This is a genomic window from Sulfitobacter sp. IGS-18 (assembly GCF_059628195.1).
Genome location: NZ_CM184556.1, coordinates 2,522,596 through 2,578,470 on the forward strand (window position 1 = coordinate 2,522,596; position 55,875 = coordinate 2,578,470).

Genomic DNA, 55,875 nt, shown 5'->3' on the forward strand with positions numbered 1-55,875 from the left:
CTAGATGTTTGTAGCTTATTAGGCCCGATCCTTCCAATTTCCGGGCTTTCCAACTTCTCGAAAAGATCCATTCCTTCTTTAAAGGGCAAAGGTTGCTTCTCATAGTAGGTTGCGAAATCGTTTCGGCTATCGCGACTCTCCGCCCAAGCAATTGAAGTTTCAGAGGAGACAATTACACGGTGTGTTCCGTAGGGATCATTCCATTTCGCCCAGTAAACCCAACCTGCACCTGCTCCAATTTTCTGGTGCAGGCGCGCAACTGCCGCTCGGACTATGGATTCGACAGGAACGCTCAGCCCATTCTCCACGAGCACCCGAATAACCCCCAGTGCGGCTCGCCGCAGCGCGAAGGGGTCCTTGCTCCCGGTGGGCTTCTCGTCGATCGCCCAGAACCCGGTCAGCTTGTCGATCTTCTCGGCCAGCGCCACGGCCACCGACACGGGCGCGGTCGGCACATCATCCGATGGCCCCAGCGGCGCGTAGTGGTCGTTCGCGGCGTTGGCGATGGCGTCGGAGTGGCCTGCGGCGCGGGCGTAGTAGCTGCCCATGAGGCCCTGCAATTCGGGGAATTCATAGACCATTTCGGACCTGAGGTCCGCCTTGGCCACGCGTGCCGCCGCTTCCGCCTCGTCAGGGTCCGCGCCGACCATCGGGGCCAGTTCGCGGGCCAGTGTCGCCATGCGGTCGATCAGCTCGGCCTGGGTGCCCAGCTTGTTATGGAAAGTGACATTGGACAGGTTGTCCACCCAGGTCTCCATCCCCTTTTCGGATGTCGCCACGCGCAGGTCGTTTTCCCAAAAGAACTTGGCGTCCGACAGCCGCGCCGACAGCACCTTTTCATTGCCCGCCAGAATGGACGCGCCCTCGTCCGCCGTGGTGCGGTTGGCAACGGTGATGAACTTTTCGATCCGGCCCGTCTTGGGGTTCTTCACGGAAAAGAACTTCTGATGCTCGCGCATGGAGGTTTGCAGCACCTCCGGCGGCAGGTCGAGGAAATCATCCGCAATCGGCCCCATCAAGACCACCGGCCATTCCACCAGCCCCGCAACCTCGGCCAGCAGGCCCGCATCCTCGACCACCTCCATCCCGGCGGCAAAGGCGGCATTGGTGGCGTCGTGCCAGATCGCATCGGCGCGTTCCTGCGGGTTCAGCACGACAAAGGCGCGCTTCAGCTTTGCCTCGTAATCCTCGAACCCTGCGACCGTGATCGCGTCAGGCGCCAGAAAACGGTGGCCGCGCGTGCTGTTGCCCGCTGTGATGCCATCAACCTCAAGCGGAACGACGGTCGCCCCGCCTTCATCGCTCATCAGGCAGATGATGGAATGCAGCGGGCGCACCCATTTCAGAGTGCCATTGCCCCAGCGCATGGATTTCGGCCAGGGGAAATTGCGGATCGCCTGTTCCAGCACTTCCGCCACGATGTCAGCAGCCGGGCGGCCCGGTTTTTCGATCCGGGCGAAAAGGATGTTGCCCTTGGGCGTTTCCCGTTCTTCCAGCTGGTCGCGGGTGACACCGGCACCGCGCAGGAAACCTTCGATGGCCTTTTCAGGCGCGTCGGCCTTCGGCCCCTTGCGTTCCTCCACCGTGCGGGGGCTGGCATCCAGCATCCCCTCAAGCGCCAGCGTCAGGCGGCGCGGCGTGGAAAAGGCGGCGGCATGGGCATAGGTCAGACCGGCCTCGACCAGACCATCCGTGACCAGCTTCTGCAGGTCGGCGGCGGCACGTTTTTGCATCCGGGCGGGGATTTCTTCGGAGAAGAGTTCGATCAGCAGGTCTGGCACAGGTCACACTTCGGTTGGGAACGTGGCCGAGGGATAACGGGCGCATCCCCCGCCGTCCAGACCCCGCCGCGACCCCGGGGCGGCTTTTGCCGGTGTTTCCGCCTTGGGGCCGCTGATCCGGGGCGAATCTCGTGGTTCCCGTCGCCGCGCCTGTTGTTCTCAAGACAGTGGCGATCTGCCTCAAAGATCTCCCGAAACGCTGCTGACTCAAATACTTCCGCCCCCTCACCGCAGGTTGCGCGAAAACCTTCAGCCCATTCAAACCCTTCGTCGATCCGGCATGCGCAATCGCATGGCTCGGCTGGATGCAGACACCACCCAAATGAAGACATGTCAAAAATGACATGTCTTCATTTGCGGCTGCGGTTGATCTGCCTCCGCGCCCCAGGCCAGCCTTCCAGATGTTCGCAGGACCGGGGCATGTTCAGCGTTCAGACGAGCCGAGCCGCGCCTATTGCGTCACAGACGATGGCGCGGGCGGGCATTCCTCGCCCACCACGGTGCCATCATAGGCCTTTTCACCGCAGTCGTTCAGCTCGTGCCAGACATAGCCCTGCCCGTCTTCGGTGATCGCGACGATGCGGTCCACGCCGTAATGGACGTTCTTCTGCCCCATGAAGGCCAGCGCGCGGCCCTCTTCAAGCGCTGCACCGATGGCGGCGGCGTCAAAGCAGGAAAACCAGCCCGGCGCATTGCGCGGCGTGGCGCTGTCCAGCAGGACATAGCTTTCGGTCAGGAAAGGCAGGCTCAGCGGCGTGGTGAAACAGGCGCGGAACCGGATCGGCGAACTGTCGGCGTCAATGGCGGTGATCCCCTCGGCCGGGATGGCTTCGGGCTGCTGCGATGTCAAAGACACCAGCGAAACGCTGTCCTGCCGCACTTCGTCATAGAACCCGTAGACCTGCAGGTAATAAAGCACCCCGCCCGCGACCAATGCAGATACCAAGATGACAATCCCTATGATCTTGCCGCTCACGCCGCGTCCTCTGTCCAGCCGCCTGCGCGGGTCTGCACAAAGGCATCGGCGCACATCTTGGCCAGCGCACGCACCCGCCCGATATAGGCCTGCCGTTCCGTCACGCTGATCACGCCGCGCGCGTCCAGCAGGTTGAACATATGGGAGGCCTTGATGCATTGGTCATAGGCCGGATGCGCCATGACAATGCGCTTGCCGGTCTTGGGGTCCCGGGCGGGCTGGTCGAGGATATGCCTGCAATGGGCTTCCGCCTCTTCGAACTGGCGCAGCAGCACCTCGGTATTGGCGGTGTCGAAGTTCCAGCGCGCATATTCCTCTTCCGTTTGCTTGAACACATCCGCATAGGTCAGCGGAATCGGCGCGTCGGGGTCGTTGAAGGGCATGTCCATCACGTGATCCACGCCCAGCACATACATCGCCAGCCGCTCAAGCCCATAGGTCAGCTCGCCCGAAACGGGGTGGCAGTCGTGCCCGCCGACCTGCTGGAAATAGGTGAACTGGCTGACCTCCATGCCGTCGCACCAGACCTCCCAGCCCAGACCCCAGGCGCCCAGCGTGGGGCTTTCCCAGTCATCCTCGACAAAGCGGATGTCATGCAGCTCCATGTTGATCCCGATCGCCTCAAGCGAGCCGAGATACAGCTCCTGCAGATTGGGCGGGCTGGGTTTGATCAGCACCTGATATTGATAATAATGCTGCAACCGGTTCGGGTTCTCGCCATAGCGCCCGTCCGTGGGGCGGCGCGACGGCTGAACATAGGCCGCCGTCCAGGGCTGGGTGCCCAGGCTGCGCAGAGTTGTGGCAGGATGGAAAGTACCGGCCCCCACCTCCATGTCATAGGGCTGCAGGATGGCGCAGCCGTGGCGCGCCCAATAGCCCTGCAAGGCAAGAATGATTGCCTGGAAAGAACGCGGCGCATCGGGGTTTACGGACATTTGGAGGACCTCTTTCTATGCGCGCCATTCCTACGGCTGTCACCCTGGGGCGTCAATTGCGGCATTGTGATAAAATAGGAGACCATCAGCCATAGCATTCGTGGCGGTTTCCTGCTTATCTGCGCCGGATTTTGATTCAGTGAAAGTACACGCCCCGATGATCCGTCTTGTTCTGGCTGTTTGCGCCGCGACCCTGTCCTTTGCTCCCCCCGCGACCCGTCCCGTGCAGGCCCAGGCCGCAGACGAGGTTGTCTGGGTCCAGATCGAGGCGCAGCCCAGCCTGGCGGCGGCGACCGACCGGGCGCGCGCCTATACCACCCTGCTTGAGGATGTGAACGGGTTTTCACTTGGCGGCGGCTGGTACGGCATCGCCGTTGGCCCCTACCGCCGCTCGGACGCGGAACAGGTCCTGCGCACCTATGTCCGCGACGGGCTGGTGCCGCGCGACAGCTTCATCCAGCTGAGTAGCCGGTTCAACCAGCAGTTCTGGCCGGTGGGTGCCAATGTGCTGAACAGCGGGGTGATCGACACGCCGTCCACGGTGGTGACGACAACACCGGATGCGACACCGGAGGCAACACCGGAACCGCTGGCCGAGGCCCCCACCCCCGCGCCGGAGCCCGAACCCGCCGATGAGACACCGCAAGAGGCCCGCCTGTCCGAGCGTCTGCTTGACGCGCAGGAACGCCGCGATCTGCAGATCGCGCTGCAATGGGCGGGTTTCTACAATGCCAGCATCGACGGCGCCTTTGGCCGCGGCACGCGCAACTCCATGGCCCAATGGCAGGCCGCCAACGGCTATGAGGAGACCGGCGTGCTGACCACCCTGCAGCGCGCCGACCTGCTGAAGCAATATAACGCGGTGCTGGAAGGGCTCGGGCTGCGGATGGTCCGGGACGACAAGGCCGGGATCGAGATCATGATGCCCACCGCAGAGGTGGCGCTGGACAAATACGAACCCCCTTTCGTGCAGTACAACAGCACCGGCGACATCGGCGCGCGGGTGCTTCTGATCAGCCAGGCCGGGGATCAGAACACATTGTTCGGCCTCTATGACATCATGCAGACCCTGGAGATCGTGCCGCTGAACGGCCCGCGTGACCGCAAGAACAGCTCTTTCGAGCTGATCGGCGAAAACGGCAGCATCATCAGCCAGACCCAGGTGTCGCTGGAAGATGGCCATATCAAGGGCTTCACGCTGATCTGGCCCGCAGGCGACGAGGAACGCCGCCGCCGGGTCATTGCGGAAATGTCGAAAAGCCTGATCCGTCTGCCCGGCGTGCTCGACCCCGCGGCGGGCAGCAACGAGGAACAGGCCATCGACCTGGTCGCGGGCCTGCAGGTGCGTCAGCCCAAGATCGCGCGCTCCGGCTTCTTTGTCGATGCCAATGGCAGTGTCGCCACCACCTCCGAGGCGGTGCAAGGCTGTGGCCGGCTGACCATCGACGGCGATACCGAAGCCGATGTGATCGCCAATGACAGTGCCAGCGGGGTCGCCATCCTGAAACCGCGCGAGGCGCTGGCCCCCATCGCGATTGCCGAATTCGGCATCGGCACCCCCCGCCTGCAATCGGAAATCTCTGTCGCGGGCTATTCCTATGAAGGTGTCCTGTCGGCGGCGACGCTGACCTTTGGCACGCTGTCGGACGTGCGCGGGCTGCAGGGCGAGGAGATGCTGCGACGTCTGGCGCTTGGTGCACAGGCCGGTGACGTCGGCGGCCCGGTTTTCGATGCCAGCGGCAATGTCATGGGCATGTTGCTGCCGCGTGCCACCGGCGCGCAGGAATTGCCGGAGAACGTGAATTTTGCGGTCGATTCAGCGGTGATCGCGGAACTGGCCACAACGGCCGGCCTGACCCTGAAGGCGGGAGAGCGCACAGGCGCCATCGCACCACGTGACCTGCGCCTGAACGCACAGGGCATGACGGTATTGGTCAGCTGCTGGGAATAACGCCTGGGGAGAGTCGGCCCGGAGTTTTCAAAAACTCCGGACCGATTTTTTCAAAAAAATCGTCTCAAGCGGCGATGCCGGACATAACGCAGACCGGCATCGGACCATCAGCGCAGAAAGCGACCGTCTCCACCGCCCAGCACTGACAAGCCCCGGTCATTTTCATGACATCCCAACCGGAGTTTTCAAAAACTCCGGACCGATTTTTTCAAAAAAATCGTCTCAAGCGGCGATGCCGGACATAACGCAGATCGGCGTTGGACCATCCGCGCGGAACGCCGCCCACGCCACCGCCCCGCACCGACAAGCCCCGGCCATTTTCATGGCACCCCAACCGGAGTTTTCAAAAACTCCGGACCGATTTTTTCAAAAAAATCGTCTCAATCTGCTATGTCGGGCGTGACGTAGATCAGCGTCGGGCCATCCGCCCGGAACGCCGCCGCCACGGCCGTCTGCAGTTCCGGCAGGCCCGCCGGCCGCACCGCCCCCGCGCCAAAGGCCTCGGCCAGTTTCATGAAATCGGGGTTGCGCGCGACCACCGCATTGGGCGCAATCTGCGCCCCCACCATGCTGGCCTCGATCGCGCCCAGCTTTCCGTTGTCCCACAGGATGATCGGCAGGCTGAGCCCCAGTTCCACCGCCACGCCCAGCTCGGCCATGGTATAATGGAACCCATAGTCCCCCATGATCGCCAGTGTCGGCAGGCCGGGCCGTCCGATGGCCCCGCCGATGGCCGCAGGCAGGGCATAGCCCAGCGTCCCGAAGCCATATGGATGGTGCCAGTGGCCCGGGCGGTCCATGTTCCAGACCTCTTTCGCGGCATAGGCAAACTGCGTCATGTCGGAATAGATCATGGCATCCTGCGGCAGACAGGCCTGCAAGGCCTCGGCCACCCGCAGGACACCGGGATATTCCGCATCCACCTCGGTACGCCATTTGTGCCGCGCCCGGGTGACCTCCTCCGGCGTCCAGCCGCTGCTCCGGGGGGCTTCCTCTTCCAGGGCCCGCTCCAGGGCAGCGAGGAAACCGGCAGCGTCAGACGGCACGTGCCAGGCCGCGCGCGCCGGGTCGGTGAGGCTTTCGGTATCCAGATCAACCCGCAACATCGGTGCGTCATGGCCAAGCTGCGCGCGCCACAGATCCACCTCGGCCAGCTCCGTGCCGACGGCGATCACGGCATCCGCCTGCGCGATCACCCCGGCAGACTCGGGCCGCGACAGGTAGCTGCCGAAATGCAGCGGTGCATCGGGGTCGATCACCCCCCGTCCGGCATAGGTGGTAAAGCTGGCCGCGCCCAGTTTGCGCACCAGCTTGCGGGCGGCATCGGCCCCTGCCCGCGCGCCCCCGCCGAAAATGAACATCGGCTTGCGCGCCCCGGCCAGCATTTGCTGCGCTTTTTCGATGTCCATCGGCCGTCCCCCCGCAACCGGGGTGGGCGGCATCGGCGCGGGTGCTGCGGCTGCCGTCGCCTCCAGCTGTGCAATCGGCACCTGGATGTGCTTGGGACGCGGGCGTTTTGCGCTGAACTCGGCCCATGCCCGGTCAACCAGCGCATAGGCCGCCCCGGCGGTGCGCGCCTCCTCCGACCAGTCGCAGACGGTTTCCGCCGCGCCGCGCTGGTCCTTCATCTGGTGCAACTGCCCACGCCGTGCCGCCACCTCGTCCAGACAGGATGAGATCACCAGCATCGGCACCGAGTCGCTATAGGCCTGCCCCATCGGGGTCATGATGTTGCACAGGCCCGGCCCGGTGATCACATAGGCCACCCCCGGTTTCCCGGTGGCCCGGGCATAGCCGTCGGCCATGAAACCCGCCCCCTGTTCGTGGCGCGCCAGCACATGGGTGATGCCCGCCTCTTCGATGCCGCGGTACATTTCCTGATTGTGCACCCCCGGAATGCCAAAGATCACATCGACCCCGCGATCCTTGAGCATATGTGAAATCTGCGCACCCAATGGCCGCGTCGTCGTATCAGCCATCAGGCCCTCCAGAAACTTACCGTAAACAGAACGTAAACCACCATCAGCTCCAACCGGCCCAGCAGCATGGCAAAGATCAATATCCATTTGGCGGTATCGTTGAGACTGCTGAAATTGCCCGCAGGCCCGATGATATCACCCAGACCGGGGCCGATGTTGGCCAGTGCCGCCCCAGCCCCGGATACCGAGGTGACGAAATCCAGCCCCGTCATGCTGAGCGCCACGGAAACAAGGCCCAGTGTCACCACGAAGAACATGAAGAAGGACATCACCGACGACAGCACATCCGGCCCCACGGGCCGCCCGTCATACCGCGGGGTGAAAATGGCATGCGGCGACCGGATCCGGCCCAGCTGCGCACGGATCGAGGCAAACAGAAGCTGATAGCGGAAAATCTTGATCGAACAGGCAGTGGAGCCGGCGCAGCCGCCGATCAGCCCGATGAAAAAGAACAGGGCGACCGCGAAGGGCCCCCATGTCATGTAATCGACCGAGGCATAGCCGGTGCCCGAGATGATCGAGGTGATGTTGAACAGCGCCTCGCGAAAGCTCTGTTCCAGATGGTGCGGAAACACATGTTGCAGCGTCAGGACCATCACCAGGACCAGCACGGCGATGGTCAGGACAAAGCCACGCACCTGCGGATCGCGGTGCAGCGCCAGCGGGTTGCCGTTGATCAGCTGGACGTAGCGCACAAAGGGCATCGCGGCGAGGACCATGAACAGGCTGGCCACATATTCCGGCGCCCCGGTGAACCGACCGAAGGAGGCGTCGTAATTGGCAAAGCCCCCGGTGGAGATCGTGGTCAGCGCATGCACGGTCGCATCGAAGGTGTTCATGCCCAGGGCCAGATAGCTCAGCACGCAGGCCACGGTCAGCCACAGATAGATCACCGAGATCTGGGTGGCGATCTGCCCCGCGCGGGGCAGGATCTTGCCAAAGGTGTCAAAGGCTTCGGATTTGAAGATCTGCATGCCCCCGACCTTGAGTTCGGGCAGGAAGACCATGGCCACGACGATGATGCCGATCCCGCCCAGCCACTGCAGGATGCCGCGCCACAGCAAAAGCCCCTTGGGCAGCACGTCCAGCCCGGTCAGCACCGTGGCCCCTGTCGTGGTCAGACCCGACATCGCCTCAAAGACCGCATTGGTGAAACTGGACTGGGTTTCGCCCAGCATGAAGGGCAAGGCGCCGAAGATCGGCAGCATCACCCAGACGCCGGTGGTCAGAAGAAAGGTCTGCTGGATGGTCAGCCCCTGCCGGACCCCGTTTGCACAGGCCAGCGCCATCATGCCGCCTGCCGCGGTGGTGATCAGACCGGCTTCGACAAAGACGATGACATGGCCGCGCCCTTCGGCCAGATCCACCAGAAGCGGCACGATCATGGCAAGGCCCAGTACCCCCACAAGGAGGCCGACAACATAACCGACAGGGCGCAAATCCATCATGCGGCAGCGTTGGCGTCTGGCACTGGCGGTGTCAAGCAATCAACCCCCCGGACATGAAAACGGCCCGGCGTGCGGCTTTTTGGGCGGCACGGCTCCGGGCCGTTGATCTATAGCGTCTGTCGAAAGTCCTGAAGCATCATGCATCACGGAACGCGTTGAAATCTCCGGTTTCAGGCAGCGTTACGTGTTTCAGGTTTTTCGCATGACGCTTTGGCAACTGAATGTCGTTCGTCTCAGAAGCCGTAGAGGTCCTTGAAGACGTGGTGCACGATGTCGTCGCGCTTGATGTTCATCGCGGCCAGTTCGGCGTCTGATTTGGCCTGCAGCGCAGTTACCTCATCAAGCCGGCGCTGGCCGGTCGAGCTTGCGATCATGGATTTCCCGATGATGCTGAAGAACGCACCGACATGTGCCAACACCGCCCGTGCGGAGGTGCCGAAGCCATTTGTTGTCATGGTGGTCTGGTAGGTCATTTTGAAGTGCCTTTAATCCTTGTTGTCTCTTCCCTGACCCCCAGATAGGCCTGCCGGCTGTCAGGGAGTACCGCCAAAAATGCATAGCGGGACGCCCCGCCTTGCAGGGCTTGGATGCTGTATGGGGCACCTCTGGTGCGGGCTGCGCGCAAGCCGGACACCGGATTTTCCGGCGCTGCTGATCTAATGCCCGCCTGTCACACAGGGCATCGCCCGACTTTGCACAGGCATGACTACATTGATTGGTGAGCGGGGTCAGCAATCTGACCAAAGCCGGTTTTGCCCGGATCGCCCCCCCGGTCAAGATGCAGAAAATCCGCACGCAGAAAGCTGTCATTGCCAGAAAAGCCTGATAGAGCGGCCCTGTATTTTGTCCCGCACCCGGAGCCGCCGCATGAAATTCCGCTTCACTTTGGCACTGATGTTGCTCGCCGCCCCTTGCCTTGCCGAAACAACTGCCGGTGTTGCACATCTCCATGAAACCTCCGCACAGGCGCGGCCCCTGTCGCTGACCATCTGGTATCCAACTGAGGAACCGACATCGGCCGATATCGGCGGCAATCCCGTGTTCCAAGGGGTTCCAGCCGCCCCGGACGCTGCCTTTCCAGCCGGGCCGCATCCTTTGGTCGTGATGTCCCACGGTGGTCTGCGATCCGCCAGAGACTCCGGCGCCTGGCTCAGTTCATCCATCGCGCGTGCAGGTTTTGTCGTGGTCGAGGTGAATGCACCACGTCCGGAGACCGCGGCGATTGCCCTTAACGAAATATGGCAAAGACCGCAGGATATGCGCCGCGCCATTGATCTGCTGCTGGCGGACGGCACCTGGGGCGCACGTGTTGACGAGAGCAGGATTACAGCGGCGGGATTTGCACTTGGCGCAACCGCCGCCCTGTCCATCGCAGGCGCGGAACTGGATGTTCCGGGTTACCTGCGGTCCTGCATGGCGGAGGACGCAACAGACGGGCCGGATTGCAGGTGGTACGCTGGCGGGGGCGCGGCGCTGTCGGACACCAATGCGGAAGGCCTGGCAGCCATGGGCAGAGATCCCCGCGTCACCTGGGTGATCGCGCTCAATCCGGAATATCCGGCCCTTCTCACTGCCCCCGCTGCCGATCTGCGCAGCCTGCGGATATCTCTGGGCGGTTCCGATGACGCGTCGGGGGATCAGAAGTTCACCCAGGCCGTTGAAATCCCTGGATCATCTGCTTTTGATGCCTTCGCGGCCTGCACCAGAGCCGGACCGGATATCCTGATCGAGGAAGACGGAGATGCGGCGCTCTGCGGGTTTTCAGCAGAGGCCCGCCAGACCATCCATCAGGAAATCTCCGGGGTGATCATATCTTTCCTCACAAGTGACAGCGAATAGGCCGGTACGAACCGTCCGCCGGCAACGCCCGGCAGACCCTGCCGCGCGCTGCTGCCTTCGATGGTCAGCCGACGTGGAAAAGCGTGTTGAACAGCTTGGGGTCGATGCTGGCCATCTCGAAGGTCGGCCCCTCCGTCAGGACCGAAATCGCATCATGCGAATGCAGGCTTTCCTGATGGCTCGCGATCACCCGGAAATCACCGATCCGCCCGTCCCGCTGCAACTGCTCGCAGAACAGCCGCGCCGCATCCTCGACAAAGATCGGATTGGCCGCATTCAGCTCGGCAAAGGCCTGTTCGTCCTCGCGCTTGACCATCACCTGCGTCTCCGTCGGCACCGCGCGGCGGCAGGCGTCGATCAGATCCTCGAACCACAGGCATTCGCGGGCGCAGTCGATCACCGCCGATATCCGCGCGACCGAGCGCTGCGAATGCGGCGTGGCCAGCTGCCCCCGGGTGGCGCGCGCATGTTCGCTGAGCTCCAGTGAGCAGGGGCAGGTGCTGGAATAGACATAATCGAGGTGGATCATCTTCTGGCGCAGCCCGCCCTTTTCCACCAGTTCCAGCGCGATATCGTAATATTGATAACCCGACAGGCCGGAACGCAGGCTTTCGATCTTCATCGGGAAGGAAAACCGCATCTGGATGCGCGCATCCATGCTGTCGAGATCGGCCTTGTAATCGTCCAGCGCCTTTTCGATCACTTCAAAGCTGAAGGTCGCCTCCGCATGTTTGTAAAAGCTGCGCATGATGCGGGACATGTTGATGCCCTTCTTGTCGGCCTCAAGGCTGACGGAACCGGTCACCGATGTCTCAAGCGTCAGATCGCCATTGTCGCGGGTGCGAAAACGGATCGGCAGCCGGAAATTGGAGATGCCGACATGCTGGATCTGTTGCTGCGCCCCCCGGATCAGGCTGCTGGGGCCGTTCTGAAGGTCGGGGAGCGTGGATTTATAGACCTCTCCCACCGCGAAATCATCCGGGTAGTCGCGCCGGAACACCGGATATTCCGGTGCATCGGACAACAGCCGGGAGACCGATGGATCAAGCGCTGCCACCTCTTCCGGGCTGGCGGTGCTGGCCCATGCCTTCAAAACGCCGAGCGCTTTTTCCGCGTCAGACCGCTCCGGTGCTTTTTCAACTGATGTGATCGCATTCATGGCTCAGGCTCCCCTTGTCCTTGCAGGCTCAATTTAGGGTGCCTTGACCGGATTACCAATCAAGATACCGCATTTCCGGCAGGCTGCGTGGCGAAACCCGACACGCCGGATGCTCAGACCGTCAGCGCCTGCATGAGATCCGCAATCAGGTCGTCCACATGTTCCAGACCCGCAGAGAGGCGCACCAGACCCGGCGAGATGCCCAAAATGTCCTTTTGCTCCTGCGGCAGGCGCTGGTGGGTCGTGGTCGCCGGATGGGTCGCAATCGACTTCGCATCGGCGAAATTGTTTGAGATCGTGATGATTTCCAGCGCATTGAGGAAACGGAAGCAGGCTTCCTTGCCGCCCTTCACCTCAAAGGCAAGGACAGTGCCCCCGGCAGGTGCCTGCGCAAGTGCCAGCTCCTGCTGCGGATGCCCCGCATGGGTCGGATAGCGCACGGCTTCGACCATCGGATGGCCCGTCAGCGCTTCGGCCAGTTCATGGGCGGTCTGCGCCTGTGCGCGCACGCGCAGGCTCATGGTTTCCAGCGCCTTGAGGTGGGTCCAGGCGGTAAAGGGGTTCATCGCCCCGCCCGTATGTTTCATGTAGGCCTCGATCGGGCCGCGGATCAGCTCGCGCGGCCCGCAGATCGCCCCGCCCAGCATCCGCCCCTGCCCGTCCACATGTTTGGTGGTAGAGACAATGGCGATATCCGCGCCGCAGGCCTGCGCATAGGAAAACACCGGGGTTGCCATGGCATCGTCGGCCAGCACCAGCGCGCCGACCGCATGGGCCGCCTTGACCACATGACGGATGTCCACGATTTCCAGCGTGGGGTTCGAAATGCTCTCGAAAAAGACCAGACGGGTGTCGGGGCGGATTGCGGCATCCCATGCGGCGTTGTCGGTGCCGTCGATCAGGGTGATCTCGACCCCGAAACGCGCGAGCACGTCCTCAAGCACGTAAAGGCAGGATCCGAACAGCGCCCGGGAGGCCACCACATGGTCACCGGCCTTGACCAGCGCAGTCAGCGCCCCGCTGACGGCTGCCATGCCCGATGTGCAGGCGAAACAATCCTCATACCCCAGCAGATCCGCGATGCGGTCCTCGAACATGCGCACGGTCGGGTTGCCATAGCGGGCATAGATGAATTCATCCTCGCCCAGCGCCTGGAACCGCGCCTCGGCCTGTTCGGCGCTGTCATAGACGAAGCCCTGGGTCAGGAATACCGCCTCGCTGACCTCGCCGTATTGGCTGCGGCGGGTGCCCGCGTGAACCGCGCGGGTGCTGGGGTGCCAGTCTTTGCTCATGTGTTATCCTTCCGGCCCGACCTTGCGGGCAATAAAAAACTCCAGACGCGGTCAAGCGAAAGGAGTCTTTCCTCGACCTTTTAGCAGTTCTTGACGGGTCTGGCCCGTCGTGGCCCGCAATCCGGTAACAAATCACCACGCAGGCTTGCTACTGCGCGGCTCCGGTCAGGTCAAGTGCGCAAAAGCGGCCGGCCTGTTGCGCCGGCGCATCGTCACGGTGGCGTAACCTGCGGGTAATCCCTGTGACATATGTTTGCGTCACCAAGCACCCACCAGATATAGTGGCAAGAGGCCCCGCATGGCCGTGATGCACCTCAATCTCGCGTTGCCGGAGGCGCCGATCCCCCGGGATGGCGACACCGCACCCCTTGCGGCCGTCATGCGCCGCGCGGCGGCGGGTCAGGGCCCAATCGTGGTGATGCTGCACGGGTACAAATATGCGCCCGGCCTGGGGCGGCATTGCCCGCACCGGACCCTGTTTGCCGGCGGCGACAACTGGGCCCGGGGCCTGGGACTGGACCGGGATCAGGGCCCGCTGGGCCTGGCGGTGGGATGGGCGGCACGGGGATGGCTGCACGAGGTTCATGACCGCGCACAGCGGGTCGGGGTGGAACTGGCAAGACTGCTGAGCGCATTGCACCGCAGAGCGCCGCACCGGCCGATCCAGATCATCGCCCATTCGCTGGGGGCCGAAGTGGCGCTCAGCGCGCTGGAACACAGCGACGCAGGCGCAATCCGGCGGATTGCCCTGCTGACCGGGGCCAGCTTCAGCCAGCGGGCGACAGCGGCGCTGGACACGCCGGCAGGACGCCAGGTGGAACTGCTGAACGTCACCAGCCGGGAAAACGACGTTTTCGATTTCCTCTTTGAACGCATGATTGCGCCCGGGCAGCAGGACGGCAGCGCATTGGGTCAGGGGATCCTGGCCCCGAATGTCGTGAACCTGCAACTGGACTGCCCTGCAAGCCTGCGGGGGCTGGCGGGCCTTGGCCTGCCCATCGCCCCGACGCGCCGCCCCGTCTGCCATTACTCCAGCTACCGCAGGCCGGGCACCATGGCGCTTTATGCCCGTTTCCTTGTGGCCCCGGGGGCCTTGCCCTTCGACCTGCTGCGCAATGCCCTTCCGGCGCAGGCAGATCCGCGCTGGTCCCGCCTTGGCATTCGCGGCAAAACCGGCATGATGACCTGGCCCCTGTCAGGAGACGCCACCCCATGACCGCCCCGATCGACCTTTACTACTGGCCCACGCCGAACGGCTGGAAAATCTCGATCGCGCTGGAGGAGATGGCCCTGCCCTATGAAACCCATCTTGTGAACATCGGCGCGGGTGAACAATTCGACCCCGGTTTTCTGAAAATCGCGCCGAACAACCGGATGCCCGCCATTGTCGATCCCAATGGCCCCGACGGCGCGCCGATCCCGATCTTCGAATCCGGTGCGATCCTGCAATATCTCGCGCGCAAGACCGGGCTGTTCTGCGGCCGGACGGAGCGTGAACGCATCGCGGTGGACCAATGGCTGATGTGGCAGATGGGCGGTCTCGGCCCGATGGCGGGTCAGGCGCATCATTTTCTGAAATTCGCCCCGAAAAAGGATCCGCCGCAGGACATCCCCTATGCCAAGGACCGCTACCGCGCAGAGACCGCGCGGCTTTACGGCGTGCTGGACCGGCAGCTTGCGCAGCATGAATATGTGGCGGGGGATTTCGTCTCGATTGCGGATTTCGCGATCTGGGGCTGGGCCTCGCTCTGGGAGGGTCAGCAGCAGAGCCTGGAGGACAAGCCGCATATGGCGCGCTGGCTCGGGGTGATGGGCGCGCGCCCCGCTGTGCAGGCCGGCCGGGCGCTGCACGCTGACAAACGCCCTTAGCCACGGGTTTCGTTTTCTTCAAAGAAAACGGTCCGGACTTTTCAAAAAGTCCGGCACCTCAGCCCTTTTCCCACGCCAGAGAACAATGCCCCTTGCATCGGTGCATCTCACCACGGCGCAGGCCTGATACGGAACCCCGGCAAACGCCCGCAGCCGCCGCCGTTTTCTTCAAAGAAAACGAACCGGACTTTTCAAAAAGTCCGGCACCTCAGCCCTCTTCCCGCGCCAGAGAACAATGCCCCCCGCATCGGTACATCTCACCACGGCGCAGACCCGATACGGCACCCCTGCAAACGCCCGCAGCCGCCGCCGTTTTCTTCAAAGAAAACGGTCCGGACTTTTCAAAAAGTCCGGCGCCTCAGCCCGCTCCCCGCGCCAGATACAATGCCGCCTGCATCGGTGCATCTCACCACGACGCAGACCCGATACGGCACCCCTGCAAACGCCCGCAGCCGCCGCCGTTTTCTTCAAAGAAAACGAACCGGACTTTTCAAAAAGTCCGGCACCTCGGCCCGCTCCCCGCGCCAGAGAACAATGCCACCTGCATCGGTGCATCTCACCACGGCGCAGGCCTGATACGGCACCCCGGCAAACGCCCGCAGCCGCCGCCGTTTTCTTCAAAGAAAACGGTCCGGACTTTTCAAAAAGTCCGGCACCTCAGCCCTCGTCCTTCTCCACCCCGTAGTCCTGAAACAGCTTCCCCTGCATCATGAAAAAGGCGAACATCGCCACAGGCAGGCCGAAAGTCTTGAAATAGACCCAGGTCTCGGTCGCGAAACTGCGCCAGATCAGCTCATTCGCCACCGCCAGGCCAAAGAAAAACAACATCAGCCGCCGGGTCAGCAGCATCCAGCCCCGGTCCTGCAAGGGCATCATCTCTTCCATCACGTATTTCAGATAGGATTGCCCGCGCAGCAGCCCCACCGCGAGGATGCCGCCAAACAGCAGGTAGATCATCGTCGGTTTCATCTTGAAGAACCGGTCATCGTTCAGCCAGACCGACAGCCCGCCAAACACCACCACCAGGATCACGGTGGCCACCTGCATCCGGTTCAGCTTGCCGGTGAGCGCCCAGATCGCCCCGGTCGCCGCAACCAGCAGCGGGATAAAGGCGGCGGTCACCACGATGAACCCCTCGTAATCGGTCCCGCCGATGCTGAATGTCCGGTCCTTGAGCCTGAGATAGGCGATAAAGAACAACAGGATCGGCCCGTATTCGAGGGCCGATTTCACAAACGGGTTCACTTCCCTGCGCGCCATGTCCTGCTGCTCCTTTATCCGCCCATTTCCACTATCACAGCACCCGCTGCGATCAATGCCATCAGTGCCACCCGGCGCGGGCCGACCGTCTCTTTCAGAAAGACAACGCCGATCACGGCGGCAAAGACTGTCGATGTCTCGCGCAGCACGGCCGCCTCGCCCACCTTGTCGAGCCTTGTGGCCATCATGATCGCGCCAAAGCTGGCAAAGGCCACCAGCCCGCCGATCAGCCCGCGCAGCATCAGCGGCCCCGGTTCGGGCGGTTCGGTCATCCGCCGCCAGCGCAGCGCCGCGATGACAGGCATCACCAGCCCGTCGATCATGAAAAACCACGCCAGAAAGGTAAAGGGATTCGCCGTGGCCCGGATGCCATAGGCGTCAAAGGTGGTATAAAGCGCCACGAAAAGCCCGGTCAGCACCGCCAGCCCCAGCGCCGCGTTCAGCGTGTCGCGCTGTGCCTCAAGCTTGCGCAGGTTATAGACCGCAAGGCCAAAGATCCCCGACAACAGCACCGCCACGCCCAGCCATTGCACCCCGGTAAAGCGTTCGCCAAAGATCAGATAGGCCCCGATCACCGCGAACAGCGGCCCGGTGCCGCGCACCACCGGATAGACGACGGTATAGGCCCCCTTGGTATAGGCCCAGGCCTGCAGCAGCTTGTAGACGATATGTATCGCCCAGGCCCCGACAAAGATCACCCACATATGCGGCTCTGGCCAGGGCACCACAAAAAGCGCAAAGGGCGCGGCCATCGCGCAATAGCAGAAATCAATCGCGCCGCGGGTCATCCAGGGGTCGTGACGCCCTTTCTGCAAGGCGCCGAAAACCGCATGCAGGACAGCCGCGGACAAGGCCAGGAACAGCGCCATCTGATGCCCGGCAGCGGTCCCTTCGATGGAAAGCAGCCAGTCGGTCATGGGCGCATCCCCGGAACCGGGGCCGGTCCGGAACCGTTACAGTCATGCGTGTTCACGACAAAGGCACCCCGATGTACGAAACAATCTTCGCGGATCTGACCAATACCTTCTCGGAGGTTCCGATGCCGGTTGCGGCCCTGCGCATGGCAACCGCACTGGTTTTTGGCGCGGTCATCGGGCTGGAACGCGAATGGCGGACCAAACCGGCGGGCCTGCGCACGCATATGCTGATCTCGCTGGCCGCCTGCATCTTCATCCTGGTCGCCTTCGAGATCACCGCGCTGGATTTCGGCAGCAACGAGACCAAGCGGGTGGATCCCCTGCGCCTGATCGAGGCGGTCACCGCCGGTGTCGCCTTTCTGGCGGCGGGAGCGATCTTTACCTCGGGCGGCACCGTCAAGAACCTGACCACCGGGGCCAGCATGTGGCTGGCCGGGGCAATTGGCCTGTGCTGCGGCGCAGGGCGGATTCCGCTGGCGGTGCTGGCGACCGTCCTGGCGCTTCTGGTGCTCACCATTGTGACATGGGTCGAAAAACAGGCGCCGCTGGACACAGAAGAGCAGGATGATTGACCGTCATCGTTCGTAACCCACCAGCGCATCGGCAAATTCCTGCGGGTCGAAGGGCGACAGATCGTCGATCTGCTCGCCCACGCCGATGGCATGGATCGGCAGGCCGAACTTGTCCGCCAGGGCCACCAGCACGCCGCCCTTGGCGGTGCCGTCAAGCTTGGTCATGACCAGGCCGGAAACATCGGAGATCTCCTGAAACACCTTGACCTGGTTCAGCGCGTTCTGGCCCGTGGTCGCATCCAGCACCAGCAGGGTGTTATGCGGCGCGCTGGGGTCCTTCTTGCGGATCACACGCACGATCTTGGCCAGTTCCTCCATCAGGTCGCCCCGGTTCTGCAACCGTCCCGCCGTGTCGATCAGCAGCAGATCGGCGCCGTCTTCCTGCGCCTTGCCCATGGCGTCAAAGGCCAGGCTTGCCGGGTCCGATCCCTGCGCCGCCGTCAGCACCGGCACGCCGGCACGTTCGCCCCAGACCTGCAATTGTTCCACCGCCGCCGCGCGAAAGGTATCGCCGGCCGCGATCACCACCTTCTTTCCCGCCGCGCGGAACTGGCTGGCGAGTTTGCCGATGGTGGTGGTCTTGCCCGATCCGTTCACCCCCACCACCAGCACCACCTGCGGCGTTTTGGGATAGATCGGCAAGGGCCGCGCCACCGGATCCATGATCCGGGTGATCTCATCGGCCATCAACTGCTTGATTTCAGAGACGGAAAGTTTCCGCCCGAAACGCCCCTCGGCCATATTGGCGGTGACCCGCAGCGCGGTATCGACCCCCATGTCCGCGGTGATCAGCAATTCCTCAAGCTGTTCGAGCATGTCATCGTCCAGCACCCGGCGCACGACGGTCTTCTGCGCAGGGCTGCGGCCCATCAGACGGCCCAGAAGCCCGCCTTTCCTGAACGGTTCGGTGACCGTCTCGGCCAGTTCCGGCGCAACCGAGGTCATGGTGCTGCGCAGCGGTGCAGGTGCCGCCGGGGGCAGCACCGGATCAGCTGTTGGCGTGACCTCGGGCAGCGGGTCATCCTGTGGGATTTCCTGCGGCACCTCGGGCGGCAAAGGCTCTTGCGGCGGGGTCGGATCAGGCAGCGGCTGCGGCGCAGGCTCCGGTATCGGCTGCGGCGCAGGTTCTGGTATCGTCTCAGGCTCAGGCTCAGGCTCAGGCTCAGGCTCAGGCTCAGGCTCAGGCTCAGGCTCAGGCTCAGGCTCAGGCTCAGGCTCAGAAACCGTCACTTCGGGCGCGGGGTCAACCGGGGCCGGTTCAGGGTCCACAGCCTCCGGCATCGCGGCAGCAGCCGCGGCGGGGGCCTCTTCCATGATCTCGTCCAGGGCAACGGCATCTTCTTCACCGCCATCGCTGACAATCGCCTCCAGCCCTTCGTCGATCTTCGACGAGGACTTGAACAAACGGTCTTTGAGCTTCTTGAAAAATGCCAAGGGGGGTCTCCGTTCCGGTTTCCCCTGATCTATAGGCTCACCTGCCGGGATGGAAGGGCGGCCCGCGCAATTGACATGCCCGCGCGCGCGTTTCACCAAGGGTCCATGATACGCCGGCTGATCCTGATCCTTGCCCTCACGGTCCAACCCGCACTGGCCGATGCGCCGGGGCGGATGTGTTCTTCGGGCAAATGGGGCCATGTGGAATGCATCCGGCCCGCGCATTTCGTCTTTGACACCTGCAACGCCATCCGCAGCTTTGCCGACCGCCACGGGCTGAACCGCGACTTCTTTGCCCGGCTGATCTGGCAGGAAAGCCGGTTCGATCCGAATGCCCTGTCCCATGCGGACGCGCGTGGCATCGCGCAGTTCATCCCCGCCACCGCAGCACTGCGGGGCCTGAAGGACCCCTACAACCCCGCCGAGGCGCTGGAGCATTCGGCGCAATACCTCGCCGAAATGGTCGCGCGCTACGGCAATGAGGGGCTGGCCGCCATCGGCTACAACGGCGGCGAAAGGCGCGCCGAAGGGTTCCTGCAGGGCGGCGAACTGGCCCCGGAGACGGTGAATTACGTGCCCATCATCACCGGATTGACCGCCGAGGACTGGCGCGACACCCCGCCAAAGCGCCATGACATGCGCCTGTCAAAGACATCCGCCTTTCTGCCTGCCTGCTATGAGATGGCCCGCAACCGCCGAATCACCGCGCTGGCCCGGCCCGAACCGCGCGTGAAACCCTGGGGCGTGCAGGTCGCCTTTGCCACCTCGAAAAAGCTGGCCCGCGCCCGGGTGATCGAACGCACCAGCACCTGCCGCGCGGCTGTACAGGGCGAAAAGACCGATCTGATCTACAAGAAGAACCGCGTCTCCGGCAAAAAGGGCTATTACTTTGCCCAGTTCGGGCGCAACACCCAGGCGGGCGCGCGCAAACTGTGCGACACCCTGCGCCGCCAGCGCTGCATCTGTCTGGTGGTGCAGAACTGAGCCGGGCGGAATTTTCGAAAATTCCGGCCCGATCTTTTCGAAAAGATCGGCGCCCGCCTATTTCCGCCGCAGGTAGGCGTAGGAGGCATAGCCCCGGACATCGCGGGCTTCCGCCAGTGTCACCGCGCACCACCGGGTCGGGCCGGTGGATTCGCAGCGCCCCACATCCACCTCGGTCCCGTTCGGCATCCCCAGAAGCTCGACAAAGCCGGTGCCGGGGCCTGCCCGCAGTTTGAGCATATCGCCCTCTTCAACGCCAAACACCTCATAGCGGCCCGGCGATATGCCCGCCGAGGGTTGCGCGCAGCCGCTGACAATTGCGCTGCTCAACAGCACGGCTCCGATCCATCCTCGCATGACATTCTCCTTTGGCGGTTTCGCCCCCCTTTTGGCAGCGCTTTGCCGCGAAGAAAACCGGCATCGCACAGGCGGCGGCAGATTTTCACCGCCGCCCGCCGGATCAGCTCGGCAGCGCGGCGGGAACCGGAATTTTCGAAAATTCCGACCCGATCTTTTCGAAAAGATCGCCTGCCGCCTCAGATCTCGTCGGGGAAATGCTTCATCACCATCCGGATCGGATTCGGCGCCGCCTGCCCCAGCCCGCAGATCGAGGCATCGACCATCGCGGTGCTCAGCTCTTCCAGCAGGCCGGTATCCCAGCGCTCCGCCTGCATCAGCTTGACCGCCTTTTCGCAGCCGACCCGGCAGGGCGTGCATTGGCCACAGCTTTCATCCTCGAAGAACCGCAGCATGTTCAACGCCGCCGCCCGGGCGCTGTCGGCCTCCGAGAGCACCACCACCGCAGCCGACCCGATGAAGGAACCATGTGGTTGCAGCGTGTCGAAATCCAGCGGGATGTCGTCCATCGAGGCGGGCAGCAGCCCCGAGGACGGCCCGCCCGGCTGATAGGCCTTGAACGCATGGCCCTCTGCCATGCCGCCCGCGGCCCCGATGACATCGGTGATGGTGGAACCTGCGGGCAGCAGATACATCCCCGGCTTTGCCACACGGCCCGAGACCGAATAGCTGCGCAGCCCCTTGCGGCCGTTCTTTTCGGTGCCTGACAGCACCTCCGGCCCTTCGCGGCACACCTTTGCGACCCAGTGCAACGTCTCGATGTTATGCACCAATGTGGGCCGGTCAAAGATGCCCACCTGCGCCACATAAGGCGGACGGTGGCGCGGGATGCCGCGCTTGCCCTCGATGCTTTCGATCATCGCCGATTCCTCGCCGCAGATATAGGCCCCGGCCCCGCGCCGCAGGTCGATATAGCCCGCCTCGGCGATGCCCGCCGCCTCCAGCGCCGCAATCTCGCGCGCAAGGATTTCCAGCACCGCCGGATATTCGTCGCGCATGTAGAGGAACACTTTTTCCGCCTCGACCGCCCAGGCGGCAATCAGCATGCCCTCCAGAAACAGATGCGGCGTGCGCTCCAGATACCAGCGGTCCTTGAAGGTGCCCGGCTCGCCCTCGTCCCCGTTGACCGCCATGTAACGCGGCCCGGCATTGCCGCGCACGAAGCCCCATTTCCTGCCCGAGGGGAAACCGGCGCCGCCAAGGCCGCGCAACCCGCTGTCCAGCACCTTTTGCTGGACCGCTTCCCAGTCGCCGTTCAGGCGCAGGGCCGCAAGCGTCTCGTAACCGCCAGCCGCCGCATAGGCCGCATAATCCTCATAGGCCGGCACATGGGCATGGGTGTCACCCGCCGCGATGGCCGCCTGCACCTTTTCCGGGGTGGCGTGGTCGATGTGGTTATGGCCGATCTCAAGCACCGGCGCGGTATCGCAGCGGCCCATGCAGGGCGCGCGCAAGACGCGGACCTGAGCCGGGTCCAGCCCCTCCTCCAGCGCGGATTTCAGGGCCTGGGCGCCCGCCAGCTCGCAGGACAGGCTGTCGCAGACACGGATGGTCAGCGCGGGCGGCGGGGTTTCCCCCTCTTTCACAACGTCGAAATGCGCATAAAAGGTCGCAACTTCATAGACTTCGGCCATCGACAGGCGCATTTCCTCGGCCAGCGCCCGCAGATGTGCGGCGGACAGATGGCCAAAGCTGTCCTGGATCAGATGCAGGAATTCGATCAGCAGGTCCCGGTTGCGGGGCCGGTCGCCCAAAAGCGCGCGCACCTCGTCCCAGGGCCCGTCCTGCAACTGCCGCCCCTTGGTGTGGTGCCGGCCCTTGCCCTTGCCCGATTTCCAGACGCCTTTTTCCGGCCCCTTGCCCTTGGTGTCCTTGTGATCGTCCAGCGCCATGTCACGTCCCCTTGTGCCCTGCCCCCGAGGGGTTGCGCCGACCCTAGCAAAACACGCCACCGCCCCACGATCAAAAAGCGACGATTTCACCGCAGTTTGCGCGGGGCAATTCCGAAATCCCTGTCTTTGCGTGGCCGCATTTCGCCTATAAGAAACTCCCGACCCTGAACGGAGCCGCGACACGATGCCTTGGTTTGTCTTTGCCAGCCTGCTGCCTGCGGGGCTTTTGGCCCTGGCCTGCCTGCTGGGCGGCATCTGGCCACTGCTGGCGGTGCTGTCGATCACGGTCTTTGTCTTTTTCATGGACAAGCTGCCGCGCCGGGCCCAGGTCAGCGATGCGACGGGGCGCGCGCTTTGCCTGACCCTGGCAGTGGTGCATTTCCCGCTGCTGGCGCTGGGGGTCCGGGCGCTGGCCGCAGGGCAACAGCTCGACCTGACCGACAAGCTGCTGATCTTTGCCGGGCTGGGTCTGTTCTTTGGCCAGGTTTCCAATTCCAACGCGCATGAGCTGATCCACGCGGGCCGCCGGTTGCCCCGGCGCATCGGTGTGGCGATCTATGTCTCGCTTCTGCATGGGCATCACGTTTCGGCGCATCTGCGGGTCCACCATGTGCATGCCGCCACCGATGCGGATCCCAATTCGGCACCGATGGGCATGGGGTTCTGGCATTATTGCGGCCATGTACTGCGCGGTGAATTCACCGCAGGGCTGCGCGCCGAGACGGCACATCGCGCCCGCGCGGCAACATCCCCTCCGGCATGGAGCCACCCCTACCTCGGCTATCTGGCCGGTGCGGCGGCCGCACTGCTCTGTGCCTTCCTGCTGGCCGGGTTCCGCGGTCTTGTCGTCTATGTCGGGATTGCCGCCTATGCCCAGTGGCAGTTGCTGTTGTCGGATTACGTGCAGCACTACGGGCTGCGCCGCCGGGTGCTGGAGACGGGCAAGCCCGAGCCGGTCGGCCCGCAGCACAGCTGGAACGCGCCCAAGTGGTATTCCAGCGCGATGATGCTGAACGCGCCGCGCCATTCGGATCACCACATGCGCCCCGCCCGCGCCTTTCCGGCGCTTGAGGTCACCCCCGAAACCATGCCGGTCCTGCCCCACAGCCTGCCGGTGATGGCGGTGGTGGCACTGGTGCCGCCACTCTGGCACCGCCTCATGGACCGGCGCGCGGCGCGCTGGCAGGATGTCGCGTGACCCGCGATGACCACTGGCAGCGGCGGCGGCTTTCTGGCACTCTGACCCCATGAAACACATCGCCCTGACCCTGTCGCTCCTGCTTGCCCTGCCCGCCCTGCCTGCCGCCGCGCAGGACCTGATGACGGCAGAGGAATTCGACGCCTACACCCGGGGCAAGACGCTCTTTTACGGGCGCAACGGCAGCGCCTATGGCGCGGAAGCCTACCACGGGAACCGCCGTGTCGAATGGTCCTTTCTCGACGGGGAATGCCGCGCGGGGGAATGGTATCAGGACGGCGAGCTGATCTGTTTCGTCTATGAAGACAACCCCGATCCGCAATGCTGGAGCTTCTCGCGCGGCACCGGCGGGCTGATCGCACGGTTCGAGAACGATCCGCAGACCACCGAACTTTATGAAGCCCGGGATGTGGGCGAGGAAATGCTCTGCCTCGGCCCCAAGGTCGGCGTGTGAAACCGCTGCTGGCAGCGCTGCTGCTCTGCGCGGGCATGGCGCAGGCGGAACCGCTGGACACCGCAGAGGCCTTTCAGGCCTATGTCGGTGGCAAGACCCTCTATTTCGATCGGGGCGACGGGCGCGGCGTGACCGCTGCCGAAAGCTATTTGGAGGACCGGCAGGTGCGCTGGTCCGAACGGGGCGGCACCTGTATCGAAGGGCAATGGTATGCCGAGGGCGGGCTGATCTGCTTTACCTACGAAAACAACCCCGACCCGCAATGCTGGGCGGTGGAGCGGACCGCAACCGGGCTGGTGGCGGTGCTGCGCAACGGCGGCTTCCCGACCCGGATTTTCGAGGGTGATCCGGGCAAGGATCCCTTTGAATGCCTGGGGCCAAAGGTCGGCGTCTGAGCCAGCGCTTCAGAACAGCGAACCTTGTTCGGGCGGTTTGCCCGCCTTGCGCGGCGCGGGTTTGGCGCTGCCGGCCCCAACCGTGATCCGGCCATCGGCGAATTCGATCTCAAGACTTGTGGCCTTTCCTGCCGCCGCCTTGCCGGTCACCACCGCACCATCGCCGCGCACCACCGCATAGCCGCGCGCCAGTGTCGCCTTGTAGCTCAGGGTCTCGCGCAGCCGGTCCAGCGCGTCGATCCGCTGCCGCCAGCCGCGGGTCTGGCGCTGGCCCGCATCCGACAGGCGCGCAACCAGCGCGGCAAAGGCATCGGCCTTGCGCGCGCGGTCCTGCGCCAATGCGGCAGGGCGGAACCCCCGTGCCCGGCTTTCAAACCGGTCGCGCCGCGCCGCAACGCCGCGCGCCAGCGCCGGGGCAAGCCGCGCCGCGATTTCCCCCAGCCGCCGCCGGTCCTGCGCCAGGCGCTGGCGCAGGGTCGCGGGCCGCAGGGAGCCGGAGACATCCGCCAGCCGCACCCGTCGCCGCTGCACCCCGGCGATCAGCGCCGGTTCCAGCTTCTCGCCCGCGCGGTCCAGCCGCTGGCGCGGCCCGTCCAGCAGCGTTTCGGCACGGGGCAAGGCGCGCGCCATGTCGCGCAGCCGCTGGTCACGGCGGCTCAGCCCCTGGCTGAGCAGCACCCGCATCCGCGCCTCCTGACTGTCGAGCCAGGCCGCCAGTTCGTGCCGCACCGGCACCGCCAGTTCCGCCGCCGCCGTCGGCGTGGGCGCGCGGCGGTCCGAAACATAGTCGATCAGCGTCGTATCCGTCTCATGCCCCACCGCCGAAATCAGCGGAATCTGCGAGGCCGCCGCCGCCCGCGCCACGATTTCCTCGTTGAACCCCCAGAGATCCTCGACCGAGCCGCCGCCCCGCGCGACAATCAGCAGGTCGGGGCGCGGCAGGGCGCCGCCGGGGGTCAGCGCGTTGAAGCCTTCGATGGCGCGGGCCACTTCGGGTGCGCATTTCGCGCCCTGCACCGCCACCGGCCAGATCAGCACCTTGCGCGGAAACCGGTCGCGCAGACGGTGCAGGATGTCGCGGATCACCGCGCCGGAGGGCGAGGTGACCACGCCGATCACATCCGGCAGATAGGGCAAGGGCCGCTTGCGCGATGCCTCGAAGAGCCCCTCCGCCGCCAGCGCCTTCTTGCGCTTTTCAAGCAGGGCCATCAGCGCGCCCATGCCTGCAGGTTTGATATCCTCGATCACGATCTGATATTTCGACTGGCCGCCGAAAGTGGTGATGCGCCCCGTGGCGACCACCTCCATCCCCTCTTCGGGCTGGGTGTCCAGCCGCGCCGACACGCCTTTCCAGATCACCCCGGAGATGACGGATTTGTCGTCCTTGAGGTCCAGATAGATATGCCCCGACCGGGGCCTGCTGACCCGGCCCACCTCGCCGCGAATCCGCACATGGCCGAATTCGCCCTCGATCACCCGCTTGATCGCACCGGACAGTTCGGTGACAGAGAATTCCGGGCTGTTCTGCCCCTCGCGGGGATCGTCGATCAGGTCCATGTCCTGTCCTTGTGTCTTGGGCAGGTGCAGAATAGAACGCGGACAGACAAAGGCCAAGGGAGTGCAGCCCCATGAATATCCTCATTTTGGGCAGTGGCGGACGCGAACACAGCCTCGCCTGGGCGACGTTACAGAACCCCAAGTGTGACAAGCTGATCGTGGCGCCGGGCAATGCGGGCATCGCGATGATCGCGGATTGCGCGGATCTGGACATCATGGATGGCGGCGCGGTCACCGTGTTCTGCGACGAGAACAACATCGACTTCGTGATCGTCGGGCCGGAGGCACCTCTGGCCGCCGGTGTCGCGGATGATCTGCGCGGCGCGGGCTATCCGGTCTTTGGCCCTTCGGCAGCGGCGGCAGCCCTTGAGGCCTCCAAGGCCTTTACCAAGGAAATCTGCGATGCCGCAGGCGCGCCCACGGCGGCCTATGGCCATTTCACCGATGCCGATGCCGCCCGCGCCCATGTACGTGAACACGGCGCGCCCATCGTGATCAAGGCCGATGGCCTGGCGGCTGGCAAAGGCGTGATCATCGCCATGACCGACGAAGAGGCGCTGGCAGCGGTCGACACGATGTTCGACGGCACCTTTGGCGATGCCGGCACCGAAGTGGTGATCGAAGAGTTCATGGAGGGCGAGGAAGCCTCCTTCTTCGTGCTCTGCGACGGCGACACCGTGCTGCCCATCGGCACCGCACAGGACCACAAGCGCGTGGGCGACGGCGACACCGGGCCGAACACCGGCGGCATGGGGGCCTATTCCCCCGCCCCGGTGCTGACCGATGAAATCGCGGAACGTGCCATGGCCGAGATCATCCGCCCCTGCATGGCCGAGATGGTCCGCCGGGGCACGCCCTATCAGGGGGTGCTCTATGCCGGGCTGATGATCAAGGACGGCGCCCCGCGTCTGGTGGAATACAACGTGCGCTTTGGCGACCCGGAATGCCAGGTGCTGATGATGCGGCTGGGCGCGCAGGCCTTTGATCTGATGCATGCCACCGCCCAGGGCCGCCTGTCGGAGGCCCGCGTGAACTGGGCCGAGGATCACGCGGTCACTGTTGTGATGGCCGCAAACGGCTATCCCGGGGACTACGAAAAGGGCAGCGTGATCAAGGGGCTGGAAAACCTGCCCGAGGACAGCGCCAATATGGCCTTCCATGCCGGCACCGCCCGCAAGGACGGGCAGTTCCTGGCCGCCGGTGGCCGCGTGCTGAACATCACCGCGCGCGGTGCCTCGCTGGCCGAGGCACAGGCGCGGGCCTATGCGATGGTGGACCAGATCGACTGGCCCGAAGGATTCTGCCGCCGGGACATCGGCTGGCGCGCCCTGTGAGCCAGCTGCCCGCCCTGGACGTGACCGGCGACGCCGGTCAGGACAGCGGCGCGTCCTGGCAGGCCACCGGCAGGTCGGTGATCCGGGTGACCTCCTGAACCGACCCGCGCAGGGATTGCATGACCAGGGTGCCGTTGCGGTCGTGCGGATACCAGCAATGGCTGATATGTTCCTGATCTTCATAGCGGAAACAGACCTGGTCCTGGGTCAGGGTGACATGGCCATAGGTGCAGCTGCCGTCGCGCCGGGCCCAGACGGTCTGATGGCGCGACAGGAATTCCTCGACCCCGACAAGCCGGCCATCCAGCATGTTTTCAAAGGTCAGGGTGCGGCCAACGGCGCGGTCCATGAATTGCTCTGGTGTGATCCGGGTCTGGGCCAGCCCCGCCGATGTGCCAAGTATCAGCATTATGACAGCGCAGCGCAGCATTTCAGCAGGCCAATGCCCTGGTGAAATCCGCAGGACCCCGGTGCGGCCCCGCATCGCGCGCGGTCAGCGCGCCGCCGGCGAGGCGAAGTGCGACGATTCGCTGCCAGTCCGCATCCGCGACAATGATCTCGGGCGCGCCGCCACAACGCCTGATCCCGCCTGCAATGCCGGTGTCGCCGATCCGGTGATTGGTAAAGCCTGCGCGGCTGGCGACCTGCCGCAGCCTGCCATCCTCGAACCGCCAGATCCGCAGGATTTTCGCCAGATGCGGCCGGTCGATATAGGCGATCTCCGTCAGCCCGTCGCCATCCAGATCCGCCACCCCAACCGGTGCCAGCCATCGGAACCGCTGACCGATATAGGGTGTCGCGGCGACCAGCCCGGCGCCATTGTAGACCGCAAGCCGCGCGCCCAGGTCGCGGTGGCTTTCCACCACGACCACCTCCTGCTGCCCGTCCCCGTCCAGATCGGCAAGCCTTGGGGCCACATCCTCGAACACGCGCTCGGGCGGCAGGGTCAGAATATGGGGGGTGGGGTGTCCGGCGTATTGGATCACCAGCGCGCCATGCTCCACCGCGTCCCCCAGGACGCCATGCGGATAGCGGGTGGTCGGCGCATCATAGCGCGCCCGGTCGATCGGCCCCTGCGGCAGATCCTGCGCGGCAAGGGCGGCACCGGCCCCCCCCGCCATCATGACGCAAAGCGCCAGCCGCCCGCTGCGCAACTGCGCGCGCCACTCCCGGAACGAGAGACGCAGCGCGCCCCTGGCAGCTGTATCTTCAAGTATCTTGAAGACACAGCCCCCGATCATCAGATCTGCTTTTCCGGCATCTGCACCCGCAGGCCGTCCAGCGCATCGGTCACCTTCAGCTGGCAGGTCAGCCGGGACCGCTCCGTGTCGGGCTCATAGGCAAAGTCCAGCATGTCCTCTTCCATGTCGTCCTTTGGCGGCAGTTTCTCGATCCAGGCCGGATCCACGTAGACGTGGCAGGTCGAACAGGCGCAGGCACCGCCGCAATCGGCCTCGATCCCCGGAATATTGTTGTCGCGGGCGCCTTCCATCACGGTCATCCCGTTGGCGACCTCTACGACATGTTCTTTGCCACCATGTTCCACGTAGGTAATCTTGGCCATTCCTGGTCCCTTCCTGAGAAATCCTTTCATGGGTTTTAGCGGTGTGGCAATTTCTCTGCCACCCCCATTTCGCCGCAGTGTCGCGGTGGCCGGGGAAACTGGCCCCGATGGGCCGGCTGCGCTAGGCAAGGCTGGCGAGACGTTCTAGAGTGATCAGCAAATTCCAGACCCAAAGGTATTGGGCCATGTCACAGGCGATTTTCCCACCGGCGCGCGTATTGCGCCTTTGCTTTCCTCTCTTGCTCAGTCTCGGGGTCGCTGCCTGCGATCTTGCGGCACCGGCAGCGGATGCGCCTCCGGAACCCGGCGTGGTGGAGGCCACGCGAAACGGGCCCGAGGGCGCGCCGCCGGGCAGTTGCTGGGGCCGCACGGTCAGCCCGGCTGTCTTTGAAACCGTGACAGAGCAGGTCCAGGTCGAACCCGCCAGGATGAACCCCGACGGCAGCGTGGCCAAACCGCCGGTATACCGGTCGGAAACCCATCAGGAGATGGTGGTGGCCCGGCGCGACAACTGGTTTGAAACCCCCTGCCCCGAGGTCCTGACCCCCGAATTCGTCGCCTCCCTGCAACGCGCGCTGTCGGCCCGCGGGCTTTACACCCAGCAGATCACCGGCATCCTGGACGATGCCACCCGCGCGGCGGTGCAGCGCTATCAAAAGCCCACGGAGCCGGACAGCGGTGTGCTCTCGCTCGAAACCGCGCGTGGCCTGGGGTTGATCGCGGTGGCGCGCGACCCCGCCTAAAGCAGACAAGCCGAATCGCCGGCAATGACCCTGCAGGTTACCCGCAGGGCCCCTTTTGGCCTGGGTCATATGAACATGGCCACCCCCGGGGCCGGCCCTTGCAACAGACGGTGTCCTTGAGAACCCGCATCGGGCGCGGCGCTTGCACCCGGATTCATGCAGGTATTTGCCTGCATGTATTGACAGGCAGGTAAATGCCTGCATATATGGCTTCCATCGCTCAAGGAGAGTCGCATGGATGACGACAAGGTGTTCAAGGCGCTGGCCGATCCGAACCGCAGGCAGTTGCTTGACCGGCTTTGCGATCAGAACGGCCAGACACTCGGGCAGCTCTGCACCTCCATGGACATGAAACGCCAATCCGTGACCCAGCATCTCGGCCTTCTTGAGCAGGCCAATCTGATCAGCACCGCCCGTCGCGGGCGCGAAAAACTGCATTTCATCAACCCGGTCCCGCTCTACGAGGTTTACGCGCGCTGGATCCGGAAATTCGAGGAAGGCCGTCTGGGCCTTCTCCACGACCTCAAACAGGAACTTGAAAGGAACGGGAAATGACCGACAAATCCGCCAGCTTCATCTATGTGACCTTTATCCGCACAACGCCTGAAAAGCTGTTCGAGGCGATCACAAGGCCCGAGGTTTGCCGCCGCTATTGGGGCCATGAGAATGTCTCGGAGGACTGGCAGCCCGGGTCCGACTGGCAGCACGTCAAGGTCGGGGAAACCCGCACCGTCGAGCTGGTCGGCAAGGTCATCGAATGCGACCCGCCAAAGCGCCTTGTCGTCAGTTGGGCCAACGAAAGCCAGAAGGACGATCCCGACCAGTACAGCCGGGTCACCTATGACATCGAAGGCAAGGGCGACATGGTCAAGCTGACCGTCTCGCATGACGAATTGCAGCCCGGCAGCGGCATGTTGAAAGGCATCAGCGCGGGCTGGCCGATTGTCCTGTCCAGCATGAAATCCTTCCTCGAAACCGGTCAGGGCCTGGACATCTGACCGCATCCGGACACTTCAGAACAAAGGAAAAGAAGATGAGCGAACAGACCTATCACGGAAGCTGCCACTGCGGCGCGGTGGCATATGAGGTGACATTGGCACTGGATCACCTGGTGACCTGCAATTGTTCCATCTGCCGCCGCCAGGGCACGATACTCGGCTTTGCGCCGGCGGAAAACTTCACCTTGCTGAAGGGAGCGGAGAACCTGAGCGACTACCAGTTCGCCTCCGGCAACATCCATCATGAATTCTGCAAGACCTGCGGGGTGAAGTCATTCAGCAGGGGTGTGGGCGCGGATGGTGTCGAAATGCGCGCCATCAACGTGCGTTGCCTCGACGGGGTGGATATCGACAGCCTGTTGCCGCAGAAATACGATGGCGCAAGCCTGTAGGGGTGACAGGGCCCGGCGCCTGCTGGTGATCACGAAACCCGGCACTCAGACTGAGCAGGTCAGATGACGGCATTGCGGACAGAGCTGCCGTGCCATTGGCGCGCATCGACGGGCCGTGGTGCGGCGATGCGACCTCAGTGACTGGCACTTAATGGCAGCCAAGCACATCCTACCTGTCTGTCAGGCATAACAGCAGCCAAATCGCCGTGCCAGGGGACGGCCCGGCGATGCGCGGCGGCCTGCGGCCTTGATTCCGCGCCGGGGGAAGCGGAAAGGGCCCGAACCTGCCTTTTGCCGCAGTTTCGATGAACGACAGCTCTGCCCCGGTCCCATCCTTCCGACATCGCATCGCCCTCCGGATCGACGATGGTACGCCAAAGCCGGTTTTGCCCGGCATCTGACGAAGGCGCGACCTTTCGCACCTTCGCATCACGACGGGCAAGGAAGGCTCAGCCGTTGTCCAGCGTCAGCGCCACGAAGCGGGGATCACCGGCGCGGCGCACCAGCAGCAGGAGCGATTTGCGGCCCGCGTCCTGTGCCGCTTCGATCCGCGCTTCCAGATCGGCGATGGAGGTCACCTTCTGCTGACCGGCCTCGGTGATGATATCGCCGATACGCAGCCCTTTCTCGAAGGCTTCCGATGCTTCATCCACCTCGGTCACCGCCAGGCCATCGGTGCCCGCATCGGCCCCCAGTTCCTCGCGGATCTCATCGGTGAGCGGCGTCAGGGTCAGACCCAGCATGGAGGTCTGGGCCGGTGCATCCTGCGGCGCATCCTCGGGGGTCGCGGCCGGTTCCTCGCTGTCCGCATCCTCGCGGCGGCCCAGCACCACCTTGACGGTCTGGCTCTTGCCCTCGCGCATCACGGTGACGCGCACGCTGGCCCCGACCGGCGAATTGCCGACCTGGCGCACCAATGCGCGCGTATCGGCCACTTCGACACCATCAAAGGACATGATCACATCCCCGGTCAGCAGGCCCGCTTCCTTGGCGGGGCCCTCCGGCACATCGGTGATCAGCGCGCCGGTCGCCTTGGCAAGGCCCATCGCATCCGCCACGTCCTGCGTCACATCCTGAATGCGCACGCCCAGCCAGCCGCGCCGGGTCTCGCCATATTCCTTGAGCTGGTCGACCACGCGGGTGACCACGTTGGAGGCCATCGAGAAGCCGATCCCGATGGAGCCGCCATTGGGTGACAGGATCGCGGTGTTCACCCCGATCACCTGGCCGTCCATGTTGAACAGCGGCCCGCCGGAGTTGCCCCGGTTGATCGCCGCATCGGTCTGGATGTAATCGTCATAGGTGCCCGACAAGGCGCGGTTGCGCGCCGACACGATGCCCGCGCTGACGGAAAACCCCTGCCCCAGCGGGTTGCCCATGGCGATGACCCAATCGCCCACACGCGCCTTGTTGCTGTCGCCGAAGGTCACATAGGGCAGCGGGCTGTCCGCCTCTACCTTGAGCAGGGCAATGTCGGTGTTGGGGTCGGTGCCGATCACCTTGGCGATCAGCTCCTTGCCGGAAAAGAATTCGATGGTGATCTCATCCGCGCCGTCGATCACATGGTTGTTGGTGACCACATAGCCGTCTTCCGAGATCACAAAGCCGGACCCCAGCGCAGAGGAGCGGCGCGGTCTTTCGCCGTTGCCGCCATTGTTGCGGTCGCGGAATTCGCGAAAGAAATCCTCAAAGGGAGAGCCCTCCGGCACGATGCCCTGCGGGCCGGTGCGCCCTTCGACAACCGTCGAGGTGGTGATGTTCACCACCGAGGGGCTGATCTGTTCCGCCAGCGGGGCCAGGCTTTCGGGCTTGGCCAATACCGCGATGGCCTGCGCCACAATCAGCACAAAGGCCAGCAGGCTCAACATCAGCCCCCGGAACATCCGGCTTTCATGGAATGGGACGGCGCGCACTTGTGCCCGTGACTGCATTGGGTCTTCTCCTGCTTTATCCGATGGGGCAAGCCTGCCCGAAACATCTTGCCGACAGAGTGCATGGTGAACCTATGCACCGCAATATCAAAGATGTGCCTGATCACGGGGTTTTCAACAGCGCCGGGCCCAATCTGTGCAGGGCGGCCGCCCGCCGGCGCCTGAAACGGGCCGGGGCGTCATCGTGACAGGGATTTACCGGGGTGTTCAGCCCCTGCGCCGGCTTACAGGCCGATCTGGAAAGCGGTCCAGATCAGGATCAGCCCACAGACCACGACCAGCGCACCGATCTGCCGCACCGCCCCCTGCGGCATCTCGCGCAGCAGTTCCAGCATACGCTCCAAAAGCGAAGGGGCCAGCGCATAGACCAGCCCCTCCAGAACCATCACCAGCCCGAAAGCCAGCAGCAGCAATGTCACCGGGTTTCACCCTCGACAGAGCGGCTGCCCTGGTCGGACCGCAGGTAGTTGAAGAACTCCGAATCCGGGGACATGACCATGGTCGAATTCGACCCTTTCAGCGCTTCTTCATAGGCGGTCAGGGACCGGTAGAATTCAAAGAATTCCTGATCCTTGCCATAGGCCTGCGCAAAGATCTTGTTGCGCTCGGCATCTGCCTCACCCTCGATGATGCGCGCATCGCGGCGCGCTTCGGAGAGGATTTCCTCATAGGTCCGGTCGGCCAGCGCCCGGATCCGTTGCGCCGCTTCCTGGCCACGGGCGCGTTCGTCTGTCGCCTCGCGGTCCCGCTCGGCGATCATCCGTTGCAGGGTCGCGTCAAAGTTCTGCTCCGGCAGGTTTGTCTGCCGCAGCCGCACATCCACAACGCTCAGCCCCAGCACGCTTGCACGCTGGTCCGCATTCTCGCGGATCTGGTCCATCAGCCCCGACCGTTCCGGCGACAGGATGGTGTTCGACGTCACCCCCTGCGAGCCGAGCACGGCGCGGATCTGCGATTCCATGATGCCGCTCAGGTCGTTTTCGGCCTGACGCTGGCCGCCGGCACCAATGGCCTGACGGAACTGCACGACATCATCAATGCGGTAGAGCACCAGCGCATCGACCAGCAGGCGCCGGTCATCGGCCGGTGTGATCTCGATCAGCTCGGTCTCAAGCGTGAGGATCCGGTCCTCGAAGCGCACGACCTCGTCCAGCAGCGGCACCTTGAAGCCGATGCCCGGCTCGATCCTGACCTGCTTGATCTGGCCAAAGCGCAGAACCAGGGCTTTCTCGCGTTCGTCCACGACAAAGATCGACGACAGCAGCGCGACAAGCGCAATCACCGCGATGGGTATCAAAAATCCGATCCTGCGCATCAGTTCGACCCTCCATTGCGACGCAACTCGTTCAGCGGCAGATAGGGCACAACGCCCTGTCCCCCGCCAGTGCCGCCGACACCACCCTCAAGGATGATCTTGTCGACATCGCCCAGCACCTTCTGCATGGTTTCGATGTAAAGACGCTTGCGCGTCACCTCCGGGGCCTGCTGATATTCCGTCAGCACCGCCTCGAAACGGCTCGCCTCACCCACAGCGTCATTGACGACACGCGCCCGGTAACCTTCGGCGGCTTCCAGCAATTGCGCGCTTTCGCCGCGCGCTTCGGCGGTGCGCCGGTTGGCATAGGCATCCGCCTGACGTTCAAGCCGGTCGCGTTCCTGTTCGGCGGCCTGCACGTCGCGGAAGGCATCCACAGCCGATTCCTGCGTGGTGACACCATCGGTATTGGTGATCGTGACGGTCTGGCTGGGCGGGTCCACCTTGTTCAGGTTGACACGCAGGATGTTGATCCCGGTTTCACGGTTGTCCAGCGTCGTCTGGATCAGTTCCTTGACGCGGTCTGCCACCGCCCCCCGGTCCCGGTTCAGGATCGGTGCCAGTTCGGACTGCGCGATGACCTCCCGCATGGCGGATTCCGAAATCGCCCGCACGCTGGCTTCCGGGTCGCGCAGCGAGAACTTGAAATCGCGCGCGTTCTTGATGTTCCAGACCACCTGAAAGTCGATGTCCACGATATTTTCATCCGTGGTCAGCATCAGGCCGTCATTGTCCGATGCGCCGCGGCCCACGCCGATCTCTTCGGTGCGGTTGGTGGTCACGTCAAAGACTTCTGCGGTGACAAAGGGCCATGGGGCAAAGTTCAGACCTTCGGTGCCGACCTGGTAAAATTCACCCAGGAAAAGCTCGATGGACTGCTGTTCGGGGCGTACCGTGTAAAAGCTGGTAAAGGCCCAAAGCCCCGCCGCCGCCAGAAGACCAAGCCCGACCGTGCCGCGCGTCAGCGCTGGGCCACCGTTGCCGCCACCGCCGCCGGTGCCATTGCCCCGGTTCCGGTTGCCGCCGCCCATCAGGACGCGAAGCTGTTCCTGGCCCTTCTTGACCAGATCGTCGATTTCGGGGATCTGCGGCTTATCGCTGCCCTGCCCGCGGCCACCCTGGCCACGATCGCCGCCCTGTCCGCCTTGCCCCTTGTCACGACCTCCGCCGTTGTTGCCGCCCCCTCCCCAGGGGCCGCCCGAATTGCCAGCCATAAGTCTTTTCCCCTCTGTGCCGCGAAACACGGCCTTCTCAAGTTACTCTATGTACGCTTTTGAATGTGGGCGCAAACAGCCCGGATTCAAGCAGTGCGGACCGGCTTGCGCATGGTGACCAGTTCTTCCGACATGGTCGGATGCACCGCACAGGTTGCATCGAACTGTTCCTTGGTCAGCTTCGCCTTGACCGCAATGCCCGCCATCTGGATCAATTCGCCCGCATTGGGTGCGACGATATGGCAGCCCAGCACAACGCGGGTTTCGCGGGACACCACCAGTTTCATCAGCACCCGGTCGGATTTGCCCGCAAAGGCGCTCTGCATCGGTTTGAACGATGTGCAATAGATCTCGACCGGCTCGCGGTCGCGCGCCTCTTCCTCGCTCAGCCCCACCGTGCCCATCTCGGGCTGGGTGAAGATGGCCGAGGGGATCAGATCATGGTCCACCGGGGTCGGATTGCCGCCAAAGACAGTCTCGACAAAGGCCATCCCCTCGCGGATCGCAACCGGTGTCAGGTTCACCCGGTCGGTCACATCGCCGATGGCATAGACCGAGGGCACGCCGGTCTGGCTGTATTCATCCACCTTGATCTCGCCGCGACGGCCCAGGGTCACGCCGATCTCTTCCAGCCCCATGTCCTTGCTCGACGGGTCGCGCCCGGTGGCGAAAAGCACCATGTCAAAGACCTTTTCGCCGCCATTGGTCGATTTGACCCAGACCGGCCCGGACCGGCCCGCGGCCTGTTTCACGCCTGCCCCCATGGAGGCATCCGATGCGGTGGGTTGCGGGCCATCCTTGCGGTCCTCGGCCAGGGCCATCTCAACGATATTGGTGCCGGTGTGCAGGTCGATGCCGCTGTCGCGCATGCTTTCGGCGACAAGCCCGCGCGCTTCGTCGTCAAAGCCACGCAGGATCTGCGCGCCACGGTAATATTGCGTCACCTCGACACCCAGACCGCGCAGGATGCAGGCGAATTCACAGGCGATATAGCCGCCGCCGATGATCAGGATGGATTTCGGCAGCTGGTCCAGATGAAAGATGTCATCCGACACGATGCCCAGCTCCGCATTCGGCAGATCAGGGCGCACCGGATGGCCGCCGGTCGCCACCAGAATATGTTTCGCCGTCTTCGTGGTGCCATCGGCCAGTTCGACCGTATGCGCATCCTTCAGGCGCGCGCGCAGGTCAAAAGTCTCCACCCCGGAATTGGCCAGCAGCTTGCGATAGACCCCTTCCAGCCGGTCGAGTTCCTGCGTCAGCCGGCCCCGGAAATCCTGCCAGTCAAACGGCCCCTGCCTGTGGTCCCAGCCATAGCTTCTGGCCTCTTCCACCACATCGGAATAGGTGGAGGCAAAGACCATCAGCTTTTTCGGCACGCAGCCCCGGATCACGCAGGTGCCGCCATAGCGGTCATCCTCAGCCAGCGCGACCTTTGCCCCGTATTCGCCTGCGGCGACACGCGCGGCGCGCACCCCGCCAGAGCCGCCGCCGATCACAAAAAGATCATAGTCGAAATCGGTGTCAGCCATTGGTTCTTCCTTATTCTCGGTCACTCGCTGAGGTCGGAAAACAGATTGTCCGTTTCCACAAAGTCCAGCCGCTCCGTCGCGACTGTCCCCTCATTTATGTCGCGCACCTCGACCCTGCCATCCCCGTAGCCGATCACGACTGCGTCACAGATGTCGATGAACAACCCGTTCTCGACCACGCCGGGCATCTGGTTCAGAACCAGCGCCAGCTGCCGCGCATTGCCGATCCGGTTCAGGTGCAGATCAAGGATATGGTTGCCCTCGTCGGTGATGAAGGGGGTATCGCCGTTCATCCGCAGGGTCGAAGACCGGCCCAGCACATCCATCGAAATCAGCGTTTCCTCCACCAGCGCCTGGGTGGTCTGCCAGCCAAAGGGGATCACCTCGATCGGCAGGGGAAAGGCGCCCAGATGTTCGACTTCCTTGCCGATATCCGCAATGACCACCATCTGGTCGCTTGCCGTCGCCACGATCTTTTCCTGCAGCAGCGCACCGCCGCCGCCCTTGATCAGGTTCAGCTCACCGTCGAATTCATCGGCCCCGTCAATGGTCAGGTCCAGCCATTTCGCCTCATCCAGAGAAATCACCTCGATGCCCACGTTGCGGGCCAGTTCCGCCGTGCGCGCCGATGTCGGCACGCCCCGGATGCGCAGCCCGTCATCGCGCACCATTTCGCCCAGGCAGCGCACCAGCCAGGCGGCGGTGGACCCGGTGCCAAGCCCCACGCGCATGCCGTCTTCGACAAACTGGGCCGCGCGTTTCGCGGCAACAAACTTTGCCTTGTCGATGGGAGACAGTTCTCCGGCCATGAGGCAGCTTCCTTTTGCGTAACCTGACCGGGTTATAGGGACATTAGCGGCCCGGTGCGAGGGGCTAGCGCCGGGTTTTTGTGTGAAATCGAAAGCACCGGGCCAAAACCGCCCCGGGGCCGGCGCGCCAACCCGGCGGTCACTCATGCGGCACCACGCAGCACCCGCCATCAGCGCCGCAATCGCGGCACCAGGGCGGGACAGGCACCGGCACCGGCGGCATCGATTCCCCCCGGTTGCGCCAGCCGGGCCAGTCCCGTGCCGGGGGGAGGATTCTATCCGTTTTCATCATGGCTGTCCGGCACCGACACCCCCGGATACGCCGAAAGCCTGCGCGGATCGCGTGTCGGGTGAGCGGATGGGGTGGGCCTTCGCTGAGGCGGCGCGAATGTCTGCGATGAAGAGTACCGCAGTGACAAAAGCGGTCGTTTCTGCCGGTGACAAAAACCTATGAGTAATGACCGAAATCGTCCGACAATCACGCTATGAAAGCTGGGGAAAGGTCCGTTCCAAATTGGTCCCGGAGAAGGTGAGCCCTGCAACCTGCGCACCTATACATGTTGCTCTGAACCAGCTCCCTCCAACAACTGTTGCGTTTGTGAGATTAGCATTGTCGAGGTTTGCTTTTGTGAAGTCCACATTCTTGAGTATTGCCCCAGAGAAATTTGCACCACCCAAGTTCGCACCGTAGAAATCGACGTTCTCTAAAGTCATACCGGAGAAGTTCGAGGCGGGTATAACGGCTCCATTCAAGTTCAAGCCGTTGGGCCGAGTACCTCTAAAATCGAGGCCTAGTTCTTCCAAGTAAGTGCCTAACTCTTGGTTTTTGCCCTGCCCTGAGCTGAAAGCTTCCAGCCGTTTTTGTAGGTCAAGATTTTTCATGGCCAATATACCACTCTGTCTGAGATACCTCTACGATCAACCTCTTCTTGCAGAGAGTGGAGGTCCGTTTCCGTCAGGAACCCGGTATCAATGATTACATTATGCCCTGACCGAAGTTCTCGCTCAATCTTTGCAACGTCGGTGGTCACGTCGAATCCGCCTGCACTTGCTGGGAATCCGCTTCTGAAGCCCTTGACGTCCCACGCTTGGTTATTCGCATCAATGAATTCGGCTGCGCCGGTGGGGTCGCGAACAATAGGCCCCGGAACTAGCCCGGTCTCCTCGGCACCGAGACCAATTTCTCGCTCTCGCATACCTTGTTCACGTATGGCAGATCAGCTTTGGTGACAGTTGGAACCGTGTCCGGCGGAGTCAGTGCATTCAGCAGCAGCTGGGTGTTCTCGGAAATCACCTCATCGAGGCGTTCGCTGAAATCGGCCCTCAAAGCAGAATAGTTTGGGAACGTCGATTTAAGTGACAATCCCAGACGACGACCAACAATGCGACCATCGCGCCGTGCAATAACATAGTGACCGTTACCACCATGTCTGAGGAAGTCGCTGAAACTGTGTTGCATGGAACCTCCGCGCACGTGCGGAACAGGTTCTATCCATCATTGGTAAAGGAAGCCCAAGACCATCGTTCGCTACGCCTTCACAAAACGCAACGGGGATGTATGCGTCCATGAACGAGATTGCCAAAAACTCTATGCCAAAACCTGTGCGTCAAAAACGGTCGTTATCGGCTGTGACAGAAACGGTTGAGTTTTGGCACATTCTGCGGTGCGAAGAAGGTCCGGAACGAGCCCTTTCCGCTTCGCCCCGGCGCGGAATCAAGGCCGCAGGCCGCCGCGCATCGCCGGGCCGTCCCCAGGCACGGCGATTTGGCTGCTGTAATTCCACATCGTTATGTAGGATGTGCTTGGCTGCCATTAAGTGCCAGTCACTGAGGTCGGATCGCCGAACCACGGCCCGTCGATGCGCGGCTTGACGTTTCGTTGCGAACGGCAGCAATGTCCGCTCACCTGACATAAACCCCCTGACAGAATAGATGCGCCAAATACGCTCATTTTCGCCACTCCGCGAGGCTCAACCGCAATCGTTGAAAAACCCTGTGCCACAAACCTCTGGCAAAACTGCTCCGCGTTTTGTCACGTTTTTGGCCACCCGATCAAAAGCTGCCGTTTATGCCTCTCGCAGCATCGGGTATTTTCGGAACTGAGCCGACCCCCGCTGACCCTGCCTCCGCAGTACCGGTTTGCTTGCGCGGCGTCGGCGGCCCGCCGTAGAACATCCCGTCGATCCTGGCGGCACCTGGACGATCGTTTTGGTGTCGACCAGCACATCAAGCGTCGTTTTCGAACGTGCGCGCGGCCCTGCCTGCGCTAGGTCAGGTTTCATGAACCGATATGTCCTTCACTACGCCCCCGACAATGCCTCGCTGATCGTCCGGCTGGCGCTGGACCATATGGGCCGGCCCTTCGAGACCAGGCTGGTGAACCGCGCAACGGGAGAGCAAGGCTCGCCCGCCTATCGCGGGCTGAACCCCCACGGGCTGATCCCGGTGCTGGAGACACCGCAGGGGCCGATCTTCGAGACCGGCGCGATCCTGCTGTGGCTGGCCGATACCCATGGCGGCATGGCCCCGGCACCGGATCACCCCGACCGGGCGGCCTTCCTCAAATGGCTGTTCTTCGTGTCGAACACGCTGCACCCGGCCCTGCGCATGACCTTTTATCCGGAAAAATATGCAGGCCCCGATCCGGCGCATCAGGCCGCCCTGCGCCAGACCATGCAGATGGCACTGGCATCGCATCTTGCACAGCTCGACAGGCTGGCGGCCGCCGGTCCGGCCTGGCTTGACCCGCAGACCCCCGGCATCCTGCATTTCTACCTCGCCTGCTGCCTGCGCTGGTGCGCGCTTTACCCCCTGGCCGCCGACCGTTCATGGTTCCGGCTTGCGCAGACCGCCCATCTGCACAATCTTTGCCTGATGCTTGAAACCCTGCCCTGCACCCGCGCCGCGCAAGCTGCCGAAGGGCTGGGACCAACCCCATTCACCGCGCCACAACTGGCCACCCCGCCCGAAGGAAGTGCCACCTGATGTTCCTCTCCGTTTTCGACATGTTCAAGGTGGGCATCGGCCCGTCCTCCTCCCACACCATGGGCCCGATGGTCGCCGCCGCGCGGTTCCTCGACATGATGCGCGCCTCGCCCTTCCATTTCGCGGGGTTGCGCGCCTCGCTGCACGGGTCGCTGGCCTTTACCGGTGTCGGCCATGCCACGGACCGCGCGACGATCCTGGGCCTCGCCGGGTTCACCCCGCGCGATTATGACCACGAACGCGCCGAGGCGGTGCTGAAACAGATCGCCGAGACCCATGTGATCGAGGTCGAGGGGCTGCCGCCCCTGCGTTTCGACCCCAGGGCGGACATGGTTTTCGACTACGACACCAAGCTTGCGGGCCATGCCAATGGCATGTTGCTGATGGCCCGCGACGCCCAGGGCGACGTGGTCCTGCGCGAGACCTTCTATTCCGTCGGCGGCGGTTTTGTCATGACCGAGGCCGAACTGGCCGCGGGCAAGGATACCGACGAGGGCGCGCCGGTGCCCTACCCGTTCAAATCCGCCGCCGAAATGCTGGAGATGGCAAAGTCCTCGGGCAAGAGCATCGCGGCAATGAAACGCGCCAATGAAATCTCGCGCGGCGGCGAGGTCAACCTGCGCGAAGGGTCCAGGAAGCTCTGGCAGGTGATGAACGACTGCATCGACCGGGGGCTGACCACCGACGGCATCCTGCCCGGCGGCCTGAGCGTCAAGCGCCGCGCCAAGGGCATTTACGATGCGCTGATGGCCGAACGTGGCCAGAACCAGCGCGCGCCCCATACGATCAACGACTGGATGAGCGTCTATGCCATGGCGGTGAACGAGGAAAACGCGGCCGGCGGTCAGGTGGTCACCGCGCCCACCAATGGCGCGGCCGGCGTGATGCCCGCCACCCTGCGCTATTACCTCGACCATGTGCCCGGCGCATCGGAAAGCCATATCGAGGATTTCCTGCTGACCGCAGCCGCCATCGGCGGGCTGGTCAAGTTCAACGCCTCCATCTCGGGGGCCGAGGCGGGCTGTCAGGCCGAAGTGGGCTCTGCCGCCGCCATGTCTGCGGCGGGTCTTTGTGCCGTCATGGGCGGCACGCCGGAACAGATTGAAAATGCCGCTGAAATCGCGCTGGAGCATCACCTTGGCATGACCTGCGATCCGGTGCGCGGGCTGGTCCAGGTGCCCTGCATCGAACGCAACGGCCTGGGCGCGATCAAGGCGGTTTCGGCAGCCTCGCTTGCCCTGCGCGGCGACGGCACCCATCTGGTGCCGCTGGACGCCTGTATCGAGACGATGCGCCAGACCGGGGCGGATATGTCGGAGAAATACAAGGAAACCTCGCTGGGCGGTCTAGCGGTGAACGTGCCGAACTGCTGAACTGCGGCACGCCGCGCGTTGACGGACCAAGGCGCGGTGCCTGCCCCCCAAGCGCCCCGCCCGGCGCACGACGAAACGCTGCGGCAGGACGGCTCGTCGCCGGTCAGGACGCATGATGCCGTCAAAGCCCCCGATTGTGGGCAAAAACCTGCCCGCCCGCGCAGGGCACGCAGGGTCGCCACATCACCCACTTGATTTGCCATGGGATTTCCGATATGCGGGCGGGGCAAACGTTATTCTTTTTCGACCCACTGTCTCCTTCATACGGCGTTCAGTCCCGATCCAGATCGACCACGCCAAGCTGTCGCATACCGCGGACAGACCCAAAAACGGAGACTACGGATATGGCCACTGGCACCGTAAAATGGTTCAACACAACAAAAGGCTTCGGCTTTATCGCACCCGATGGCGGCAGCAAGGACGTTTTCGTCCATATTTCTGCTGTTGAGCGCGCAGGCCTGACCGGCCTGGCAGACGACCAGAAAGTGACATTCGACATCGAAGCGGGCCGTGACGGTCGCGAATCGGCGACGAACATCGCACTGGCATAAGCCACCCTGCGACGAGATTTGAAACGCGGTCCCTGGAAAGGGGCCGCGTTTTGCGTTTCAGGGCAGGCTACCGGCGCAGCGGCACCTCATAGCCGCGCGCTTCGGGTTCATCGTCGGTCAGCTCGGTCGGAAAGCCCGCTGCGGTGATGCTGAGGCCCGTCGCCTCCTCCAGCCGTTCGATCATCCGGTCCGACTGGGCGCTGACACCATAGCGGCGCTGCCCGTCGCTCAGCATCTTGATCATCAGCGGCGACAGTTCCAGCGGCACCCCGTTGTCATCGGCCAGTTTCTGGAACAGGCCCACGTCCTTTTGCACAAGGTCCAGGGTAAAGTTCACATCCCGCGATCCCGACAGGATCAGCTGGCTTTCGGTCTCATGCACGAATGAATTGCCCGAGGATGCCGCAATCGCCTCATAGGTGACGCCAAGGTCCATGCCCGCCGCCTTCATCACCGTCAGCGCCTCGCAAAGCGACAAAAGGTTGATGGTGGCCAGATAGTTGGTCATGACCTTGAGCGTGCTGGACACCCCCACATCGCCCACATGCAGAATGCGGCGGCCCATATGGGTCAGGATCGGCAGGACCTTTTCAAAGGTGGCACGCGTGCAGCCCGCATAGATGCTGATATTGCCGGTATCCGCCCGGTGGCACCCGCCCGAGACCGGGCAATCCACCGCCTCTCCGCCCTTTGCGATCACCGCGTCGGCATGGGCCTTGATCTGATCGGCATCGGTGGTCGACATCTCCATCCAGATCTTGCCGGGGCCGACATGGGGCAACATCTGCGCCAGCACGGCGGCGCAGGCGGCGGGACTGGGCAGGCAGGTGATCACCACATCGCAAGCTTGCATCAACGCGCCTGGACCGGCGGCGGCTGTCGCGCCTTTCGCCACCTTAGCGGCGACAAGTTCCGCGTTCAGGTCATGCACATGCAGCTCGATCCCGTTGCGCAGCAGCGATCCCGCCAGCTTGCCACCGACGTTCCCCAATCCGACAAATCCGACTTTCATCCATCTCTCCTGTCCGGGCACCCCCATCAACGCGGCTGACCTGCGACCTGTCGCGCCTGATTGCGACGGGTCAGCCACGCGGGTCCTGCCCGGAGGCTTATTGCGTGGCCGCCCAGAAAGCTGAAGTCGGAGCGGTTGCCGCAAGGATTCCCCGCAATCTCGCATTTTTGCACAGAGCCCGTGCCTGCAATTCTCTTTTCAGCTGCGCGCGGCGCACCTATCTGTCTTGCAGCTTCAGACAAGGAGAATTGTCATGTCCCTCAGACCCACACTTGAGACACGTCGCGCAATCCCCACGCTTGAAGGTGCGGGCGTCAAACTGCACCGCGCCTTTGGCTTTCAGGACCCGTCGGAACTGGACCCCTTCCTGCTGTTCGACGATTTCCGCAACGAACGGCCCGAGGATTTTGAAAAGGGATTTCCCTGGCACCCCCACCGGGGGATCGAAACGATCACCTATGTGCTGGAAGGCACGGTCGAACATGGCGATTCCCTGGGCAACAGCGGCACGCTGGGCGCTGGTGACGTGCAATGGATGACCGCCGGTTCCGGCATCCTGCATCAGGAAATGCCCGCCGGAAACGCGCGCGGTCAGATGCATGGCTTCCAGCTTTGGGGCAACCTGCCCGCCGCGCAGAAGATGACCGCGCCGCGCTACCAGGACGTGACCTCGGCCGATATTCCGGTGGTGACGGACGACGACGGCACACAGGTCAAGGTGATCACCGGAAACTTCTGGGGCAAGACCGGCCCGGTGGACGGGATCGCGGCAGACCCGCAATACCTCGACATCACCGTGCCTGCGGGCGTGAAAAAGACCTTCCGCATCGACACCTACCGCCGGGCATTCGCCTATGTGTTCCAGGGGGCCGGTGCCTTTGCCGATGCCTCTGCCCCCTCCGGCGTGCTGCTGGAAAAGGAAGTGGCCGGCGAAGAGGTCAACATCCGCGATCTCAGCGGCGACCGCACCCTGATCCGCTTTGGCACCGGGGACGAGGTGACCGTTCAGGCGGGCGAGGAAGGGCTGCGTTTCCTGCTGATCTCGGGCGCGCCGATCGAGGAACCCGTGGCCTGGCACGGCCCCATCGTGATGAACACCCGGGCCGAGCTGGAACAGGCCTTTGCCGACCTGCGCAACGGCAAGTTCATCAAACCGGCGCATTGAAACAGGGGTGGGCCATGCGCCCACCTCACTTTCTCGGGACAGTGCAGAGTAATCGGGTTGCAGGGTGCCGGTCAGAAATAGCCGTTTCGCTGCAGGCGCCACAGAATCACAGCACCTGCCCCGATCACCACGACAAAGCCCTTGACCCCAAGAACGACCCGCGCGCCATACATCAGAAGCACAAAGCCGAACATGATGCCCGCGACCAGCAGCGCCGTGCCATTGCCATGACCCGCCAGCCGGATCACGAGGAATGTGCCCAGGGTCATCAGCGTGGCCACCATGGGCATGATCTTTTTCAACCATGCAAGATGTTCGTCCTCGGTCATGCCGCCATCCTAGCACATTCCGGCCATCCTGGCACATTCGTGAATGTCCCGGAACAGCCAGGCGGCAGGCCTGTTGCGCCCCCGGCGCGCGCCCGGGTCAGCATGCCTTAACCCCGCTGGCCTAAAACCCTGCCCTGTCATGACACAGCCGCAGGGCTTTCACCCCTGCGGTATCGACCCGGAGAAGAGGCCCGGCACATCGGGCCATATCTGAACGGTTCAGGAATGCGGGGTAAAATCCCGTCTCATACCTCCGATCTGGCGGCGCCGCCTTTTTACCGACGCTTCGTGATCATCAGAAATCAACAGCCAAACATCACCGCCGGGGATGCCCCGCGCGGGCGCTTCAGGCTGCGCTGACCGCCTTGCGCACCATGTCCCAGTATTGCCCGACAACCTCGTCCAGGGACAGCCGCCCGCTCTCGCGGAACCATGTGTTCACCCCGGTCAGCATCGCGATGATCGCCAGGGTCACGATCTTGGTGTCCTTGACCGCGAAATCGCCGCTGTCCACACCCGCACGCAGGACGTTTTCCAGCCGGTTCTCGTACATCCGGCGCAGGCGCTCGACCTCGGCGAAATTCTCCTCATCGAGGTTGCGCAATTCCATATAGGCGATGAAGACCTCATCGGGCCGGTCGGCGTGAAACCTGATGTGGAAGGCGACAAAATCCTCAAGCTGCGCCAGGGCATCGCCCCTTGGCACCGGCAGGGCACAAAGCAGCGCCTCAAGGTGGTCGCGCATCAGTTCGAACAGCAGGGTCTGCTTGTCGGGGGTGTAGTTGTAAAGCGCCCCGGCCTGCACGCCGACCTCTGCCGCGATGGCGCGCATCGACACCGCCGCATAGCCGCCGCGCGCGAACAGCTTCAGCGCCGCCGCACGGACCCGTGGCCCCGTGATATCGGAATGTGAACCTGTTGTACGCGCCATGACCCCTGATTACTGAAACTGCATCCGAAAGCAAAGCCCGCTTGCGCTGTCAGACAGGCTGGTGCAAGAAAGTTGTCATGAGCATACGCCCCCCGATTGCCCTGCTGGCCGCCTGCTGCCTTGCCGCCTGCACCCAGTTTCCCGAGCTGGACCGGACGATTTCGCCCGAAATGGCCGCCGCCGATTACCCCGCCCTGGTGCCGCTTGAACCTTTGCTGGCGCAGGCCACCGCGGGCAGGGTCGATGCGCAGGCCACCCAGGCCCAGCTTGAGGCACGGGTGGCGCGGCTGAGGTCACGCGCGGCACGGATGCGCGGCGCGATCCTGTCGGGCCGGGAACGGCAGCGTCTGGCAGAAGGTCTGCAATAGCGCCGGTTCCGCGGTCCTGCGTTGCACGCCGCCTGTGAAACCGCTACATCGCGGCAGAACCAGAACCCTGACCACACCCAAAGGATATCGCCCATGTCTGATCCCCTTCGCCTTGGTATTGCCGGACTGGGCACAGTGGGGGTCGGCGTGGTGCGCATCATCCGCCAGCAGGCCGCCCTGCTGGAGGCGCGCACGGGCCGCAAGATCACCATTTCCGCCGTCTCTGCCCGCACCAGGGGGCGGGACCGGGGTGTCAGCCTGGACAGCTACGCCTGGGAGGACGACCCCGTCGCACTGGCCGGCCGCGATGACGTCGATGTCTTTGTCGAACTCATGGGCGGTGAGGACGGCCCCGCCAAGAACGCCACTGAAGCCGCGCTGAAAGCGGGCAAGCAGGTGGTCACGGCGAACAAGGCGATGCTGGCGATCCACGGTCAGGCGCTGGCCGAACTGGCAGAGGCGCAAGGCGTCAACCTGCGTTTCGAGGCGGCTGTCGCGGGCGGCATTCCCGTGGTCAAGACACTGATGGAGGGCCTTGCCGGCAATGCCATCACCCGGGTGATGGGCGTGATGAACGGCTCGTGCAACTACATCCTGACCCGGATGGAGAATTCGGGCAAAACCTATCAGGAGATCTTTGCCGAAGCCGATGGCCTGGGCTATCTGGAGGCCGATCCGCAGCTGGATGTGGGCGGCATTGATGCCGCGCACAAGCTGGCGATCCTGTCCTCCATCGCCTTTGGCGCGCAGGTGGATTTCGCGGGCATTCATCTGGAAGGGATCGAGCGGGTCAGCATCGAGGACATCCACGCCGCCGCCGACATGGGCTACAAGATCAAGCTGCTGGGCGTGGCGCAAAAGACCGGGCGCGGGCTGGAACAGCGGATGCAGCCCTGTCTGGTGCCCGACACTTCGCCGCTGGGGCAGCTGGATGGCGGGACCAACATGGTGGTGCTGGATGGTGATGCGGTGGGCCAGATCGTGCTGCGCGGCGCGGGTGCGGGCGAAGGCCCCACCGCCAGCGCGGTGATGGCCGACATCTGCGACATCGCGCGCGGCACGCTGATGCCCGTCTTCGGCCAGCCCGCCGCCAGTCTGCAACAGGCGAAATCCGCCATGTCCAAGACCCCTGCCCCCTATTACCTGCGCATGACGCTGGTGGACAAACCCGGCGCCCTGGCCAAGATCGCCACGGTCCTGGGCGAAGCGGGTGTCAGCATCAACAGGATGCGGCAATACGAACATGACACCGGCACGGCCCCGGTGCTGATCGTGACCCACAAGACCATCCCCGCCGATCTGGACCGCGCGATTGCCGCCATGGATGGCACCGGCGTGATGGCCGGCGCGCCCATCGCCCTGCGCATCGAAGAGGTCTGAGGCACGGGACCCGGGGCAATCGGCTCCGCCCTTTCCCTGACCGCATGGTGCCCGGCCCGGTTTGGACCTTCGCTGCGACACGTGTGAAGGTCAGACAAGCGGACGACGATCACAAGCACCCAGGCCCGGAACAAGCCGAAGGCGCCGGGCCATCGCCTGCCCGCCGGTCGCACCGAAGGCGCGCCCTTGATAGACGGCATGCCTTTGGCATGACGGTAGGCGATTTGGTGAGGCTAGTATGGCGGAAACGAAATGCGCATCATTTCCCGCTGCCCCCGGATCGCTTGCGATCCGGTTCGCACCCGACCCCGCCCCAGTCAAACCGCAGGTTTGCCTTCGGCAAAACGGCGGGTGCGAAACTCCGACCTCGCAAGATGCTGCGAAGTATGGAAAAATGGAGATGCCCCGCCAAATGGAGGGCCGCCCTCGGTGTCGGGTGCGAACCTGCCGTTGAGAGCTGCACTCAATGAACCGAACTTAGAGTCCGGGTGACTAGTTGTTCCCTCGTTAGGATTCTTCACGGTTGGGAAATAAAGTGGCATGAACATAGGTCGGCATCGCCCACCCCGGGCAGGCGCTGGCCCGGCTTGCGCTTCGCGTCACGTAGGGCTCCTTCCGGACCTTCGCGAGAGGCGTGTGAAGGTCTGGTAAGCGGACGAAGTTGCCGTTGGCAACGAAACCCCAAGCCGCGCATCGACGGGCCGTGGTGCGGCGATCCGACCGTCGTGACTGGCACTTTATGGCAGCCAAGCACATCCTAACTAACGATGAGGCATTACAGCAGCCAAATCGCCGTGCCAGGGGACGGCCCGGCGATGCGCGGCGGCCTGCGGCCTTGATTCCGCGCTTGGTAAAGCGGAAAGGGCTCTTTCCGGACCTTGCCCGCGACACGTGTGAAGGTCAGTTAATCGGACGACGATCACACGCACCCAGGCCCGGAACAAGCCGCAGGCGCCGGGCCATCGCCTGCCCGTCTCTCGGGTAGGCGATTTGGTGAGGCCAGGTGTTCCCTCGATGGGATTCATCACGGTTGAGAAATTAAGTGGCATGAACATAGGTCAGTATCGCCCACCCCGGGCAGGCGCTGGCCCGGCTTGCGCTTCGCGTCACTTTGGGCTCTTTCCGGACCTTCGCGAGAGGCGTGTGACGGTCAGGTAAGCGGGACTTTGCTGACATGTCCGACATTCGAAACAGGTCGCGCCCGAACCGAGGGGTGGGCGAGTAGCGCCCGCGTCACGCCGCAGGCGTGCCGCCTGCGAATGAACTGGCGCGCCTCCGGCGCGACGGGGGCGGTTCGGGCGCTGCCAAAGCTTTGCTTTGGCAATAGGTCCTCACATTGAGAGCACAGGTTGGGCTCTTTCCGGACCTTGCCTGCGACACGTGTGAAGGTCAGTTAATCGGACGCCGATCACAAGCACCCAGGCCCGGAACAAGCCGCAGGCGCCGGGCCATCGCCTCACATCTCCCCGGCCTTGAAGCCGTCATTCGCCGCGATCTGTGGCAGGCTCCGGTCTATCATTTCAGGTCAGTTCATAACGTGACGGCCAAAGCCCTCTGGCCCTCAACACCCCCCGCCTGCCGGGACGGTAAGGATTCCCGTACTTGGCGAACTTCTACCTATGGTTGATATTGAGACGGGGCGCAGGCATCGCGGATGCCATCAGATTTCCAGACGCCCTGACCTTTAGTCCTGTCCATTTATCGGAGAGATCCAATGCAAATACATATTGAAGAAGTCCCCACGGAGATCAGGCGCCGTGCGGCACAATTGCTCGAAACCGTCAGGGGGACCGATATGGACCCCACCGGCGGCAAGGCCAGCCTGACCCGCGAGGTGACGGCCTTGTTCCGGCCCGACATCGACGATGTGGCCTATTACGAATTCGCCGTCGATCTTGGCCGGGGCGATGACCGCCGCACCGCCTTCACCGGGCGCGGTGACGAAGGCGCGAAACGGGCGATGCCCGCCGCGACCGGATTCATCATCGCGGCCAGCAAGGGGCATGACCATCCTATCGCCCATTGGTCGCTGGACCGCGAACCGCCCAGCCGCCAGATCGCGACCGCAGCGGAAGCGAAAGGCAGCAAGGTCGACCGCATCTTCAAGGTCGATTCGCTGTCCTATATCGGCGAGACCGCCGGCGGCGAACTTGCCGGTCAGACCGGGCAATTGCCCCTGCCCATCGAAGGGCTGCCCGATGACATCGAAAAGGCGCAGGGGCGGATTTCCTCCACCCTGGTGCGCCCGGCCCGAAAAGCAAAGGACGACAGCGACCCCGGCGGTGACACACCCGAGACGGTGACCCGGGGGGCGCGGCCCCAGCGGGTCAAGCTGCGCGCGATCGACAGCTGGGCGGACCTGCGCAAGAGCTATGCAAAGGCCTTTGGCCCGCTGCTGAAGGGCCTTGCCAGAAACGCCGCCCCCGCCTGGGAGATCGAGGACCTGGTCGCCAGGATGGGCGAAGGCATCATGACCGGCACCACCCGCAGGGTTGCCCTGCTGGAAGCGGATGCCGCCGTGGAGGTCTCCGGCGAGGGCGCGCGCCTGGTGAAGATCGAAGCGCTGGAAACGCCCGGCGGCAGCGGCGCCGTCGCGCTGCAGGTGGCGGATGAAAAGCTGGCGCAGGAGGTCTCCTTCGAGATGCACATCGCCTACCGCTCCGGCCTGCGCGAAACCCTGCCGTTTTTCGCGGTCTCATCCAGCACCCCGTCGGACCGCAAGCCCGACAGCGGCATGAACTTTTTCGAGGAGTGATTTCAATGGCCTATACATATTACTGGGCGGACGGACACGTCAGCGAACAACCCTACAACCAATATACCGTCAACGGCTGCGCCATCGGCTGCGGCTCGCTGGCCTGGACCATCCTGTTTCTCTGGGGGGACCGCCAGGCCGGCTCCGGCAACAGCTACTGGGCACCGCGCTGGGGGCTTTACCGGCAGGACGGCGGCACCGGGGCGAATGTGATCTCCCCCACCTCGCAGACCGCGGGCGTCAACAATGTGATCGAGGAGATTGCGGATGATGTGGGCACTTTCTGCATCTTCGGCCAGGGCGCGACCTACCCCTGGGAGATGAGCGATGCCAGCGCCTATTTCGTGGGCCGCACCGGGACCAGCCTGACCACCCATTACAATGCGCTGGGCATCTCGGAAGGCCGGCTGCGCGAATATGCGCGCAATTCGATCCGCGACCGGGACACGCCGGCGGTGATCGGCACCGGCTGGCTCAGCCATTATCCGGTGGCCTATGGCTATGCCTGGCAGAAACGGGTGGTGCGCAAATGTTTCATCTTCTGCTGGAACGAAACCGTCTATGACCGCTGGTTCTATGTGAACCAGGGCTGGGGTGGCAGCGGCAACGACTGGGTGCCCGCAGACACCTGGTTTGCGGGCGAAATCTATCCCTGACATCCGGGGCAGACCCCGGCAAACCCGGTCCGCGCAAGCGGGCCGGGACAGGGCCGCCCAGCCCCGCGCGCTTGTGCGAAACCCACTGGCGCGCTAGAGGACGGGGCAGAATTCAAACCAGCTAGGAATTATCATGCCCACATCCGCCGATTTTCAAGACCGTATGCTGTCCCTGGGCCTGGCCCGCGTCTCCGAGGCCGCGGCCCTCGCCTCGGCCAGGCTGATCGGCAAGGGCGACGAGAAAGCCGCCGACCAGGCCGCCGTCAACGCCATGCGCACGCAGCTGAACATGCTGGACATCGCGGGCGTGGTTGTCATCGGCGAAGGCGAGCGGGACGAGGCACCGATGCTTTATATCGGCGAGGAAGTGGGCACCGGCAACGGCCCCGGCGTGGACATCGCGCTGGACCCGCTGGAGGGCACCACGCTGACCGCCAAGGACATGCCCAATGCGCTGACCGTGATCGCCATGGGCCCGCGCGGCTCGATGCTGCATGCGCCCGACACCTATATGGACAAGCTGGCCATCGGGCCGGGCTATGCGACAGGTGTGGTCACTCTGGACATGACCCCGGGCGAGCGGGTCAAGGCGCTGGCGGCGGCCAAGGGCTGTGCGGTTGCGGACATCACCGTCTGTATCCTGGAACGCCCCCGCCATGAGGACATGATCGCCGAGGTCCGCGCCACCGGTGCCGCGATCCGGCTGATCACCGATGGCGATGTGGCCGGTGTCATGCATTGCGCCGATCCGCAGACCGGCATCGACATGTACATGGGCGCAGGGGGTGCGCCCGAGGGCGTGCTGGCCGCCGCCGCGCTGAAATGCATGGGCGGGCAGATGTACGGCAGGCTCCTGTTCCGCAACGACGACGAACGCGGCCGCGCCGCCAAGGCGGGGATCACCGATTTCGACCGCATCTACACCCGCGATGAAATGGTGACCGAAGACGTGATCTTTGCCGCGACCGGCGTCACCGGCGGCACCATCCTTCCGGGTGTGAAACGCGAACCGGGCTGGCTGACCACCGAGACCCTGATCATGCGGTCCAAGACCGGCTCCGTGCGGCGCATCAATTACCGGACACCGGTCGCGCAGGATTAAGCGCGCGCCCGGGGGCGGGCGACATTGACTGCGCACCCGGGGGCGGGCGACATTGACCGCGCGCCCCTGGCCGGCGTTGCTTTGGTGTATTTTTGGAACAATGAAACGGGGTGAAGGTGAGTTTTCTCGGCGTTGAAGCCTCCCTGACCGGGCGGCGCTGGGTCGGGCCCGGTGTCGAGGCGGAGCGGTCGGCCGAGCTGCTGGTGCAGCGCACCGGCCTGCCGCAGGCCGTCTGCCAGGTGCTGGCGCGGCGCGGGGTGGCACCGGAAGAGGCCACGGGTTTTCTTGCCCCTGCCCTGCGCGACCTGCTGCCCGACCCGCGCGGCCTGAAGGATATGGAGAAGGCCGCGGCGCGATTCCTGGTGGCATTGGGGCGGCGCGAGCGAATCGCGGTCTTTGCCGATTACGATGTGGATGGCGGCAGTTCCGCCGCCCTGCTGCTGATCTGGCTGCGCCAGATGGGCCATGGTGCCACGCTTTACGTGCCGGACCGGATCGACGAGGGCTATGGACCCAATGACGAGGCCATGGCGGCGCTGGCGGCGGAGCATGACCTGATCATCTGCGTCGATTGCGGCACCCTTTCCCATGGCCCGGTGGCGGCGGCAGCGGGGGCCGATGTGGTGATCCTGGATCACCACCTGGGCGGCGAGACCCTGCCCGAGGCGCTGGCCGTGGTGAACCCCAACCGCCAGGACGAGGATGGCAGCCTGGCGCATCTCTGCGCGGCGGCGGTGGTGTTCCTGATGCTGGTCGAGGCAGGCCGACGGCTGCGCTCGGCGGGGCGGACGGGCCCCGATCTGATGGCGATGCTGGACCTTGTGGCGCTGGCCACGGTTGCGGATGTGGCGCCGCTGACCGGCGTGAACCGGGCCTTTGTCCGGCAGGGTCTCAAGGTCATGGCGCGGCGCGACCGCCCCGGGCTTGCAGCCCTTGCGGATGTGGCACGGATGGATACCGCACCGACCGCCTATCACCTGGGCTTTCTGCTGGGGCCGCGGATCAATGCCGGCGGGCGCATCGGCCAGGCCGACCTGGGTGCGCGCCTGCTGGCCTCTGACGACCCGCATGAGGTGGCGGCCCTGGCCGGGCGGCTGGATGCGCTGAACACCGAACGGCGCGATGTGGAGGCGGGCGTGCGTGCCGCCGCGCTCGCACAGGCGGAGGCGCGCGGTTTCGATGCGCCGCTGGTCTGGGCCTCCGGCCCCGGCTGGCACCCCGGCGTGGTCGGCATCGTGGCCTCCCGTCTCAAGGAGGCCTCCAACCGCCCCGCCATCGTCATCGGTTTCGAGGATGGCATCGGCAAGGGATCGGGCCGCTCGGTCAGCGGCATCGACCTGGGTGCCCCGATCCAGCGGCTGGCCGCAGAGGGGCTGCTGATCAAGGGCGGCGGGCACAAGATGGCCGCAGGGCTTACCGTGGCCGAGGACAAGCTGGAGGCCGCGATGGCACGGCTGGGCGAGCTGCTGGCGAAACAGGGCGCGCATCTGGCGGGCCCCTCGGACCTGAATGTGACCGGGCTGCTGATGCCCGGTGCCGCCACCGTCGAACTGGCCGAACAGGTCGAGGAGGCAGGCCCCTTTGGTGCCGCCGCCCCTGCCCCGCGCTATGTCTTTGCGGAGATGAAAATTCACTTTGCCAAACGGGTCGGGGAAAGCCACCTCAAGATCAGCTTCGGAGACGGAATCGGCCCCAAGATGGATGCCATCTGTTTCGGGGCCTATGACACCCCGCTGGGGGCCGCGCTGGAGGCCCATGGCGGTGCCCGGTTCCATCTGGCGGGGCGGCTGGATATCAACAGCTGGCGCGGCAGACAAAGCGTTCAGCTGCGGCTGGAAGACGCGGCGCGGGCCTGATTGCAGTTTATCGCGCTCCTGAGGAAATTTCTGCTTGCGCGCCCTGTCTGAAAACCCTAATGAACCGCTCACGACCCGTGGCCCGTTCGTCTATCGGTTAGGACGCCAGGTTTTCAACCTGGAAAGAGGGGTTCGATTCCCCTACGGGCTGCCACTTTTCCCCATCAGCTGATCACCCCCCGATGCCGGTCTTTCCGGGTGGGGATGGGCCTTGCGCCGTCACACCCGCCAGCCCTTTCACGCGCGGCCCGCGCGCCGGGGTGGCGGTGCCACGGCCCGGTCAGATCCCGATTGTGGCAGAAGGCCCCCCGGCTGGCAGACAATCAGCACGCCTGCGCGGGATTGTTCGGGCCGGAATGGGCGGATTTGCAGCGAAACATCCCTGAGTTCCCGCCAGGCGGGAAATATCGCCATGTTTCGGCATTGAAACAAACTGTTTCCGATAAATGAGGCCAAAACTGGCCGAAATCTGTTAATAAATGTGCCGAGCCACGGTGCGCTTCCCACCCGGCCCTGGAACCATGCTGCGTCTGCGAAAAAGTGATCGGGCACCCCCTGTCACGCTGCACAATTTGAGCGTATGCAGCTTCGGCGTCTGCTGCCGGTGTTCCCTGGTTTTGGCGGGGCGAGTGACCAGTAAAGACTTTGGGCGGCACCAGCCGCGCTGAGACATTGTAATATGCGGCCCTGGGGGGTTGTGATGAAGAAATTCCAAATGGATCGGCCAGGTTACGGCCTGTTCGATCTTGGTGAACAGCGGTCTGCGGCAGAGGGTCTCATGGGCCGCGCAGACCTTTTGACCGCAGAGGCAGCCTCCCTTTGGGATGCGGCGATTGCCCGTAAACATGCGCCGGCAAAACCCTATCGGAACGGACTGAAACGGGTCATGGATCTGGCCCTGATCGTGCTGACCATGCCGTTCTGGCTGCCGGTGATTGCGGCATGCGCGCTGGCGCTGTGGATCGAGGGCGGGCAGCCGTTCTACCGGCAACAGCGCCTGGGCCGCGACGGCAGCCGGTTTTCGATTCTCAAGCTGCGCACCATGGTGCGTGATGCCGACAGGGTGTTGCAGGACCTGCTGGCAACCGACCCGGAGATCAAGGCGGAATGGGACGCGTTGCAAAAGCTGCGCAACGATCCCCGGATCACCCCGGTCGGCCGCTTTCTGCGCGCGACGTCGCTGGATGAATTGCCCCAGCTTGTCAACGTGTTGAAAGGCGAGATGTCACTGGTCGGCCCGCGTCCGATGATGCCCGACCAGCTTGGCCTTTATGGCAACCCGCGGGCCTATTTCGCGGTGCGCCCCGGTCTGACCGGCCTGTGGCAGGTCA

Annotated in this window: 53 protein-coding genes and 1 tRNA gene (2 of these 54 cut by a window edge); 26 read left to right on the forward strand and 28 right to left on the reverse strand. The window is 63.9% G+C overall.

All coding sequences use genetic code 11. The features are described from left to right. The 3 genes from glyS to ACWNZ3_RS12195 all read right to left on the reverse strand — a co-directional run. On the reverse strand, positions 1-1,781 hold the 5' portion of the coding sequence (gene glyS, locus ACWNZ3_RS12185) for a glycine--tRNA ligase subunit beta (protein WP_496900098.1). Its footprint begins 535 nt before the window's first position; 1,781 of the gene's 2,316 nt are visible here — the first part of the coding sequence; it begins with the start codon at positions 1,779-1,781; its stop codon lies off the left edge, out of view. Positions 1,782-2,232: 451 nt separating this feature from the next. Next, positions 2,233-2,757: a DUF6446 family protein gene (locus ACWNZ3_RS12190; RefSeq protein WP_496900099.1), complete on the reverse strand. Its 525-nt coding sequence runs from the start codon at positions 2,755-2,757 to the stop codon at positions 2,233-2,235. Further along, entirely contained in the window at positions 2,754-3,692 is a 939-nt protein-coding gene (locus ACWNZ3_RS12195) for a glycine--tRNA ligase subunit alpha (RefSeq protein ID WP_496900100.1), read from the reverse strand. The genes ACWNZ3_RS12190 and ACWNZ3_RS12195 overlap by 4 nt, the downstream gene beginning before the upstream one ends. Before the next feature lie 157 nt (positions 3,693-3,849). Between ACWNZ3_RS12195 and ACWNZ3_RS12200 the strand changes: the two genes are divergently transcribed. Then, complete coding sequence (locus tag ACWNZ3_RS12200) at positions 3,850-5,643, forward strand: serine protease (protein ID WP_496900101.1); 1,794 nt, start codon at positions 3,850-3,852, stop codon at positions 5,641-5,643. Between the two features lie 380 nt (positions 5,644-6,023). On the opposite strand, the gene ACWNZ3_RS12205 is transcribed toward ACWNZ3_RS12200, so the two are convergent. The 3 genes from ACWNZ3_RS12205 to ACWNZ3_RS12215 form a co-directional block, all read right to left on the reverse strand. Continuing rightward, a complete protein-coding gene (locus ACWNZ3_RS12205; protein WP_496900102.1) occupies positions 6,024-7,622 on the reverse strand; it encodes a 5-guanidino-2-oxopentanoate decarboxylase in 1,599 nt (532 codons plus the stop codon). Further along, positions 7,622-9,070: a TrkH family potassium uptake protein gene (locus ACWNZ3_RS12210; RefSeq protein ID WP_269363795.1), complete on the reverse strand. Its 1,449-nt coding sequence runs from the start codon at positions 9,068-9,070 to the stop codon at positions 7,622-7,624. The genes ACWNZ3_RS12205 and ACWNZ3_RS12210 overlap by 1 nt, the downstream gene beginning before the upstream one ends. A 233-nt stretch (positions 9,071-9,303) precedes the next feature. After that, on the reverse strand, positions 9,304-9,543 hold the full coding sequence (locus tag ACWNZ3_RS12215; protein WP_240313087.1) for a hypothetical protein: 240 nt from the start codon (positions 9,541-9,543) through the stop codon (positions 9,304-9,306). 394 nt (positions 9,544-9,937) lie between these two features. Here ACWNZ3_RS12215 and ACWNZ3_RS12220 point away from each other — a divergent pair, with 394 nt between their 5' ends. Continuing rightward, positions 9,938-10,909 (forward strand): alpha/beta hydrolase family protein, encoded by a 972-nt coding sequence (locus ACWNZ3_RS12220; RefSeq protein ID WP_496900103.1) that lies wholly within the window; start codon positions 9,938-9,940, stop codon positions 10,907-10,909. Positions 10,910-10,973: 64 nt separating this feature from the next. On the opposite strand, the gene folE2 is transcribed toward ACWNZ3_RS12220, so the two are convergent. Both folE2 and ACWNZ3_RS12230 read right to left on the reverse strand, forming a co-directional pair. Beyond that, positions 10,974-12,068 carry a GTP cyclohydrolase FolE2 gene (gene folE2 / locus ACWNZ3_RS12225; RefSeq protein WP_274575026.1) on the reverse strand — a complete coding sequence of 365 codons (1,095 nt, stop codon included), beginning with the start codon at positions 12,066-12,068 and terminating at the stop codon, positions 10,974-10,976. A 113-nt stretch (positions 12,069-12,181) separates the two neighbouring features. Beyond that, the gene (locus ACWNZ3_RS12230) at positions 12,182-13,360 is read right to left on the reverse strand and encodes an aminotransferase class V-fold PLP-dependent enzyme (RefSeq protein WP_496900104.1); all 1,179 of its coding nucleotides are present in this window, start codon (positions 13,358-13,360) and stop codon (positions 12,182-12,184) included. Positions 13,361-13,658: 298 nt separating this feature from the next. On the opposite strand from ACWNZ3_RS12230, the gene ACWNZ3_RS12235 reads away from it, so the two are divergent. Next, complete coding sequence (locus tag ACWNZ3_RS12235) at positions 13,659-14,576, forward strand: alpha/beta hydrolase (RefSeq protein WP_496900105.1); 918 nt, start codon at positions 13,659-13,661, stop codon at positions 14,574-14,576. Next, positions 14,573-15,229: a glutathione S-transferase N-terminal domain-containing protein gene (locus ACWNZ3_RS12240; protein ID WP_496900106.1), complete on the forward strand. Its 657-nt coding sequence runs from the start codon at positions 14,573-14,575 to the stop codon at positions 15,227-15,229. Before ACWNZ3_RS12235 ends, ACWNZ3_RS12240 begins: the two co-directional genes overlap by 4 nt. Positions 15,230-15,886: 657 nt before the next feature. Here the strand turns inward: ACWNZ3_RS12240 and ACWNZ3_RS12245 are convergent. Then, on the reverse strand, positions 15,887-16,489 hold the full coding sequence (locus ACWNZ3_RS12245; protein WP_274575021.1) for an inner membrane-spanning protein YciB: 603 nt from the start codon (positions 16,487-16,489) through the stop codon (positions 15,887-15,889). A 14-nt stretch (positions 16,490-16,503) separates the two neighbouring features. Next, positions 16,504-17,406 carry a DMT family transporter gene (locus ACWNZ3_RS12250; RefSeq protein ID WP_496900107.1) on the reverse strand — a complete coding sequence of 301 codons (903 nt, stop codon included), beginning with the start codon at positions 17,404-17,406 and terminating at the stop codon, positions 16,504-16,506. Positions 17,407-17,477: 71 nt separating this feature from the next. Here ACWNZ3_RS12250 and ACWNZ3_RS12255 point away from each other — a divergent pair, with 71 nt between their 5' ends. Continuing rightward, entirely contained in the window at positions 17,478-17,978 is a 501-nt protein-coding gene (locus ACWNZ3_RS12255; protein ID WP_274575019.1) for an MgtC/SapB family protein, read from the forward strand. A 3-nt stretch (positions 17,979-17,981) separates the two neighbouring features. Here ACWNZ3_RS12255 and ftsY read toward each other — a convergent pair whose 3' ends face one another. After that, positions 17,982-19,412, reverse strand: a complete 1,431-nt coding sequence (ftsY, locus tag ACWNZ3_RS12260; protein ID WP_496900108.1) for a signal recognition particle-docking protein FtsY — start codon at positions 19,410-19,412, stop codon at positions 17,982-17,984. A 105-nt stretch (positions 19,413-19,517) separates the two neighbouring features. Between ftsY and ACWNZ3_RS12265 the strand changes: the two genes are divergently transcribed. Next, positions 19,518-20,396: a lytic transglycosylase domain-containing protein gene (locus tag ACWNZ3_RS12265; RefSeq protein WP_496900109.1), complete on the forward strand. Its 879-nt coding sequence runs from the start codon at positions 19,518-19,520 to the stop codon at positions 20,394-20,396. Between the two features lie 57 nt (positions 20,397-20,453). Here the strand turns inward: ACWNZ3_RS12265 and ACWNZ3_RS12270 are convergent, their stop codons facing one another. Together ACWNZ3_RS12270 and ACWNZ3_RS12275 are read right to left on the reverse strand one after the other, a co-directional pair. Further along, entirely contained in the window at positions 20,454-20,753 is a 300-nt protein-coding gene (locus ACWNZ3_RS12270; protein ID WP_269363814.1) for an SH3 domain-containing protein, read from the reverse strand. A 179-nt stretch (positions 20,754-20,932) separates the two neighbouring features. After that, on the reverse strand, positions 20,933-22,645 hold the full coding sequence (locus ACWNZ3_RS12275) for an NAD(P)H-dependent oxidoreductase subunit E (protein WP_496900110.1): 1,713 nt from the start codon (positions 22,643-22,645) through the stop codon (positions 20,933-20,935). 184 nt (positions 22,646-22,829) lie between these two features. Between ACWNZ3_RS12275 and ACWNZ3_RS12280 the strand changes: the two genes are divergently transcribed. From ACWNZ3_RS12280 to ACWNZ3_RS12290, 3 genes are read left to right on the forward strand one after another with little or no spacing between them, the layout of a single operon-like run. Beyond that, on the forward strand, positions 22,830-23,843 hold the full coding sequence (locus ACWNZ3_RS12280; protein WP_496900111.1) for an alkane 1-monooxygenase: 1,014 nt from the start codon (positions 22,830-22,832) through the stop codon (positions 23,841-23,843). 49 nt (positions 23,844-23,892) lie between these two features. Next, a complete protein-coding gene (locus ACWNZ3_RS12285) occupies positions 23,893-24,297 on the forward strand; it encodes a hypothetical protein (protein WP_274578172.1) in 405 nt (134 codons plus the stop codon). Next, positions 24,294-24,692 (forward strand): hypothetical protein, encoded by a 399-nt coding sequence (locus ACWNZ3_RS12290; protein ID WP_496900112.1) that lies wholly within the window; start codon positions 24,294-24,296, stop codon positions 24,690-24,692. Before ACWNZ3_RS12285 ends, ACWNZ3_RS12290 begins: the two co-directional genes overlap by 4 nt. Positions 24,693-24,701: 9 nt before the next feature. Here ACWNZ3_RS12290 and xseA read toward each other — a convergent pair whose 3' ends face one another. Further along, positions 24,702-26,249 (reverse strand): exodeoxyribonuclease VII large subunit, encoded by a 1,548-nt coding sequence (gene xseA, locus ACWNZ3_RS12295; RefSeq protein WP_496900113.1) that lies wholly within the window; start codon positions 26,247-26,249, stop codon positions 24,702-24,704. 71 nt (positions 26,250-26,320) lie between these two features. Between xseA and purD the strand changes: the two genes are divergently transcribed. Then, positions 26,321-27,583, forward strand: coding sequence for a phosphoribosylamine--glycine ligase (gene purD, locus ACWNZ3_RS12300; protein WP_496900114.1), 1,263 nt, complete (start codon positions 26,321-26,323; stop codon positions 27,581-27,583). A 37-nt stretch (positions 27,584-27,620) separates the two neighbouring features. On the opposite strand, the gene ACWNZ3_RS12305 is transcribed toward purD, so the two are convergent. From ACWNZ3_RS12305 to ACWNZ3_RS12315, 3 genes are read right to left on the reverse strand one after another with little or no spacing between them, the layout of a single operon-like run. Continuing rightward, positions 27,621-27,992, reverse strand: a complete 372-nt coding sequence (locus ACWNZ3_RS12305; RefSeq protein WP_496900115.1) for a hypothetical protein — start codon at positions 27,990-27,992, stop codon at positions 27,621-27,623. 22 nt (positions 27,993-28,014) lie between these two features. Continuing rightward, positions 28,015-28,824 (reverse strand): FG-GAP repeat domain-containing protein, encoded by an 810-nt coding sequence (locus ACWNZ3_RS12310; protein WP_496900116.1) that lies wholly within the window; start codon positions 28,822-28,824, stop codon positions 28,015-28,017. Next, positions 28,824-29,147: a 2Fe-2S iron-sulfur cluster-binding protein gene (locus tag ACWNZ3_RS12315; protein ID WP_496900117.1), complete on the reverse strand. Its 324-nt coding sequence runs from the start codon at positions 29,145-29,147 to the stop codon at positions 28,824-28,826. Before ACWNZ3_RS12315 ends, ACWNZ3_RS12310 begins: the two co-directional genes overlap by 1 nt. Before the next feature lie 185 nt (positions 29,148-29,332). On the opposite strand from ACWNZ3_RS12315, the gene ACWNZ3_RS12320 reads away from it, so the two are divergent. From ACWNZ3_RS12320 to ACWNZ3_RS12335, 4 genes are all read left to right on the forward strand, one after another. After that, entirely contained in the window at positions 29,333-29,890 is a 558-nt protein-coding gene (locus ACWNZ3_RS12320) for a peptidoglycan-binding domain-containing protein (RefSeq protein ID WP_496900118.1), read from the forward strand. A gap of 234 nt (positions 29,891-30,124) precedes the next feature. Continuing rightward, entirely contained in the window at positions 30,125-30,445 is a 321-nt protein-coding gene (locus ACWNZ3_RS12325) for an ArsR/SmtB family transcription factor (RefSeq protein ID WP_269363833.1), read from the forward strand. Beyond that, positions 30,442-30,888 (forward strand): SRPBCC family protein, encoded by a 447-nt coding sequence (locus tag ACWNZ3_RS12330; protein WP_496900119.1) that lies wholly within the window; start codon positions 30,442-30,444, stop codon positions 30,886-30,888. Before ACWNZ3_RS12325 ends, ACWNZ3_RS12330 begins: the two co-directional genes overlap by 4 nt. A 35-nt stretch (positions 30,889-30,923) precedes the next feature. Further along, a complete protein-coding gene (locus ACWNZ3_RS12335; RefSeq protein WP_496900120.1) occupies positions 30,924-31,280 on the forward strand; it encodes a GFA family protein in 357 nt (118 codons plus the stop codon). Positions 31,281-31,729: 449 nt separating this feature from the next. Here the strand turns inward: ACWNZ3_RS12335 and ACWNZ3_RS12340 are convergent, their stop codons facing one another. The 8 genes from ACWNZ3_RS12340 to ACWNZ3_RS12375 all read right to left on the reverse strand — a co-directional run bounded on the left by ACWNZ3_RS12340 (position 31,730) and on the right by ACWNZ3_RS12375 (position 39,540). Next, the gene (locus tag ACWNZ3_RS12340; protein WP_269363839.1) at positions 31,730-33,211 is read right to left on the reverse strand and encodes a DegQ family serine endoprotease; all 1,482 of its coding nucleotides are present in this window, start codon (positions 33,209-33,211) and stop codon (positions 31,730-31,732) included. 224 nt (positions 33,212-33,435) lie between these two features. Continuing rightward, positions 33,436-33,630 carry a DUF2065 domain-containing protein gene (locus ACWNZ3_RS12345; protein ID WP_114275723.1) on the reverse strand — a complete coding sequence of 65 codons (195 nt, stop codon included), beginning with the start codon at positions 33,628-33,630 and terminating at the stop codon, positions 33,436-33,438. Then, entirely contained in the window at positions 33,627-34,526 is a 900-nt protein-coding gene (hflC, locus tag ACWNZ3_RS12350) for a protease modulator HflC (protein WP_496900121.1), read from the reverse strand. The genes ACWNZ3_RS12345 and hflC overlap by 4 nt, the downstream gene beginning before the upstream one ends. Next, a complete protein-coding gene (gene hflK / locus ACWNZ3_RS12355) occupies positions 34,526-35,740 on the reverse strand; it encodes an FtsH protease activity modulator HflK (RefSeq protein WP_269363843.1) in 1,215 nt (404 codons plus the stop codon). The genes hflC and hflK overlap by 1 nt, the downstream gene beginning before the upstream one ends. Before the next feature lie 86 nt (positions 35,741-35,826). After that, entirely contained in the window at positions 35,827-37,272 is a 1,446-nt protein-coding gene (gene gorA, locus ACWNZ3_RS12360; RefSeq protein ID WP_496900122.1) for a glutathione-disulfide reductase, read from the reverse strand. Positions 37,273-37,292: 20 nt separating this feature from the next. Continuing rightward, complete coding sequence (gene rpiA / locus ACWNZ3_RS12365; RefSeq protein ID WP_114275726.1) at positions 37,293-38,081, reverse strand: ribose-5-phosphate isomerase RpiA; 789 nt, start codon at positions 38,079-38,081, stop codon at positions 37,293-37,295. 483 nt (positions 38,082-38,564) lie between these two features. Beyond that, positions 38,565-38,963, reverse strand: a complete 399-nt coding sequence (locus ACWNZ3_RS12370) for a pentapeptide repeat-containing protein (protein ID WP_114275727.1) — start codon at positions 38,961-38,963, stop codon at positions 38,565-38,567. 268 nt (positions 38,964-39,231) lie between these two features. Further along, complete coding sequence (locus tag ACWNZ3_RS12375; protein ID WP_496900123.1) at positions 39,232-39,540, reverse strand: hypothetical protein; 309 nt, start codon at positions 39,538-39,540, stop codon at positions 39,232-39,234. An 821-nt stretch (positions 39,541-40,361) separates the two neighbouring features. Here ACWNZ3_RS12375 and ACWNZ3_RS12380 point away from each other — a divergent pair. The 3 genes from ACWNZ3_RS12380 (at position 40,362) to ACWNZ3_RS12390 (ending at position 42,990) form a co-directional block, all read left to right on the forward strand. Further along, the gene (locus ACWNZ3_RS12380; protein WP_496900124.1) at positions 40,362-41,066 is read left to right on the forward strand and encodes a glutathione S-transferase family protein; all 705 of its coding nucleotides are present in this window, start codon (positions 40,362-40,364) and stop codon (positions 41,064-41,066) included. After that, entirely contained in the window at positions 41,066-42,439 is a 1,374-nt protein-coding gene (locus ACWNZ3_RS12385; RefSeq protein ID WP_269363851.1) for an L-serine ammonia-lyase, read from the forward strand. Before ACWNZ3_RS12380 ends, ACWNZ3_RS12385 begins: the two co-directional genes overlap by 1 nt. Positions 42,440-42,783: 344 nt before the next feature. Then, on the forward strand, positions 42,784-42,990 hold the full coding sequence (locus ACWNZ3_RS12390) for a cold-shock protein (RefSeq protein ID WP_067293393.1): 207 nt from the start codon (positions 42,784-42,786) through the stop codon (positions 42,988-42,990). A gap of 67 nt (positions 42,991-43,057) precedes the next feature. Here the strand turns inward: ACWNZ3_RS12390 and ACWNZ3_RS12395 are convergent, their stop codons facing one another. Then, complete coding sequence (locus tag ACWNZ3_RS12395; protein ID WP_496900125.1) at positions 43,058-44,002, reverse strand: NAD(P)-dependent oxidoreductase; 945 nt, start codon at positions 44,000-44,002, stop codon at positions 43,058-43,060. Positions 44,003-44,255: 253 nt separating this feature from the next. On the opposite strand from ACWNZ3_RS12395, the gene ACWNZ3_RS12400 reads away from it, so the two are divergent. Then, a complete protein-coding gene (locus ACWNZ3_RS12400) occupies positions 44,256-45,167 on the forward strand; it encodes a pirin family protein (RefSeq protein WP_496900126.1) in 912 nt (303 codons plus the stop codon). Between the two features lie 71 nt (positions 45,168-45,238). Here the strand turns inward: ACWNZ3_RS12400 and ACWNZ3_RS12405 are convergent, their stop codons facing one another. Further along, the gene (locus ACWNZ3_RS12405) at positions 45,239-45,496 is read right to left on the reverse strand and encodes a hypothetical protein (protein WP_274578092.1); all 258 of its coding nucleotides are present in this window, start codon (positions 45,494-45,496) and stop codon (positions 45,239-45,241) included. 346 nt (positions 45,497-45,842) lie between these two features. After that, a complete protein-coding gene (locus ACWNZ3_RS12410) occupies positions 45,843-46,427 on the reverse strand; it encodes a TetR/AcrR family transcriptional regulator (protein ID WP_269363881.1) in 585 nt (194 codons plus the stop codon). A gap of 77 nt (positions 46,428-46,504) precedes the next feature. Between ACWNZ3_RS12410 and ACWNZ3_RS12415 the strand changes: the two genes are divergently transcribed. The 8 genes from ACWNZ3_RS12415 to ACWNZ3_RS12450 all read left to right on the forward strand — a co-directional run. Continuing rightward, positions 46,505-46,795 carry a hypothetical protein gene (locus tag ACWNZ3_RS12415; RefSeq protein WP_269363883.1) on the forward strand — a complete coding sequence of 97 codons (291 nt, stop codon included), beginning with the start codon at positions 46,505-46,507 and terminating at the stop codon, positions 46,793-46,795. Between the two features lie 93 nt (positions 46,796-46,888). Continuing rightward, entirely contained in the window at positions 46,889-48,175 is a 1,287-nt protein-coding gene (locus ACWNZ3_RS12420; RefSeq protein ID WP_274578089.1) for a homoserine dehydrogenase, read from the forward strand. A 1,714-nt stretch (positions 48,176-49,889) separates the two neighbouring features. Next, complete coding sequence (locus ACWNZ3_RS12425) at positions 49,890-50,930, forward strand: hypothetical protein (RefSeq protein WP_496900127.1); 1,041 nt, start codon at positions 49,890-49,892, stop codon at positions 50,928-50,930. 5 nt (positions 50,931-50,935) lie between these two features. Then, on the forward strand, positions 50,936-51,586 hold the full coding sequence (locus ACWNZ3_RS12430; protein ID WP_269363890.1) for a hypothetical protein: 651 nt from the start codon (positions 50,936-50,938) through the stop codon (positions 51,584-51,586). A 133-nt stretch (positions 51,587-51,719) separates the two neighbouring features. Then, positions 51,720-52,688, forward strand: coding sequence for a class II fructose-bisphosphatase (glpX, locus tag ACWNZ3_RS12435; RefSeq protein WP_114275739.1), 969 nt, complete (start codon positions 51,720-51,722; stop codon positions 52,686-52,688). Between the two features lie 116 nt (positions 52,689-52,804). Further along, complete coding sequence (gene recJ / locus ACWNZ3_RS12440; protein ID WP_496900128.1) at positions 52,805-54,544, forward strand: single-stranded-DNA-specific exonuclease RecJ; 1,740 nt, start codon at positions 52,805-52,807, stop codon at positions 54,542-54,544. Between the two features lie 79 nt (positions 54,545-54,623). After that, a tRNA-Glu gene (locus tag ACWNZ3_RS12445) sits at positions 54,624-54,698 on the forward strand. A 546-nt stretch (positions 54,699-55,244) separates the two neighbouring features. Continuing rightward, on the forward strand, positions 55,245-55,875 hold the 5' portion of the coding sequence (locus ACWNZ3_RS12450) for a sugar transferase (protein ID WP_269363895.1). It continues 134 nt past the right edge of the window; 631 of the gene's 765 nt are visible here — the first part of the coding sequence; its start codon is at positions 55,245-55,247; its stop codon lies beyond the right edge, outside the window.

Excerpts from the sequence above, each read along its gene's own strand:
- ACWNZ3_RS12195 (WP_496900100.1), bottom strand. The coding sequence starts at position 3,692 with ATGTCCGTAAACCCCGATGCGCCGCGTTCTTTCCAGGCAATCATTCTT.
- ACWNZ3_RS12200 (WP_496900101.1), top strand. The coding sequence starts at position 3,850 with ATGATCCGTCTTGTTCTGGCTGTTTGCGCCGCGACCCTGTCCTTTGCT.
- ACWNZ3_RS12205 (WP_496900102.1), bottom strand. The coding sequence starts at position 7,622 with ATGGCTGATACGACGACGCGGCCATTGGGTGCGCAGATTTCACATATG.
- ACWNZ3_RS12210 (WP_269363795.1), bottom strand. The coding sequence starts at position 9,070 with ATGATGGATTTGCGCCCTGTCGGTTATGTTGTCGGCCTCCTTGTGGGG.
- ACWNZ3_RS12215 (WP_240313087.1), bottom strand. The coding sequence starts at position 9,543 with ATGACCTACCAGACCACCATGACAACAAATGGCTTCGGCACCTCCGCA.
- ACWNZ3_RS12220 (WP_496900103.1), top strand. The coding sequence starts at position 9,938 with ATGAAATTCCGCTTCACTTTGGCACTGATGTTGCTCGCCGCCCCTTGC.
- folE2 (WP_274575026.1), bottom strand. The coding sequence starts at position 12,068 with ATGAATGCGATCACATCAGTTGAAAAAGCACCGGAGCGGTCTGACGCG.
- ACWNZ3_RS12230 (WP_496900104.1), bottom strand. The coding sequence starts at position 13,360 with ATGAGCAAAGACTGGCACCCCAGCACCCGCGCGGTTCACGCGGGCACC.
- ACWNZ3_RS12235 (WP_496900105.1), top strand. The coding sequence starts at position 13,659 with ATGGCCGTGATGCACCTCAATCTCGCGTTGCCGGAGGCGCCGATCCCC.
- ACWNZ3_RS12240 (WP_496900106.1), top strand. The coding sequence starts at position 14,573 with ATGACCGCCCCGATCGACCTTTACTACTGGCCCACGCCGAACGGCTGG.
- ACWNZ3_RS12245 (WP_274575021.1), bottom strand. The coding sequence starts at position 16,489 with ATGGCGCGCAGGGAAGTGAACCCGTTTGTGAAATCGGCCCTCGAATAC.
- ACWNZ3_RS12250 (WP_496900107.1), bottom strand. The coding sequence starts at position 17,406 with ATGACCGACTGGCTGCTTTCCATCGAAGGGACCGCTGCCGGGCATCAG.
- ACWNZ3_RS12255 (WP_274575019.1), top strand. The coding sequence starts at position 17,478 with ATGTACGAAACAATCTTCGCGGATCTGACCAATACCTTCTCGGAGGTT.
- ACWNZ3_RS12265 (WP_496900109.1), top strand. The coding sequence starts at position 19,518 with ATGATACGCCGGCTGATCCTGATCCTTGCCCTCACGGTCCAACCCGCA.
- ACWNZ3_RS12270 (WP_269363814.1), bottom strand. The coding sequence starts at position 20,753 with ATGCGAGGATGGATCGGAGCCGTGCTGTTGAGCAGCGCAATTGTCAGC.
- ACWNZ3_RS12275 (WP_496900110.1), bottom strand. The coding sequence starts at position 22,645 with ATGGCGCTGGACGATCACAAGGACACCAAGGGCAAGGGGCCGGAAAAA.
- ACWNZ3_RS12280 (WP_496900111.1), top strand. The coding sequence starts at position 22,830 with ATGCCTTGGTTTGTCTTTGCCAGCCTGCTGCCTGCGGGGCTTTTGGCC.
- ACWNZ3_RS12285 (WP_274578172.1), top strand. The coding sequence starts at position 23,893 with ATGAAACACATCGCCCTGACCCTGTCGCTCCTGCTTGCCCTGCCCGCC.
- xseA (WP_496900113.1), bottom strand. The coding sequence starts at position 26,249 with ATGGACCTGATCGACGATCCCCGCGAGGGGCAGAACAGCCCGGAATTC.
- purD (WP_496900114.1), top strand. The coding sequence starts at position 26,321 with ATGAATATCCTCATTTTGGGCAGTGGCGGACGCGAACACAGCCTCGCC.
- ACWNZ3_RS12305 (WP_496900115.1), bottom strand. The coding sequence starts at position 27,992 with ATGCTGATACTTGGCACATCGGCGGGGCTGGCCCAGACCCGGATCACA.
- ACWNZ3_RS12310 (WP_496900116.1), bottom strand. The coding sequence starts at position 28,824 with ATGATCGGGGGCTGTGTCTTCAAGATACTTGAAGATACAGCTGCCAGG.
- ACWNZ3_RS12315 (WP_496900117.1), bottom strand. The coding sequence starts at position 29,147 with ATGGCCAAGATTACCTACGTGGAACATGGTGGCAAAGAACATGTCGTA.
- ACWNZ3_RS12320 (WP_496900118.1), top strand. The coding sequence starts at position 29,333 with ATGTCACAGGCGATTTTCCCACCGGCGCGCGTATTGCGCCTTTGCTTT.
- ACWNZ3_RS12325 (WP_269363833.1), top strand. The coding sequence starts at position 30,125 with ATGGATGACGACAAGGTGTTCAAGGCGCTGGCCGATCCGAACCGCAGG.
- ACWNZ3_RS12330 (WP_496900119.1), top strand. The coding sequence starts at position 30,442 with ATGACCGACAAATCCGCCAGCTTCATCTATGTGACCTTTATCCGCACA.
- ACWNZ3_RS12335 (WP_496900120.1), top strand. The coding sequence starts at position 30,924 with ATGAGCGAACAGACCTATCACGGAAGCTGCCACTGCGGCGCGGTGGCA.
- ACWNZ3_RS12340 (WP_269363839.1), bottom strand. The coding sequence starts at position 33,211 with ATGCAGTCACGGGCACAAGTGCGCGCCGTCCCATTCCATGAAAGCCGG.
- hflC (WP_496900121.1), bottom strand. The coding sequence starts at position 34,526 with ATGCGCAGGATCGGATTTTTGATACCCATCGCGGTGATTGCGCTTGTC.
- hflK (WP_269363843.1), bottom strand. The coding sequence starts at position 35,740 with ATGGCTGGCAATTCGGGCGGCCCCTGGGGAGGGGGCGGCAACAACGGC.
- gorA (WP_496900122.1), bottom strand. The coding sequence starts at position 37,272 with ATGGCTGACACCGATTTCGACTATGATCTTTTTGTGATCGGCGGCGGC.
- rpiA (WP_114275726.1), bottom strand. The coding sequence starts at position 38,081 with ATGGCCGGAGAACTGTCTCCCATCGACAAGGCAAAGTTTGTTGCCGCG.
- ACWNZ3_RS12370 (WP_114275727.1), bottom strand. The coding sequence starts at position 38,963 with ATGAAAAATCTTGACCTACAAAAACGGCTGGAAGCTTTCAGCTCAGGG.
- ACWNZ3_RS12375 (WP_496900123.1), bottom strand. The coding sequence starts at position 39,540 with ATGCAACACAGTTTCAGCGACTTCCTCAGACATGGTGGTAACGGTCAC.
- ACWNZ3_RS12380 (WP_496900124.1), top strand. The coding sequence starts at position 40,362 with ATGAACCGATATGTCCTTCACTACGCCCCCGACAATGCCTCGCTGATC.
- ACWNZ3_RS12385 (WP_269363851.1), top strand. The coding sequence starts at position 41,066 with ATGTTCCTCTCCGTTTTCGACATGTTCAAGGTGGGCATCGGCCCGTCC.
- ACWNZ3_RS12390 (WP_067293393.1), top strand. The coding sequence starts at position 42,784 with ATGGCCACTGGCACCGTAAAATGGTTCAACACAACAAAAGGCTTCGGC.
- ACWNZ3_RS12395 (WP_496900125.1), bottom strand. The coding sequence starts at position 44,002 with ATGAAAGTCGGATTTGTCGGATTGGGGAACGTCGGTGGCAAGCTGGCG.
- ACWNZ3_RS12400 (WP_496900126.1), top strand. The coding sequence starts at position 44,256 with ATGTCCCTCAGACCCACACTTGAGACACGTCGCGCAATCCCCACGCTT.
- ACWNZ3_RS12405 (WP_274578092.1), bottom strand. The coding sequence starts at position 45,496 with ATGACCGAGGACGAACATCTTGCATGGTTGAAAAAGATCATGCCCATG.
- ACWNZ3_RS12410 (WP_269363881.1), bottom strand. The coding sequence starts at position 46,427 with ATGGCGCGTACAACAGGTTCACATTCCGATATCACGGGGCCACGGGTC.
- ACWNZ3_RS12415 (WP_269363883.1), top strand. The coding sequence starts at position 46,505 with ATGAGCATACGCCCCCCGATTGCCCTGCTGGCCGCCTGCTGCCTTGCC.
- ACWNZ3_RS12420 (WP_274578089.1), top strand. The coding sequence starts at position 46,889 with ATGTCTGATCCCCTTCGCCTTGGTATTGCCGGACTGGGCACAGTGGGG.
- ACWNZ3_RS12425 (WP_496900127.1), top strand. The coding sequence starts at position 49,890 with ATGCAAATACATATTGAAGAAGTCCCCACGGAGATCAGGCGCCGTGCG.
- ACWNZ3_RS12430 (WP_269363890.1), top strand. The coding sequence starts at position 50,936 with ATGGCCTATACATATTACTGGGCGGACGGACACGTCAGCGAACAACCC.
- glpX (WP_114275739.1), top strand. The coding sequence starts at position 51,720 with ATGCCCACATCCGCCGATTTTCAAGACCGTATGCTGTCCCTGGGCCTG.